The following is a 57,671-nucleotide window of genomic DNA, read 5'->3' as shown; positions in this document are numbered from 1 at the left end:
CCGTCAACGCCAGTGGTAATTGAAGCTGATGCTGACCCGGTCGGCGTCGATCAGGCTCGCCGGCACCTCGTGGCGCAGCCAGCTTTCGAACAGAATCACCTGTCCGGCGCGGGCCGGGTAGACGATATGCGTCCGCTGCTCGGGCCGGGCGCGGGCGCGACGTGGGGGCGCGGCCATCAGACGGGTGAGCCGGGGATCTTCGAACCTCAGACCAGCGCAGCCCTTGGGAGTCTGGACGTAGTACGTGCCGCTGATCACCGACTGCGGGTGCACGTGGAAACTGTGGGCGCAGCCACGCGCCATGATGTTGATCCAGCAATCGGTCATCTCCAGCGATCCGCCACGCAGATCCCAGTCGAGCGCGCGCGCAAAGCGTGCGACGTGCGCATCGATGCGGGCGCGCAGGGCATCGAACGTCGATGAAAACCGGTGCAGCCGGTCGAGCGAGCCATAGCTGGTGTAGCCAAACGGATAGTTCCTCGCCGACCAACGCCGCCCAGCCGCATCGTGCGCACGGATGCGATAGCATTCCTCGAGCAGTTCGGCATTGAGTGTGCGCCGGCCGCGCGCCTGCAACGGCTCGGCATAAATCAGCGTGGGAAACCAGGCACGGACGCTCGGCATGGACTCTGCAGCTCAAATGCACAGGGGGCAGCCACCTGCCCCCTGCTCAAGAACTCCGTGGCCCGGTAAGGCCACAGAACCCCACAATCCCGGTTACGACGACGCCGCGAGCTGGACGGGAATCGTGTTGGCCGTACGCACCACGCGGTTCTTTTCGTCGAGATAGACCAGGCGCGGCTTGTGTGTACGCGCCGCTGCTGCATCCATGACGCCGTAGGCGCAGATGATCACGCGGTCTCCGACACGGGCCTTGTGCGCGGCAGCGCCATTGACCGAGATGATGCCGGAGCCCGGCTCGGCCTTGATCGCGTAGGTAGTGAACCGCTCACCGTTGGTGACGTTATAGATGTCGATCTGTTCGAACTCGAGGATGCCGGCCAGTTCGAGCAGCTTGGAGTCGATGGCACAGGAACCGTCGTAGTCGAGCTCGGCGTGGGTCACGCAGGCGCGGTGCAGCTTGCATTTGAGCATGTGCAGTTGCATGGCGTATGCCTCTCTAGGATCCGGACCGCCGGCGGCCCACTAAGACATACACACGGCGATCCCAAGGTCTTGGATATGGCGGGCGGCCCACTAAGACATACGCCCGGTGCCGTGACGTCGATCACGGCGGTGCGGCAGTCTAGCCGCAATCTCGCAGTGCATCAAATTTCCGTCACATTCACTTGGATGTTGTCGATCAGCCGTGTGTTCCCGAGATAGGCCGCGACCAGAACCACGAACTGGGGATCATCGGGCGCCGGCCGTCCGAGGTCGGGGCGACGAATGGCGAGGTATTGCGGCTTGAAGCCTTGTGATTCAAGGATTTTGCACTGCTCACTTGAGATCGTTTCGAAATCCCGGCGGCCGCTGCGCAAGGCCATCGCCGCAGCCTGCAGGGCACGATAGAGCGCCGGTGCCTGCGCGCGTTCGGCCGGGCTGAGGTATTGGTTGCGCGACGACAGGGCCAGGCCGTCCACATCACGCTCGGTCGGCACGCCGACGATCTGCACGGGCATGTGCAGGTCGGCCACCATCTGCCGGATCACCGCCAGTTGCTGGTAGTCCTTCTCGCCGAACAAGGCGACATCGGGCTGGACCAGATTGAACAGGATGTTGACGACCGTGGCCACGCCCTCGAAGTGCCCGGGCCGGAACTCGCCCTCGAGCCCATCGGATGGACCTGGTACACGGATCGTCGTCAACCCCGCACGGCCACGCGGATACATCTCGGCAACCGATGGCGCGAACAGCAGATCGACGCCTGTGGCGATGAGAGCAGCCTGATCCTGCGCCAGCGTTCGCGGATAGCGGTCGAAATCCTCGCTCGGGCCGAACTGCAGCGGGTTGACGAAGATACTGGCGACGATGCGCTCGGCATACCCGCGTGCCACCTCCATCAAGCGCAAATGGCCGCGGTGCAGATTGCCCATCGTCGGCACGAACGCGATGCGATCACCAGCCGCCCGCCAGCGACGTAGCTGTGTACGCAGTTCCGAAACCGTGGCGACCGTCTTCATTGGCGTTGCGGATCAGGCTGTGCCGGCTGTCGCGCGGCGACGCTCGGCGGCGTGACATCGAAGCAGTGTTCCGGTGCTGGATAGGCGCCGGATTTAACCTCCTGCACATAGGCGCGGATCGCCGACTCGATGTCCGCTGCACCCGCCATGTAGTTTTTGACGAAACGCGGCGTGCGCCCGAGCGTGACCATCGGCGAGATGTGCAGGATGTCGTGCAGCACGAGGATCTGGCCATCGACCTCGCGGCCGGCACCGATGCCGATCACCGGGACCGGGGAGGCGGCGGCAATGCGCTGACCCAAGGCAGCCGGAATGCATTCGAGCAAGAGCAGGTCGGCGCCGGCATCGGCGAGCACACGGGCGTCGTGGAGCATCGTCTCGGCCGCCGCATCGTCACGGCCCTGCACTTTGAAAGTGCCCATCTTGTGGACGAACTGCGGTTGCAGGCCCAGATGCGCACAGACCGGCACACCGCGCACGGCGAGATACTCCACGATGGCAGCCTGCTCGCGCCCGCCCTCGAGTTTGACCATCTTGGCGCCTCCTTCCTGCATCACGCGCTGGGACGCATCGAGTGCACGCTCCAGCGTGGCATAGGAAAGAAACGGCAGGTCCGCCATCAGAAATGCCCGCTGCAGATGGGGCGCCACGCACTTGCTGTGATAGACGATGTCATCGACCGTCACCGCCGTGGTCGTACGGCTGCCGTGGATGACCATGCCCAGCGAATCCCCGATCAGCACGATATCGACGCCGGCGCGGTCCTCGATCAGCGCAAAGCTCGCGTCGTAGCAGGTCAGACAGGCGATCTTCTCGCCGGCTGCACGCATGCGGCGCAACTCGGCAATGTTGACGGGTCTCGTATCCATAAAACCAGGTCCCGGCCAAGAGGCGGGCGACTATAGCAAACGCCTGTGGGCGGCGAAGCCGTAGGCTTACCTCATTCACGGCGCCGGCGGCCATGGTGCAAGGCCCTGGCGACCGATCCGCGCCGCGGCGTCGGCGACACCGCCGATACCGGGAATCCAAAGTTCCGGGGCGATATCGGCGAGCGGCACGAGCACGAAGTTGCGCACACCGATGCCAGGATGCGGCAAAGTCAGATCCGCATCCGCACGGACCTCACCCTCGACGTGCAGCAGATCGAGATCGATCGTGCGCGGCCCCCATTTCTCGCTCCGTACCCGCCCCATGCGCCGCTCGATCGACAGCAGCGCGGCCATCAACGCGGCCGCATCGAGCGCCGTATCGAGCGCGCAGGCGGCGTTGCAGTAGTCGGGCTGACCCGCCGGACCCATCGGCGCACTGCGGTAGAAAGGCGATACCGCCACGAGCCGGCCGAGTTGGCTGATCGCCGCCAGCGCTGCGCGCAGTTGGGCAGGCGGATCGCCGAGATTCGCACCCAATCCGATATATGCCCGCCTCATTCGGCCGGTGGCTCGGCAGGCATGCCGGCTCCACGACCGCGGCCACGGCGCCGGCGACGGCGCTTGCGCGGCGCAGAGGCTGCAGACGCTTGCGCATCCTGGGTATTGACAGGCGGAGGGCCGGGCGGCAGAGAGCCGGCCTGCGCCTGGGTCCACCAATCGGCCAGCGCCTGCGGCACCTCGCCGGCGGCGGCACGCAACAGCAGGAAATCATAGGCGGCGCGAAAGCGCGGATGCGCGAGCAGCCGCTTTGCGCGCCCGATCCGCGCGTCCGCAAAGCGCGGCTGCAGATGCCAGATCTCGCGCATCGGCAGGGAAAAGCGCTTGGGAATGACGATGTGCTGCTGCGTCTGCGCCAGCACGGTCTCACCGGCCTGGACGATGGCAACGTTCGGATGCTGTCCTTCGACGCTGGTCAGCCGCCGGTATTCAGGCACGACCCCGGGCCAGAGCAAGGTGGCGTACAAAAAGGCGGGGCTGACACTCTGGTCGCTGGCGATACGCTCGGCGGTGTTCGCCAGTGCCGCGCGGATGAATCGAGCATAAGGCTCATGCGCGAGCGCGGCATCGGTGACCGGCAACAGGTGCGCAAGCAGACCATAGCGATGCAGGTCGTCGAGATTGAGCAGCGCCTCGCGGCACTGAAGCAGCTTGATCACTTCATCGAACAGCCGGGCCGGCGGAATCTCGCGCAATAGCACGGCAAGCTTGGGAATCGGTGCCGCAGTCTCTCTCTCGATCGCAAACCCGAGCTTGTTGGCAATCCGCACCGCGCGCAACATCCGCACCGGATCTTCGCGATAGCGCGTCTCCGGATCGCCAATCAGGCGGATCAGGCGACGCTGGAGATCTTCGAGCCCGCCGGTGAAATCCACGATCGAGTAGTCGCGGATGTCGTAATACAACGCGTTGACGGTGAAATCGCGGCGGAAAGCATCCGTCTCCAGCGTGCCGTACTGGTTGTCGGCGAGGATGCGCCCAGTCTCATCGCGCACGTGTTCGTCGGTGATCGCGCCGCGGAAAGTCGTGACCTCCACCACCTCCTGCCCCCAGCGCACGTGCGCGATCATGAACCGGCGGCCGACCAGCCGGCAGGAACGGAAAATCCGCCGGATCTCGTCCGGATGGGCATTGGTCGCGACATCGAAATCCTTGGGCACCTGCCCGGCGAGCAAATCGCGCACGCCCCCCCCTACGACGTAAGCTTCGTAGCCGGCATCCTTGAGACCGTAGAGCGTACGCAAGGTCCCCGGCGTGAACTGCGCGCGGGAAATCGGATGATCCGATCGGGGAATCCGCCGGGCTTGAATCGAACCTTGGATGGGACGCGACCTTTTACGGGAAACGAGAGCCTTGAGCCAATTCATGCGGCGCGCATATTGAAGGTCCGGTCGCCCCCTTTCAAGGGCAACAAATCTGCGCGGGGGTGCTTGTCCAAACGCGCATCCACCCCGATAATACGCCCCCCGCGCCGCCGCGCCGGCGGGGCAAATCCCGTGCTCCTATCGTCTAGAGGCCTAGGACGGAGCCCTCTCAAGGCTTAAACCCGGGTTCGAATCCCGGTAGGAGCGCCATTTCGATTCGCCAAGGCCCCTGCACCGCAGGGGTTTTTGCTTCTTCCGCGCGTGACTCGCCCATCTCCGGCCTGCACCGGACTCCCCGGCCCTCGTTTCAGGCCATCAGCAAGCCCATTTTGTTGAGGATAACGCCCTGGGCGTAATCGATGCCGATGCGCCGCATTTCCTCCAGCGTCGCTTCATCCTCGACGCCGCAGGCCACGGTGCGGACGTTGAGCAGGCCGGAGGCGGTCCGCAGCCATTCCAAATGGGCACGATCGTAGCGGTCGTGCATCGCCCGCTTGATCACGCTTTCATGGAACTTGATATAGCCGACACCCGCACGCCGGATCAGTTCGTCGTTGATGGTCCAGCGGCAGCGGTCGAGCGCGATCCCGGCACCGGTGGGTCGCACGATCTCGGCGAAGCGGCAGAACGCCTCTGCGTACATCGCGGCAACACGCTCATCGAATTCGAACGAAATGCGGCTGGGAGGGATCGAGGATGAGGCCAGGGTATGGAACACGCGATCGTTGAATTCGGCATCGAGCAGTGACTCGGCCGAAAAATTCAGGAATACGGTGTCATACCCATCCATTGCCTCGGCCTCACGCTCCATTTGCTCGAGTACCGCACGCAACACCCACAGATCAGCCATACCGGTCTGACGCAGTCGTTCCAATGAGGGCATGAAGGCCCCGGGCGTCAGCCACACGCCATCGTCGTCCTCGACGCGCAGATAGCATTCGAGGGATGGCTTGGACGCGCCGGGCGACAGCGGGACGATTTCCTGCGAGATGAAATGGGCACGTCCGTCGCCAAGCCGCGGCTTGATCCATTCCAGCCACTCGCGGTCGAGCCGGCGCCGCGACAGGTGCTGTTCGTTGGGCTCGTCGACGCGCACGGCATTGCCGCCAGCTGCCGCGATGGCCAGGACCAGATCCTCGGCCACGGCGAGCACCTGCGCGCGCCCCTCGCTGGCTGCATCGATAGGAACGACCGCAACACTCGCCGTCACCGACAATCGCGCTCCCTTCCACGGAATCTGCCGGCTGGCGATGGCCTGACGCAAATGCTCGGCAGTGGTACGCCCCTCCTGGAGGCTGCGGAAACCGAGCAGCACCGCGATGCGGTCCGTGGCCATCTCGTAGCACTCACCTTTCTCGCCGAGACGCTCGCGCACGAGCTGCGCCATGCGCCGGACCAGTTCCTCCGCCGCGAGATAACCATGCTGATCCGAGATCGTCGCAACCTGGTCGAGACGGATCCACAGCAGGCAATGCCGTTCCTCGCGCATACGTGCCAGGCGAATCAATTCTTCGATGCGGTCTCCGAACTGCTTGCGCACATCCTCGCGCACCGACTGTACAACCAGTGATTGCGCCATGGGCTCAGGGAGTTTCCCGGCGTCACTCTGCGCCGGCGCAATCCGCACCGTCGCACCGGCACAATGTCCGTCACGATCGATGACGGAGGCGATGCTGAATATCGCGCGACGCTCGACGTCGCGCTGATCGAGCAACACCACGGACTGGATGCGCGGCAGCGCCGATGGCGCCTCCAGTGCCTGAGCGACGAGGTGATCGAGCGGATGCTCGCGCGGTGTTTCCTTGGTTCCGTCGTAGATCCGCAACACCGCTGCGAAAGGTTGCCCAACGGCCGCCTCGCGCGAGCAGCCCGCAATCTCGCACGCCGACCTCGTCAGATCGACGATGCGTCCGTCCGCACCAACTAGCACCATGGGATCGGTGTAGGCGGCAACGAGTGCCTCGACGAGGGCATCGGCACGCACTTCGATGCCGCGCAACGCACGCAGCTCCCGCCGCAATTCAATGTTGTCCTGCAGGGCCACCTGCAACTGCTCACGCGCCCGTTGCAGGCTTTTTTCCGACAGGGCAAGCGCCTCGGCAGTGGATGTGTCGGAAAGCTTCGCGATGGCACGCTCACGAAATGCCTGTATGGGCTGAACCACCCCGAACCAGATCGCGATAAACCCAAATCCGCACAGCACGATCAGCAAAACGGCTGTCGTATCAAAAACGATTGAGCGAACCCGTTGTAGCTGCTCTTGAACCAACCCAACTTCTGCGATCTCAGGCACGGTATACAGCAAGGCCGTGAGCATGCTCACGAGCGCTGCGGCAACAACGAATAGCGCGTATCCCACGGCGATGTTGACACGGGCGCGACCATAACGGTGCGCCGCCGCACGCAGCCCCTCAACAATCCACTGCACGGTTCTTCTCCTCGATCTGTCGTACAAGGCCAGAGCATGATGTCGAACCTGCCGGCAAGTTCGCGTCAACCACTGACTGACGCTGGATCAATATCCAAACGCTTACCGGAAACAGCATCTCTGATTGGCCTTTTCCACGTATCTCAACCCCAGCCCCGCGATAGTCTTTTGTTCTCAAACCATGTCAGGATAGCCGTCGCATGGCGGGCCTGTCGCCTCATTTGCAGGGAGGCCTAGAACTCAGCTCAGATGCAGGAGCGTGCTGATGCCCCGCCCACGACAGCAGGCCAACTCCGCACGATTGATGAACATTGACGCAATACACCGTCAGGCTTTGCCCATAGCACCCGCCATTGATCAGAGCTACGGCGTACCTCGTCTTGTATGATCTCGAATGGCAGCGCGGGACATGACGGGATTGATCGGAATTTCCTAGTTGCTGCCGATGCATTGCGGTCGGTAAATAGGCATGGACGCCAGCGGGGGTGGCGCATGAGCAGGTCGGCCTATAGAGGAAAACCGCATCAATGACCGCATCAATGATAAGAATCGTCGCAAGATCGTTCCCGCGCGTCACGCTCTGCGGCGCATTGATGTGCCTGGGCGGTACGGCCCATGCCTTGGGTATTGGCGAACCGGAAGTGCGTTCACGGCTGGGCCAGCCGCTCTTCGTGCGGGCACCGCTACAGCTAGCCGAAGGTGAGCGCATCGAGGACATCGCGCTACGCTTGCCGCGTGACGCCTATGCGCCGATGGGTCTGCCGATACCGCCCGAGGCACTGCTATCGGCGACGGTGCAGGCGCGCATGGAAGACGGAATGCCGTGGCTGATCGTGAGCAGCCCGGTCCGCATCCATGAACCGATCATCGTGCTCGTGGTCGAGGCACGCATCGACGGTACACGCCTGCTGCGCGAGTTGACTCTGTTGATCGAACCTCCTGCAACGACCGATGGGCCCGCGGCCGCGTCACACCAAGAACCTGCTATCGCAGCATCGGTCCCGGCTGCACCGGCTGCGTCCGGCGAATCGCCCACCTCCACATCCGGCACCGGGCCAGTATCCACGGATGATGGCACGCAATACGGCCCCACGGTCGCAGGCGAGACATTGCGCAGTATCGCCGAACGGGTCGGCCCGCAGCCGCGCTTCGGCATCCGCCGCGTGATGGCGGCATTGCGGTTGGCCAATCCGGACCTGATCGATGACATCCATCAGCCATTGCCGCCGGGCCGGATGCTCAAAGTGCCGACGGCGCAAGAGATGCTGCGCCTGAGTGCGGCACAGATCGACGCTGCCGTCGGCCCACGCAGGAATTCCGCCGTGCAGTCGGAACCACCCCAGCGCGTGATGGAACCTGCAGCGCCGGCCGCCGCGATCTCGACTACGCACGCACCCGAGGCTCTTGCCGCCACTCACCCGGCGCCTCCGGCGGTCGAACGCATCGCCACGCCTTATGGCCGACTGCGCCTGAGCACAAACCTCTCGGAACTGTCGCTGGGACGTTTGAGCGCCGGCAGCGCCGGACCGGTTCCCGGCACCCCGCCGTCCATCGAGATTCCGTCGTCTCCCGCCCCGACGGCGCTGGAGCAAGCCCCTGCAACGGTGGCCATCCCGGCACCCGATGTTTCGGGGCAGGCCAGTACGCCGGAGTCTGCAACGCAACCGGCAGCTGCCCATGCTGCGAGCCGCGACGACGGCCAGCGTCATGGCAGCGGCATCTGGTGGCTGCTCGCCGTTGCTGCCGGGGTCGCACTGGCCTTATGGCGATGGTTGAGCGCTGCGGGAACAAAGCCTGCACCACGTGCTCCTGCCACGAGAGCGGCGATGACGGCCTCAGCCGGAGAATCCTCACTGCCCCAGCAGCCAGAACCGCCGTTGCGCGGCGGAGAGCTCGATAGCCGCGACACAACCCCCATTGCTGCCCTGCGCCAGCGTGCCGACCGTGTGCGCGGTGAAGTCGCAGATGCCGCTGTGCAACGCCGTATCACCCTCGTACACGCCTATCTCGATGCCGGAGATCTCGCGTCTGCCGAACAGCTGCTCGACGAGATCGAAGAAGGCCGGCAAACCCCTCGCGCAGCCTCCAACGGATGAGAAACCGTCCTGGACATCTGCAGTTTTTGCGCGGGGGAATCGCTGCGCTGGGCGTGCTGCTCGTATTGCCCTGCAGTGCTACCCATGGCCACAGTGCGGACCCACCGGAGTCGCCGGCAGCCGCGCCCCATACCCCGGTGCTGCATGCTGCGGCCACGCTCGACAGCCATGCGCGGCTGACCCGTCGGTGGACCACGCGCCTGATCTGGACGCTCTCAACGGATCGCCTCCCAATTGTTGCGAATGGAAAAACGACTCCGCCGCAGCCGACATCATCGCCATCCGAGGCGCAGCCCGATTCGCAGGTGGATGCCGCACTGCCGGTCGTACCGCGCCGGCGTGCCGCAGATCTGGTCACCCCACAGTGCCCGGAGCAAGGGTGCACCGCCGTCGCGGACATTCATCTCCCCGCCGCCGTGATCCAGACATCGCCTGACGAGAATACGACGAGCAGCGGAGACACCGCCGCCAGTGCAGCGGCCGACTCACGCAAACTCGGTGACTGGCTGGTGTTGCGCATCTTCGTCGAAAAAGGCCTGCTGCCGCTGCTACCGCTGCTCGGGCTCGCCGTCCTCGCATACGTCCTGCGGCAGCGCCGACAGATGCGCGCCGTCCGGGCGGTCCAGGCAGCGCACCACCGCCCCGCGCCGCCACCCATGATGGCGACGCACACCGCGCCTGAACCGACAGAAACACCGTCGGAGGTGATCGATTTCGCACTGACACCGGCTGAGGAAGCAGCGCGGCAGCATGCGACCGAATTGGCCGCGCTACGCGAACGCGCCGCGGCGCTGTCGACCCTGCTCGCCGACCCGGAGCAACGCCGCCGGCTGGCCCTGGTGATGTCTTATCTCGATCTCGGCCACCTTGTCGCCGCCCGCGCACTGATCGAAGAAATCGAGCGCATCGAACGCAGCGCCTGGCAGTCGCTGTTTTCTGCCCAGTGAGGCAGCAAAACTCACCGATCGGACGGTGCGCCACCGCCGCTGTGGAATAATGGCGTACCGTCGCCGTCCTGCCGATGTCCACGACCCTGCTGCTCGCCACCCTCGCCGCCTTGCTGTCCGGGCCGTTGCTGTATGCGCTCGCCCAGCGGCGACCTGCACTGCTGTCGTTTCTCGATGGTTTCGTGCTGGTATCGATCACGGGGCTGGTCTTGATCGACGTGTTGCCGGAGGCTCTGGCCACCGGCGGGCTGGCCAGCGTGGGGTTCCTCGCCGCCGGTCTGCTCGGTCCGACCCTGCTGGAACAGGGTCTTGCGCGCGCACGGCGTGAGACGCACCTGCTGACCCTGGGGCTTGCGATCGCCGGTCTGGTACTGCATAGCGTGGGCGATGGCACCGCGCTCTCGGGCAGCGAGCACGGATCCCACGGCACGGCACTGGGTCTTGCGGTGGCCATCCACAGCATCCCGGTCGGACTGGTCGTCTGGTGGCTGCTCTACCCCGTGTTCGGCGCACCGCTGCCGACACTGGCACTGCTGGCGATGTGCGCGGCAACGCTTGCGGGCTATGTCTTCGGTGTGTCGCTGGGGGCATGGCTCGGACTCCAGGGCTGGGCGTGGCTGCAGGCGCTGATCGCAGGATCGATCCTGCACGTCATATTCGGCCGGCCCCATCTCGACGAAACGGCCGGGCATCATGCTCCGATCCCGCCGCTCGAAGGCTTCGGCAATCTGGCTGCTCTCGCGACACTGGCCTGGATCGCACTCGCGCATGCGCCAGTCACCCCGCCAGCCTTCTTCCAGCGCCTGCTGCATCTGAGCCTGGAATCGGCACCGGCGCTGCTGCTCGCCTACGCCGCCGGCGGGATCATCGGCGGTGAGCTCCCCCAGCGCTGGCTGGGCTGGATCAGACGCGGCAGCTACGCCGTGCAGGCCCTGCGCGGCATGGCCGTCGGCCTGCCATTACCGGTCTGCAGCTGCGGCGTACTGCCGCTGTACCGCTCCTTGATCGGCCGCGGTGTGCCGCTCGCCGCGGCGCTGGCCTTTCTCATCGCAACCCCTGAGATCGGCCTAACCGCATTGTTCGTCTCGCTGCCGCTCCTGGGCCTCGAAATGACCCTGATCCGGATCGCCGCCGCCGGCGTGCTGGCTGTCGCGGTCGCCTGGCTGGTTGTCCGGTGTGCAGGGACTCCGCAAGCCCTCCCCCACGCGCCGGTCAACTGCCCACATTGCGGCACTCCGGCATCCCTGCCGTCGTCCCGCCCGGCACGTGTGCGTCGCGCACTGCGCTATGGTTTCGTCGATCTGGTGGACGACACCGTCGCCTGGATTCTGGCAGGCCTGGTCCTTGCCGCCGCGGTGCTGCCTTACGTGGGACCGCTGTTCCAGAGCGGTCTGCCGGATACACTCGAGGTCATTCTCTTTGCCCTGCTGGGCCTGCCCGTCTATGTCTGTGCCGCCGGCGCGACACCGCTGGTTGCAGTGCTCATTGCCGGCGGTGTCTCACCGGGCGCCGGACTGGCATTCCTGCTGACCGGACCGGCGACCAACGTCTCGACCTTCGGTGTCCTGCATACGCTACATGGGCCCAGGCTTGCGCTCGGTTTTGCCGCCTGCATGACCACCGGCGCCGTCCTGATCGGCCTGATCGTCAACGCGGTCGTCTCCGACGAACTCATCGCGCAAATCCCCGCCGCACACCGGCATTCGCCTGCCTTGCACGAATGGGTGAGCCTGTCGATCCTCGGATTGCTGTATGCAGCGGCCTTGCTGCGCAAGGGCGCGCGTGCGCTGGTCGCCGGTTTGTTCGCGGTCCGGCATGTAGCGGCGACGTGATGGCTACCGCACGCCGAGGCCCTGCACCAGCACGCTCCGCTACGCCGCCAGCTTGACGATTTTCATCGCCAGCTCCAGCGCCTGTTCGTAATTCAGGCGCGGATCGACGGTCGATCGGTACGCACGTTCGAGGTCGGCTGGCGAGAGATTGCGCGCGCCGCCGGTGCACTCGGTGACATCCTCTCCGGTCAGCTCCAGATGCACGCCGCCCAGGCGCGAACCGCACGCCCGATGGATGACAAAAGCCTGTTCGACCTCCGACAGGATCTTCTCGAAAGGCCGCGTTTTCAGACCGCTTGGCGTGCTGATCGTATTCCCGTGCATGGGGTCGCAAATCCACAGCACCCGGTGGCCTGCCCGGCGCACGGCCTCGATCAGCGCGGGCAGATGCGTGCCGATTCTGTCGGCCCCCATGCGGTGGATCAGCGTGAGCCGGCCCGGTTCGTGATCGGGATTGAGCACCCGGCACAATTCGCACAGCCATTCGGCCGTCATCGACGGACCGACCTTGACGCCGATCGGATTACGGATACCGCGACAGTACTCGACGTGCGCACCCCCCAGCTCGGCCGTGCGCATCCCGATCCATGGAAAATGCGTCGAAAGGTTGTACCAGCCTTCTTTGCGCGGTACCCGTCGTGTCTGCGCCTGCTCGTACCACAGGAGCAAGGCCTCGTGCGAGGTGAAGAATTCGACGCGCGAAAATTCTCCGATCGGCCGCCCCGCCAGCGTCTCCATGAACCGCACCGAATCGCCGAGCGCATCGACCATCTGCTGGTATTCGGCCGCCAGCGGCGAATGTTGGACCCAGTCCAGATCCCAGTACTCGGGATGATGCAGGTCCGCAAAGCCGCCATCGACGAGACCGCGCACAAAATTGATCGTCATCGCCGAACGGGCATGTCCCTCGAGCAAACGCTGCGGATCCGGCGTCCGCGCCGACGCCGAGAACTCGGGCGCATTGACCAGATCGCCGCGATAACTCGGCAGCGTGATGCCATCACGCGTCTCGGTCTCGGCCGAACGCGGCTTGGCGTATTGCCCGGCAAACCGGCCGATGCGCACGACACGCGAGCGCAACCCGTGCACCAGCACCAACGACATCTGTAGCAACACCTTGAGGCGGTTGGTGATGATCTCGGGCCGGCAATCGGCAAAAGACTCGGCGCAGTCACCGCCTTGCAGGACGAAACCATCGCCTTGCTGGGCACGGGCCAGGTGTGCGCGCAGGGCATCGACCTCCCAGGACGTCACCAGCGGCGGAAGCTGGCGCAATCGCTCGATGGCATCGGATAAAGCCTTGGCATCCGGGTACTGCGGCTGCTGTGCAGCCGGATGCTGCTGCCAGGATGTCGGGGACCAGTCGGAGAAATGCTGCGGACTCACGGGAGATACGATGGCGATCGGCGATAATGTTTTCTTTGCATCAGTATAGCCCCCACGACCGAACTGCCCTGCGAGCGATGACCGTCAGTCCGTATAGCGCGCATACACCGCTCATGCAGCAATACCTGGGCATCAAGGCCCAGTACCCGGACACGCTCGTGCTGTTCCGCATGGGTGATTTTTACGAACTGTTCTACGAGGACGCGCGCAAGGCAGCGCGCCTGCTCAACATCACGCTGACCAGCCGCGGCGAATCCGCAGGGTCTCCGATCGTCATGGCCGGCGTCCCCCATCACGCGCTGGAGCAGTATCTGGCGCGGCTGATCAAGGCCGGCGAGTCGGTGGTGATCGCCGAACAAGTCGGTGAGGTCGGTGCCGAGAAGGGGCCGGTGCGGCGGGAAGTCACCCGCATCATCACGCCCGGCACGGCCACCGACGACGCGCTGCTCGATGCCCGCGCACAGACGCTGCTCGCCGCGGTCTGCCGCATGCGCGATGCCTACGGCCTCGCCTGGCTGGAACTGTCGTCCGGACGCTTCTCGGTCCTGCAAACGGCGCAGACCACCGATTTGCTGGGCGAGCTGCAGCGGCTGCGTCCGAGCGAGCTGCTCGTACCCGAAGATCTATCCTTGCCGACGGCCGGATTCATGACACGGCCGCGGCCGGTGTGGCATTTCGACACCGCCTCCGCCTACCGGCTGCTCGTCGAGCAGTTCCAGACCCGGGATTTGCGCGGCTACGGCTGCGAGGATCTGCCTGCAGCGATCGCAGCCGCCGGGGCCCTGCTGCAATATCTCAAGGACACGCAGAAAAGCGCGCTGCCCCACATCACCGGACTGCGCGTGGAAGCGCTGAGCGATGCCCTGATCCTCGATGCCACGACACGCCGCAATCTCGAAATCGACCGTTCATTGTCAGGTGCGCACGACTGCACATTGCTGTCCGTGCTCGACCGCTGCATCACGACGATGGGTGCCCGTGCGCTCGGGCGCTGGCTGACGCGGCCCGTGCGCGATCATGCCGAACTCAACGCCCGCTACGATGCCATTGCTTGCCTGCTCGGCGAAGATCCACAAGGGGACTGCGGCGCAGCGCGTCTACGCAAAGCGCTGGACGACATCGCCGACCTCGAGCGCATTCTCGCACGCATCGCGCTGCGCACGGCGCGTCCGCGCGACCTCGTCGGATTGCGGGCGAGCCTCGAACGACTGCCTGCGGTCCACGCTGCCGTCAGTGGGCTCGAAGCGCCACGCCTGCGCAATCTCGCCCAGCGGATCGGAGACCACGGCGCACTCGCGGCGTATTTGCGCTCGGCCCTCACCGATGAGCCGCCGCTTCTGGTCAAGGATGGCGGCGTGTTTCGTACAGGTTTCGATCCTCTGCTCGATGAACTGCGCACCCTCTCGGAGAACGCCGACGGCTACCTCACCGACCTGGAAACACGCGAACGCGCACGCACCGGCATCGACACGCTCAAGGTCGGCTACAACCGTGTACACGGCTATTACATCGAGGTCGGCAAAACCCATGCCCACAAGATCCCGGCCGACTACACGCGCCGGCAGACCCTGACCCACTGCGAGCGCTACATCACCGAGGAACTGAAAACCTTCGAAGACCGCGTGCTATCGGCACGCGACCGCGCGCTGGCGCGCGAAAAGCAGTTGTACGACGCACTACTCGACCGTCTCAACGTCGAGCTGCGCTCCCTGCAGGATACGGCCCAGGCGCTCGCCGAACTCGATGTACTGGCCTGCTTCGCCGAGCGCAGTCAGACGCTCAATTTCTGCCGCCCTCAGCTCGTCGATACGCCCTGTCTGGAAATCCGCGCCGGCCGGCATCCGGTCGTCGAACAGACCATCAACGAGCCGTTCGTCCCCAATGACATCGCCCTGGACGACACCACGCGCTTGCTGATCATCACCGGCCCCAACATGGGCGGCAAATCGACATACATGCGCCAGACCGCGCTAATCGTGCTGCTTGCGCATGCAGGCTGTTATGTACCGGCAGAATCCGCGCGGATCGGACCGATCGACCGCATCTTCACCCGCATCGGCGCATCGGACGATCTCGCCTCCGGTCAATCGACCTTCATGGTCGAGATGACCGAGACCGCCAACATCCTGCACAACGCGACCGCACAAAGCCTGGTCTTGATGGACGAGATCGGCCGTGGCACTTCGACTTACGATGGCCTGTCGCTGGCGCGCGCAGTGGCCGAATATCTGGCGACCACGGTGCGGGCGTTCTGCCTGTTCGCAACGCATTACTTCGAGCTGACCGCACTCGCCCAGACCTTGCCGGGCATCGCCAACGTCCATCTCGATGCCGTCGAATACCGCGGCAGCGAAGGCGAGCGTCTGGTGTTCCTGCACCGGGTCAAACCGGGCCCGGCCAATCGCAGCTACGGCTTGCAAGTCGCCGCGCTCGCTGGCGTCCCTGCTGCCGTAATCCGCGCAGCACGCGCGCATCTGCACGAGCTGGAGCACAAGCCGATGCAGAATCCGGACACCGCATCTGCGCAATTGCCACTGTTTGCGCCGGCGCCTTCGCCGGTGCTGGCGCTGCTCGACGAGCTCGACCCGGATACCCTCTCGCCGCGTGAGGCGCTCGATGCGCTTTACCGGCTCAAGGCTGCCTGTAAGCCACCTTCCTGATCGCCACCCTCGCTACCGCGGCGGCTGCGCAGCCGGATCCGGCAAACCGGTCTTCTCGCCGCCGAGTTCTGCCGGCACGAAGCGTTCAAACACCGCCCGCTCCAGCAGGCGTGGCGGCAGCAAACCTTGTGCGAGAACAAAATCATGGAAACGCCGACGATCGAAGCGCGTCCCCAAAGCCAGCTCGGTGCGCTGACGCAAGGCCATCAAGGCCTGATAGCCGACGAAGTATGATGTCGCCTGACCTGGCGCGCGGAAGGTGTAACGGTCGACTTCCTGTTGCGCCATCCCCGGCGACAACACGACTTCGCGTTCCAAAAACGCGCGCGCCTGCTCGGGCGTGATCTGGCCAAGATTGACCATCGGATCGAGGAACGCGCGCGCCGCACGCATCATGCGGTGCTGCAGGCCGATGAGCTGACCCTCCAGCGGGAACAGCGGCTTCATTTCCGCCTCGGCATATAGTGCCCAGCCCTCGACGTTGACGCTGTTGAACGCAAACACGGCACGTGCGATCGACACGCCTTTCTCGATCATGGCCGCAAACTGCATTTCATGACCTGGCCGGGCCTCGTGCGCGGACAGCGTCCAGGCTGCCGCATCGAACGTGAAATCGTCGGTCTTAAGATCGGCGCGTCCAGCCTTGCCCGGCACGTGCAGCGGCAGCACGAACTCGCCGTACTCGCCGGTATTGCCGATCAGACGCGGCGGGCTCATGAACGGTGCCGGAATCATCGCCGACTCGGCCTCGCTGGCCAGACGGATCACAGCCTTGCGCTGCGGAAGGGTGACGACGTCATGCATCTGCACCAGCTTTTCGATAGCGGCAAGCCGGCTCTCATACAACGGCAGGATCTGCGCGCCCTGCACCTGCGCCTTCTTCAACACGCGGATCACGTCGCGGTAATCGGTCGCATCGAGTCCAATCTGCCGTGCCAACAGCGGCGCCAGCGCCTGCATCTCGTTACGGATCTCGGCAAAACTCAGCAGCGCGCGGCGGATCAGCTCGTCGGGTGCGACATCGACGCCATATTGCTTGAGACGATCGGCGTATAACTGCGGCGGCAGACGGTGGTCGGTGCGCGCCCTCGGCAGCACCGTCTTGCGAACCCATTTCTGGTAATCGGCGATCTGCTTGCGCAGGACTTTCAGCGCCGGTTCGTACCCGGAAAGACCGGCATCCGCAAACAGCTTGGCAATACCATCGACGTAGCGCGGTGCATCGGCGAGATCCTGTTCGACCTCGCCGCGGTACGGCCCGAGCAAGCGTTCGTCGCCCATCCGCTCCATCGTCCGCGCTTTGGCCAGCTCGGTGATCGGCTGTGCACCCTCGGCCATCCCGGCATAGGCTTGCAGCCGCTTGACTGCCGCCTGCTGCCGCGTTTTCGGCACACGCGGATCGAGCAGGGCTTTGATGCCGACGAACACCGTCTGCGGCACGTTGTAGTACGGCAGCATCAGCTCGTGCTCCAGGCGCTGCGAAGCCAGACTGTCGCGCGCGGCCTGCAACAGAATGTCCAGATCCTCCAGCACTGCAGTGTCGGTGGTCAGCGCGCGGCGCTGCTCCAGCGTTGCAATTGCCGCCTGCGTCGCCGCCTGGCTACGCTCGTAAACCTCGGGCCCCAGATCCAGTACCTTCTCGTCATACCCATCGACGCCGATTTGTCCTGCAGTTTCCGGCGCAAACTGGGCCATCACGTCGAGCAGCACCGCTGCGTTGCGGTCGCTTTCCTCGACCCATGCGGGAGCGCCTGCCACCCCGGTGGACCAGCTCAGAACGAGAACAGACAACAGAGCCAGGACAGGGCGCATGTAAACCTCCCGATCGACGCTGATAACTAAAAGACGCAGGTACATTTCAAAGGCCGGCGTGACGCAATACGAGCCGGACAGCCAAGCCGACCGCGAGGACGAACAACGCGGTCATGATCAAACCGACGACGATGAAATGACCCGCCTTTCCCCTGGTGAAATCACGCTGGCGGTTTTGCGAACTCTGCACACCGAAGAACGATGCCGCGACGCTGACGATCGTCTGCCACAGGGTCAGCGGCGCATCGAACTGCGGCGCTGTGTTTCGGGCATTGCGGGCTTCGGGCCGGCGATCAGTAGTCCGCGAGGATGCGGCGCGTCGTGGCGATGTCATTGGCGACCTTGGCGCGAATATCGTCCGCCGTGAGCTGTTCGAGCTTGCTGCCGACCAGCGGGATCGGACAGCTGATGGTCCGTTTTAGCAGGTTGGCCGAACCCTTGCCTTCATCCTTGAGCGTCATGTCGCAGGCAACCTTGACTGGAGTACCGCGGATCTCGACCTCCAGACGCCCGGTCATACGCTTGAGATCCCAGGCATCCTGCTGGACGACGACCATTTTGGCGGGAATGAATTTCTTCGCGAATTCGGGTAGTGCGACATCGTTTTTGGCGACGTAGCGCACCTTGATGCGGAATTTGGAATCCGTTTTTTCGTGCTCGAGCACCTCGATGTCAGTAAATCCCAGATCTTTATACTTGCGCTCGAAATAAACCCGGTCCGAGAACATCTTTATGACCGTCGCGGCCGGTTTGTCGAACGTGTGCTTGTCTTCGAATTTCATCGCCCCCTCCTTGCCCCGCTTCAACGAAAAAGCCGCCGGGGTAAGCGCCCGGCGGCTGCCAATCTGAGCTTACTTGGTGGTCATCTTCTGCACCGACGCCGCCGTGAAGTAATCCGGCTTGAAGCGTGCGGTCAGATCCAGCGGCTTGTCCTCATTGAAGACCGCCGTGATGAAGTAACGGCCCGACGTGAAGTGATAGATCACCTCCGGCACCGTCGTCGCCGACAAAATGTTGTATCCGAAGATGATGTGCCCTTCCTGGAACTAGTAGAGCTGATCGCGGTTGTCATAGTTGTCCACCGCCGCGATCGTCCAGGCATCTTCGTCGATATACATGCGCCGCTTCTTGAAGGTATGGCTCGTGCCCGGCTTGATGTCGGCTTCGACGATCCAGACACGGTGCAGCTCGTAGCGCGGCAAATCCTGGTTGAGATGGCGCGGCCGGACCATGTCCTTGTACTTGGTCTGCGGGCCGGCGATGCGGTTGGCGTTGTAGCCGATGTACATCTCCTTCTTGCCGACCAGCTTCCAGTTGTAGCGCTCCAGTGCGCCATTGAACATATCCACCTGATCGTAGAACTGATGGCCGTCCGTACCCTCGTAGGGGTTGTCACAGCACACCGTCGGCGCGCGGCGGATGCGCTTGAGGCCCGGCGAATACAGCCACGCGGCGCGGCCTTCGGCACCGGTGCCGGCCTTCTCATGGACGAGAATGAAGGTGCCGGCCAGACGCGGCGGCGCGACGGTCTTCGACAGGTACTTGAGGAACTCGCCCGAGCCCTTGTTCAGGGGCACCGGGTTCTGGATCGAGCCGTAGCCGAACTGCACGTCCTCGATCAGCTTGGTCAGCTGATACTCGCCGTTGGGCTGCACGATCATCTGGTTGTTGTAGCGGGTCACCGCCTCGCCACGCCACTTCAGCTTGTGGTTCCAGACCGGCTCGGCGCCGCTCTTGGGAATCGGGAACGGAAAGCCGAGCTTGCAGTTGTTCGGCGTGTCCGGATCGAGCAGCTCGCAGTTGGTCGCGTTGGCCTTGGTCGCGGCCAGGATCTCGTCGGGCCAGGTGACGACGCGGCGCGACGGATAGATGTTCATCTTGTAGCTGTCGTAGGTGCTGAGCAGGTGTTTGTGCCCTTCCGTCAGCTTGTCGGCGTACTGCGCCATGTTCGCCTTGGTGATCGTGAACAGCGGCTTGTCAGCGTCGATCTTCGGGTCGTTGGGGAACTCGCCCGACAGCGAGCCGCGCTGCTGGCCCGGGGTCCACTCGGGAATGGTGCCGTCCTTGTTGGCGGCACGTTCGGCGCCGACCGGGGTCAGATCCTTGCCGAGACGCTCGGCCTCCTGAGCGGTGGCTTTGGCGCCGGCCTGCCCCGCGATCAGGGTCAGCGCGAGCGCGCCGGTCAACACCGTTAGGCGCTTTTTCATGGGGGTTGCTCTCCTCTGGGTTCGAGACGGCGCGGCGGCCGTGAGTGCAAGCGAAAAAGCAGGGGCATGCTACCGAATCCAGATCGCACTTGCCAACGCCAAGGCTGCTTTCAATCGATACGCTGCAACAGCACGACGGCGTGCGCAGCGAGCCCCTCCCGTCTGCCGATCGCATCCATGCCTTCGTTCGTCGTTGCCTTGACATTGACGCAGTCGGAGGCCACGCCCAATTCGGCGGCCAGCACCTGCCGCATCGCCGGCACGTATCCGGCCACGCGCGGCGTCTGGGCGATCAGGCTCAAATCCGCGTTGACCACCGCATAAGCCTCTGCGCGCACGTATCGCATGACCTTGGCGAGCAGACGGCGACTATCGATGCCACGATACTGTGGATCCGTATCCGGGAACAATCTACCAATATCGCCGCCGCCAATGGCACCGAGCAACGCGTCGCACAGCGCATGGATCAGCACGTCGCCGTCCGAGTGCGCGACGATCCGGTATGGGCAGGGGATGCGCACGCCACCCAGCACGACCCCATCGCCGGCTTCCAGACGATGCGCATCGAAGCCATGCCCGATGCGAAACGGCGGCCGATGGCTCATGGTTGCCGCTCCTGCTGGGTGAGCCAGAATTCGGCCAGGCGCAGATCCTGCGGATACGTCACCTTGATGTTCGACTCCTGACCGCGCACGAGACGCGGCTTGTAGCCGGCGCGTTCCATCGCGCTCGATTCATCGGTGATTTCCAGTCCGCGCTGAGTGCACTCGACGAGCGCCGACATCAGTACATCGAGCCGGAACAGCTGTGGCGTCTGCGCGCGCCAGTAAAACGCGCGGTCCACGGTATCGGCGACACGGCTGTGTTTGCCTCGCTTGAGCGTATCGGTCACCGGCAGTGCAAGCAAACCGCCGTGGCGATCGTCGGCTTCCTCTTGCAGGCGTTCGATCTCGGCCTGGGTCACACAGGGCCTCGCAGCATCGTGCACGAGCACCCGCACATCCTTGAATGCACGGCTGCGCTCGGCGACGACGGCAAGCCCCGCCAGTACCGATTCGGCGCGCGCAGCACCGCCGGTGGCGGTGATGATCCGTGGATGGCGCGCAATCGGCAGACGCGCGTACTCGCCATCGTTGCGCGCGAGCACGACGACGATGGCGTCGATCCAGGGCAGATCCAGGAACGGCGCGACACTCCATTCGAGCAGCGCACGGCCGCGCAGCGGCAGGTATTGCTTGGGCCGGTTCAGCCCCATGCGGGTCCCGCCACCGGCTGCGGGAATCACGGCCCAGTAACGGGTGTTCTGTGTCACGGCTGGCGGTCAGGGATTGACCACGAGATAAAAGGTTTCGCCTGCCTTGACCATGCCCAGCGTCGTGCGCGCGCGCGCCTCGATCGCATCGACCCCGGAGCCGAGGTCACGCACCTCCGCATCGAGCGTGGCGTTGCGCGCGCGTAACTGTTCGTTCTCGCTGGCGAGACGGGCTGCCTCCTGCTTGAGACGATGGGTGTGGGCAATCCCGCCATCGGCGATCCACAACCGCCACTGCAGAGCCAGCAGCAGCAGGACGAGGACCGCGACGGCGGCACGCCTGATCATCGGCCTTTACAGCGCCACCGGAAATGCGCCCTTGCCCGGATAGCGGGCGCGGTCGCCCAGCGCGCGTTCGATACGCAGCAACTGGTTGTATTTGGCCATGCGGTCGGAGCGGCACAGCGAACCGGTCTTGATCTGCGTGGCCGTCGTGCCGACGGCGATGTCGGCGATCGTCGCATCCTCGGTTTCACCGGAGCGGTGCGAGACGACACTGGCGTAACCGGCATCAGTCGCCATCTGGATTGCATCCAGCGTCTCGGTCAGCGTGCCAATCTGGTTGGGCTTGATCAGGATCGCGTTGGCGATGCCCTTGGCGATGCCTTCGGCAAGGATTTTCGTGTTGGTGACGAACAAATCGTCACCGACCAATTGGACCTTGCCGCCGAGTTTCTCGGTCAACGTCTTCCAACCTTTCCAGTCATTCTCGGCGCACCCATCCTCGATCGAGAGGATCGGATACTTGGCGCACAGAGCAGCCAGAAAGTCGGCGAATTCCTCGGACGTGAACGAGCGGTTCTCGCCGTGCAGGTGATAATGCCCCTTGTCGAAGAACTCGCTGGATGCGACATCAAGTCCAAGATAAATGTCCCTGCCCGGCTTGTAGCCGGCTTTCTCGATGGCCTCGATCAGGCAGTCCAGCGCTGCAGCATTGGACGGCAGGTCCGGCGCAAACCCGCCCTCGTCTCCGACCGCCGTGTTGAGCTTGCGGTCCTTGAGCACTTTCTTGAGTGTGTGGAAGACTTCCGCACCATAGCGCAGCGCTTCCGAAAAACTCGGCGCCCCGACCGGCAGGATCATGAATTCCTGTATATCGACATTGTTGTCGGCATGGGCTCCGCCGTTGATGACGTTCATCATCGGCACCGGCAAGGTGCAGCTGGCGATTCCCCCCAAATGGCGGAACAGTGGCAACCCCTTTTCGGCAGCCGCAGCCTTGGCGGTGGCCAGCGACACCGCGAGGATGGCATTGGCACCGAGCTTGGACTTGTTATCACTACCGTCCAGCTCGATCATCGTGCGGTCGACGCGTGCCTGATCCTGCGCATCGAGCCCGACCACCGCCTTGGCGATCGCCGTCTCGACATTCCTCACCGCTTTTTGGACACCCTTGCCAAGGTAACGGGCCTTGCCCTTGGCCGATGCGCCGTCGCGCAGTTCGACGGCCTCACGGGTCCCGGTGGATGCGCCCGACGGCGCCGCCGCACGCCCCACGGCCCCGGATGCCAGCTCCACCTCCGCCTCCACCGTGGGATTGCCGCGCGAGTCGATGATTTCCAGTGCCGTGACGCGAACGATGGCTGACATCGTGAGTGCTACTCCCTAGTGTGTTGGCGGTATCAATCGTCATATTCTATCGGTGCCTGCATTCAGCGTCACGGCAGGAACATCGTCCCCCGGTGGCACACAAAGCCCGGGGCCGGTCGATGGCAACCAAGGTGCATATCCGTCCCATCCCTATGGGGAAATCCATGTCGGTTCACCATCGTTTGCACCGCTTCATATGTGCCCTTTCCCGGACCGCGCTACTGGCCTGCGCACTGCCGGGTCTCGCCTCGGCCCTGCCGGAACGCACGAATGTGCCCGTCGAAGAACTCTTGAGGCGTCTGCAAACCCAGACCGGAGGTGCACTCATCAGCGTACGCCGAGCGCAGGATGCTTATTTCGCTGCCTTGGCGCAGGGAGGCGCGCTGCTATACCGCGATGATGCCTCGGGACCACCGGTTGAACGCGCGTTGGGCTTTCTGTCGCTGTATGGAGCGCTGGTCGGCGCCACCGATCCAGCCGCGCAATTGCGGGCCGGACGCATCTCCCACGACCGTCGCGGCGGCACGCACGTGCATCTCGACCAGATCCATCGCGGCTTACCGGTGTTCGGCGCGCGCCTAGTCGTGCACATGAATGCGAATGGCATCACCGGCATCAGCGGTGTTTTCATCGACGATCTCGACACGCTGTCGACGACACCCGCCCTGTCGGTGCGCATGCTGCGCGAGCGCGCGCTTGCCGCCGTCCGCAAACAGCACCCACGCACCGGTGCGTTCGAGTTCGAGCGCACGCGCCTGATGATCTACCGCAGCGGCCTGCTCAAAGGCGTGCCGGGAACCAACCATTTGGCTTACGAGGCCTTGATCCGCGTGCCCGGCGCGCCGATTCGGGAACGTGTGATCATCGACGCCCATACAGGCGCCTTGCTCACCCGCATCAACGAGATCCACAGCATCCTCAACCGGGAGATCTATACCCCGACGATGGACGTCCCTCCGCTGCTCACCGAAGGCAGCGCGCTGGCACCGGCGGATCCTCCGCTGGTCGGGGACGTCGTCCCTTCGACGCGCACGGCCGATCTGCCGACCAACAACCTGTACATTTTCGCCGGGGGTACGTACGCGCTGTACAAGAACCTGTTCGGACGCGAAGGCTATGACGATGGTGCAGTACCTCCCGCCGAGCAGGTGCAGCGCAGCGTCTACCTGATCAACGAACAGTGCCCGAATGCCTACTGGGACGGCACCTCGACGAATTACTGCCCGGGCTTCGATGCCGACGATGTCGTCAGTCATGAATGGAGCCACGCCTACACCGAATACACTCACGGACTGGTTTACCAGTACCAATCCGGTGCGCTCAACGAAAGCTACTCGGACATCTTCGGTGAAGCCTACGATCTCGTGAACGGCCTCGAAGGACCGCTCGGCTTCACTTTGACCGAGGGTGAGTACTTCGAGAACGGTGGAAGCCGCTGGGTCGTCGGCGAAGACTTGAGCGAGACCGCCGCCAGTCTGTTGCTGCGCGACATGTGGGATCCGGACAACTTCACAGTCAACGTCCCGCTGCTTGGCATTCCAGTAACCGGATTCGCACCGTCACCCGGTAGCGTCATCACCTCGCCGAACTATTATTGCGGGACCGGCGACAACGGTGGTGTACATACCAATTCCGGCGTGCCGAATCATGCGTTCGCGATGTTGGTCGATGGCAAGACGTTCAACGGCGTCACCATTCCGGGGATCGGTCTGACCAAGTCATTGCACATTTACTTCCATGCTGCAACGCACTACCAGACACCGACGACGAATTTCGCCCAGCATGCGGATGCGCTCGAACAATCCTGTCGCGACCTGATCGGAGTTGCGCTCAACGATGTGCTCGGCAATCCGTCCGGCGAGGTGATCGGCGCGGCCGATTGCGAAGCCGTGCACCTTGCGACGGTTGCCGTCGAGTTCCGTGACAGCCCCAAAGAGAAATGCAATTACCTGCCGGTGCTGCAGCCGGAGAGCGAAACGCCGGCGCTCTGCCCACAAGGACAGGCGCCGGAGCCGAGCCTGCATGAAAACTGGGAAAACGGGATCCCGGCAACCTGGACACTGGGCAAGAACCTGACCGGCGACACCGAATCCGAAGGTTTTGCCTTCGTCGCCACGGCGGATCTTCCGGCACCGCATGGCGGCCACGCCGCGTTTGCCGTCGATGACACCGGCGGCACCTGCGCCCCGGGCGGCGATCTCTCCGGCTCTCACTGGATGGACTCACCCATCATCACCGTCGGCCCCAGCAGTGCCTTTCTGCACTTCAGCCACTTCATGCAATCCGAAGCGGGGTACGACGGCGGCAACCTCAAATTCAGCCTCAATGGCGGCGAATTCACCCCCGTTCCCAACGACGCCTTCGAGCACAATCCGCACAGTGGAGAGTTCGCACCCGGACCCATCCTTCCGCTGCCGGTACCCGATCCGACTGGCCTGACCGGCAATAACACCAATCCGCTGGCCGGCGAACCGGCATGGACCGGCGCTGATCAGGGCGAAGCCACCGGCAGCTGGGGTATCAGCGTCGTCAGCTTCGAGAAACTCGGCGCCGTGCCGGGCGACACGCTGCGTTTCCGCTGGGAATTCGGCCAGGATGGCTGTGGTGGCAATCTCGGCTGGTACGTCGATGACGTGACCGTCTACGCCTGCAAGGTCGGCGGCAGCGGGATACCGCCGATCCCATCCGCAGGCAGCGCCAGCGGTGGCCACTCGGCTGGCAAGCCCGATGCGGGGCGCTTCGGTGGTGCGCTCGGTCTGTGGTGCTGGTTACCACTCGCGATGATGGCAGCCCTGCGCCGCCGCACGCGGCGTTGAGCGTGACGCGTGCAAAAAGCGAGCGGTGGGAATCCGCTCGCCTTCGTTGTCCTGATCACGGCTTTGGCAGTGATCAGGCGAGCTGCGTTTCCAACAAGCCGTTTTTCTTGACGACGCGGTCGAGCTCGACGAGCGTCGTCAGCAGCGCTTCGACATGCTTGAGCGGGAGTGAATTCGGTCCGTCGCAGAGCGCCGCATCGGGATTGGGATGCGTCTCCATGAACACCCCGGCGACGCCGGCACCGACGGCGGCGCGCGCAAGCACCGGGATCATCTCGCGCATTCCGCCGGAAGCCGTACCCTGCCCGCCCGGCAACTGTACGGTGTGGGTCGCATCGAACACCACCGGCGCGAAGCGCCGCATGATGGCAAGACCGCGCATATCGGCAACGAGGTTGTTGTAGCCGAACGAAAAGCCGCGCTCGCACAACAGAAACTGGTGCGGCGCCACCGCCGTCATCTTCTCGATCACGTTGCCCATCTCCCAGGGCGACATGAACTGACCTTTCTTGACGTTCACGGGGCGTCCGGTGCGTGCGACGTTTTGCATGAAGTTCGTCTGCCGGCACAGGAAAGCCGGAGTCTGGATCACATCGACAATAGATGCGACCTCACCCAGCGGCGTGTCCTCGTGTACATCGGTGAGCACCGGCACACCGATCTGTTTCTTCACCTGCTCTAGGATCTTGAGCCCGCCTTCGAGCCCCGGCCCGCGGTAGCTCTTGTGTGAGCTGCGGTTGGCTTTGTCGAACGAACCCTTGAACACGTAGAGGATACCGAGCCTCTCGGCAATCGGTTTGATGTGCCCGGCCACTTCGAGGGCGAGAGCTTCCGATTCGAGCGTATCGGGACCTGCGATCAGAAAAATCGGATTGAGGCCGCCGATATCGCGGCCGAGCAGGGTCTTCATGCGACTTTCACCTGCGCGGGGGTGGCTTCGACCGCCGGCTGATGGGCCAGATGATGTTCGCGCGCGGCCCGCACGAAGCCTTCGAACAGCGGATGACCGTCGCGCGGCGTCGAGGTGAATTCCGGATGGAACTGGCAACCGATGAAGAATGGGTGATTCGGCAGTTCGATCATCTCGACCAGCTCGTTCTCCACCGACTCGGCGACGATGTCCATGCCGGCAGCAGCGAGCCGCTCCTTGTAATTGTTGTTGAACTCGAAGCGGTGCCGATGCCGCTCGCGGATGATTTCGGCGTTGTACAGCGCACGCGATTTGGAACCGGCCTTGAGCCGGCAGGCCTGGGACCCCAGGCGCATCGTACCGCCTTTATCCGATTCCAGGGTGCGTACATGCGTGCGGCCCGAGGCATCGCGCCATTCGGTGACCAGTGCGATCACCGGATGCGGCGTGTGCGGATTGAATTCGGTGCTGTGCGCATTTTCGAGCCCGCAGACATTGCGCGCGAATTCGATCACCGCCACCTGCATGCCCAAGCAGATGCCCAGATAGGGGATCTTGTTCTCGCGGGCATAGCGGGCCGCGAGAATCTTGCCCTCGATGCCGCGTTCACCAAACCCCCCGGGAACGAGAATCGCGTCCGCCCCCTGGAGCGCGCGCAGACCCTGCGTCTCCAGCGTCTCGGATTCGACATAGCGGATTTTGACCCGCGTGCCGGTATGCAGGCCGGCATGGTGGAGCGCCTCGTTGAGCGATTTGTAGGCGTCGGCCAGATCCACATACTTGCCGACCATGGCGATCTGGACCTCGATGTCGGCGGAGTTGCGGGCCTCGACCAGACGATCCCAGACGGACAGATCAGCCTGCCGGCAGTCGAGTCCGAAGTGCTGCACGACGAGATCGTCGAGGCCCTGCTGATGCAGCCAGCCGGGAATCTTGTAGATGTCGTCGACGTCGACGGCGGCGATGACCGCCTTGTACGGAACGTTCGTGAACAAGGCGATTTTGCGGCGTTCACCATCGGGGAGCGGACGCTCGGTCCGGCAGACGAGGATGTCCGGCTGGATGCCGATGCTACGCAGCTCCTTGACCGAGTGCTGGGTCGGCTTGGTCTTGAGCTCGCCGGAAGCCTTGACGAAGGGCACGAGCGTTAGATGCATGTACAGCGCATGCGAACGGCCGAGCTCGACTCCCATCTGGCGGATCGCCTCGAGGAACGGCAGAGATTCGATGTCACCGACGGTGCCGCCGATTTCGACGATGCAGATGTCGGCGCCGGCGGCGCCCTTGTGCACATTGGCCTGGATCTCGTCGGTGATATGCGGAATCACCTGCACGGTCTTGCCGAGGTAATCGCCGCGGCGCTCTTTTTCCAGGACGTTGCGGTAGACCTGGCCGGTGGTCAGATTCGAGTAGCGCGTGGTTTTGCCGCGCAGAAAGCGCTCATAGTGCCCGAGATCGAGATCGGTTTCGGCGCCGTCCTCGGTGACAAAGACCTCCCCATGCTGAAACGGGCTCATCGTCCCGGCATCGACGTTGATGTACGGGTCGAGCTTGATCATGCTGACCTTGAGCCCCCGCGATTCGAGGATCGCGCCGAGCGAGGCGGCGGCGATTCCCTTGCCGAGCGAGGACACCACCCCTCCGGTCACGAAAATGAATCGCGTCTGCTGCGCGTCGGGCATGGGAACAACCAGGGAATGGGCGGCGAGATGAGTTTGGCGGATTTTACGTGATGCCCGCTCCGCGCCTCAATTCGGCCCACCCGGCAGATCATGCTGCCAGTCGAACGCCAGCCCCAGTGCGGCTGCCCGCGCATCGAGCCAGGTTCCGGCCGCCAGCAGCTCGCCGTGCGCGGTCTCGATCAACGGCATGCGCTCGCGCACCCACGGCGGCAAACCGGCTTCCTGGGACAGGTTCTTGAGTGTGCGCCGATGTCTCGCCCCCACTGGCCGCAAACGCTCTCCACGCAACCCAAACCGCACGACACAACCCGCAGCCCGGCCGGACCGGCAGTGCAGCACACCGCAGCCGTCGGGCAGCGCCAGGCAGGATCGTCCCCGCGGCCAGCGCAGACGCAGAGCAGGATCGGGCGGCGGCGGCAGCGCCGGCATCAGATACAGACGGCCGCGATAGCGGCGCGCCTCCACACCGCCGCTGGCCAGCACCGGATGGGCATCGGCACGCGCGTCCAGCACTTCGCGCTGCAGGCGTGCATACCAGGATTCGTCGGGCGGCATCCGGCCGAGCATCCGCCAGGCCTGATAGAGCGCATTGTGACGGCGCTCGACGCTCAGGCGCTGCAAACCCGCGATGTCGAGCCCGCCATATCCGCCGAGAGCTTGCAGATCGGCCTGACCGAGTTCGGCGAGCAGGGTCTCGGCTGCGCGCGCATGCCGCGCCAGACGGGCGAGATGCGCCGATGCGGCCGGAAACCGATCCGCGAGAAGCGGCAGCACGGCAGTGCGCAAGAAAACACGTGCGAAGCGAAAATCATGATTATGCGGGTCATCGATCCACGGCAATGCCTGCCGCTGCGCATAATCGAGCAGGATTTGCCGCGGCGTATCGAGCAAAGGGCGCCACAGCAGGCCGGCGCCCAACGGCTCACATTCGCGCATCGCGCCCAGTCCGGCAATGCCGGTGCCACGCAATGCACGGAACAAGACGGTTTCGGCCTGATCGTCGCGGTGATGCGCGGTCGCAAAAACATCGCCTGGCCGCAGCAGGCGCGCAACCGCTGCATACCGTGCCTGCCGTGCCGCCGCCTCCAGCCCCTCGCCGTCTGCCGCGACATCGACACGCAGCACGCGCAACGGCACACCGAGCTGCCGGCAGACACGTCGGCAGTGGCGTACCCAGTCATCCGCCGCCGGCTGCAGGCCGTGATGCACATGCAGCGCATGCAAGCCATCGACCCACTGCGCCGCGAGTAGATGCAACAGCACGGTGGAATCGACGCCGCCGCTGTACCCGACCCAGATGCGGCCGCCGTTGCCAACCGGCGGACGTGCAAGCCTCAGTTGCACAGGCATGCGGCGCAGGATCGGCTCAGCAGGCGGTCAGACAAAACTGCGGTGAACCGACTGGGAACTGGTGCGCTGCGCGCCCCCGCCGAGCGCCCGGATGGGTCTTGCGCACTGCGCGCCATCCACCTTGCATTAACCATCCTCGCTGCATTTCCAACGGCCGGCCTAGTGCAAGGTGGTGTACGCCCCGTAACCCATCAGGCGCTGATAGCGGGCGGCCAGCAGCTTGGTCATCGGCACATGGCACAGGCGCTCAAGATTGCTTTTGAGTTTCTGCTTGAGCGTGTTCATCATCGCGCTCGGATCGCGGTGGGCACCGCCGAGCGGCTCAGGAACGATCTCGTCGATCAGGCGATGTTCGTAAAGGTCGTTGGCCGTGATCCGCATCGCCTCGGCAGCTTCCGGCGCGCGGCTGGCATCCTTGAACAGGATCGATGCGCAGCCCTCGGGTGAGATCACCGAGTAGATGCTGTACTGCAGCATCATCACGTGATCGGCGACGCCAATCGCCAGCGCACCACCCGAACCGCCCTCGCCGATCACCGTCGCCAGCACCGGCGTGTGCAGCCGCGACAGCTCGAACAGATTGCGCGCGATCGCCTCGGACTGATTGCGCTCCTCGGCGCCGATGCCTGGGTAGGCTCCGGGCGTATCGATGAACGTCACCACCGGAAGATTGAACTTCTCGGCCAGCTTCATCAGGCGCAAGGCCTTGCGGTAACCCTCTGGCTTGGGCATGCCGAAGTTGCGATACACGCGCTCCTTGGCATCGCGCCCCTTTTGCTGGCCGATGACGACGAGGGCGCGGCCATCCAGGCGGGCAACACCGCCGACGATGCTCGGATCGTCCGCGTAATGGCGATCGCCATGCAGTTCTTCCCACTCCGTGAACAGAGCCTTGATGTAATCGAGCGCATAGGGTCGCTGCGGATGCCGCGCGAGCTGCACAACCTGCCAGGGCGTGAGCTTGCTGAAAATCTGCTCGGTGAGCTCCTTGCTCTTGGCCTGCAGGCGCTCGATCTCCTCGGTCAGGTTGACACCCGAACCGGAGGTGGCAAAGCGCAGTTCCTCGATCTTCTGTTGAAGTTCGGCGATTGGTTGCTCGAAGTCGAGATAGTTGAGATTCATGTGCGTGCGGTCGTGCTTCGCAGGTCAATCCTGGCCATCACTCGTCGTCGAAAGCTCCGCCCGCAGCGGCGAAACGGCGTTCGCTCACCGGAGCCACATACTTGCGGTAGCTCACTTTAACGCAGTCCGAGCCCAGGAGCTGCTGCAACTGTTGCAGCAGCTCGTCGTCGAGCCGGACACGCCACTCGCTGGAAAAATCGAGCATGCACGCAGCCTTGGCGTTGCCATAGCGGACCGACACCGGCACCCCATCGGCGCTTCGGCGGGGCATCAGCAGGCGACGCAATGGGGATAGCTCGGCCAACGGCCGGCGCCAGTCCAAGGTCAGGCGCTGTGCGTACTCCCGCAGTACCTGATCGAAGCCGAGGAATTCGGGGGCATATAGCCGCGGTTCCGGTTCGCGGTCGTCACGCGCGGGCGCGATCCCGATCTCGGCGATGACAAAGACCAGACCGTCGGGCTTGACGAAGGACTGAACGCGCGCAAAGGCGTCGGCATCGACCCAGCACGCAATCTCGATACCGCCATCCTCGAGGGTGATCTTGTAGCTGGGGCGTGCGCTACGGCCCTCGCTGGTCGCATCGCCCTTGAAGAAACGCACGTCCTTGACCCAGGCGGCGAACATCGACTTGCTGCGCGTCGGCCAGACTGGCTTGCCGTCGGATCCGAGCGGCGGTGGCGACGACGAGAGCTGGGCACGCACCAGCTCCGGCAATCGGCCGCTGCAGATCTCGTCGATCATTTCGGCATAGGGATCGAGCGGATGCGCCGATTGATAGAACCCCAGAGTCTCACGCTCGCGCGCGAGCAGCTCGCGCGCGCTCCATTCCGGCGCGAGTTCGGGTTCTATGTGCAGCGACTCCGCGGGAGCATCGCCAGCCGAGCCGAACAGGTCTTCCTGGCCACTGCTCGCGCGCCGTGCAGCCGCTTCGGCGAACTGCAAAGCCTTGGGCAGCGAGCGGTGCAGCGAGGCCCGGTTCAAGCCCAGGCAGTCGAGGGCGCCGGAGAAAATCAGCGCTTCGAGCACACGCTTGTTGACCTTGCGCGTATCGATGCGCCGGCAGAAATCGAACAAGTCCTTGAAGGGGCCGTTGGCCTGTCGCTCGGCGATGATGCCCTCGAGCGCTCCCTCACCCACGCCCTTGATCGCACCCAGTCCATAGCGGATCTGCCGCGGTGCGGGCACCGTAAAGCGGATCTGGCTCTGGTTGATGTCCGGCGGCAGGACTGTCAGGCCCATGCGCAAACGGCATTCGTCGCGCATGGCCACGACGGTGTCGGTATGCGCCATTTCGCAGGACATCACGGCGGCCATGAACTCGGCTGGATAGTGGGTCTTGAGCCAGGCGGTCTGATAGGACACCAGCGCATAGGCCGCCGCATGCGACTTGTTGAAACCGTAGTTCGCGAACTTCTCCATGAGGTCGAAGATGCTGTCCGCGACCTCGGCAGAAATGCCCCGCGTCTGCGCACCCTTGCGGAAGATCTCGCGCTGCTGCGCCATTTCCTCGGGCTTTTTCTTGCCCATCGCACGCCGCAGCAGATCCGCGCCGCCGAGCGTGTAACCGGCCAGGCGCTGCGCCACCTGCATCACCTGTTCCTGATAGACGAAGATGCCATAGGTCGGTGACAGCACCGGCTCCATGTCCGGGTGCAGGTACTCGACCTTGGCCTCGCCACGCTTGCGGGCGCAGTACTCGGGGATCAGCTCCATCGGCCCCGGTCGGTACAGCGACACCAGGGCGATGATGTCCTCGAAGGTATCGGGCTTGAGATCGCGCGCGGCACGTTGCATGCCGGGCGATTCCATCTGGAAGACCGCGGTGGTCTCGCCGCTGGCATAGAGCGCATAAGTCTGCGGATCGTCGAGTGGCAATTTGAGCATGTCGAGCGCCACCCCGCGATTACGACGGATCGTATCGACCGCCTCCTGGATGATGGTCAGCGTCTTCAGACCGAGGAAGTCGAATTTGACGAGACCGATGGCCTCGAGATCCTTCATGTCGAACTGCGTGCGCAGGCCAACGCCGCCGGGTTCGCAGTACACCGGCGCGTAATCGGTCAGCGGCTTGGGCGCGATGACGACGCCGCCGGCATGCACACCGACGCCGCGGGTGATGCCTTCGAGCGCCAGCCCGAGATCGAGCACCGCACGCGTGTCGTCCTCGGTTTCATAGCGCCGTTTCAGCTCCGGCACCGTCTCCAGTGCGTCGACCAGCGTCGCACCGGGCGTGGCCGGAACCAGCTTGGCAATGGCGTCACCGAATCCATACCCGTGTCCGAGCACGCGCGCGACGTCCCGGATGACGCCGCGCGCCGCCATCGTCGCGTAGGTGATGATCTGCCCGACGTGGTCGCGCCCGTACTTCTGGGTGACGTACTCGATGACGCGGTCGCGGTTGTCCATGCAAAAGTCCACGTCGAAGTCGGGCATGGACACGCGTTCCGGATTGAGGAAGCGCTCGAACAGCAGGTTGTACGGCAGCGGATCCAGATCGGTGATGCGGATTGCATACGCAACCAGCGAACCGGCACCGGAACCACGGCCGGGGCCGACCGGACAGCCATGCGTCTTGGCCCACTGGATGAAGTCGGAGACGACGAGAAAATAGCCGGCAAAACCCATCTTCTCGATGATGCCGAGCTCGTAATCCAGGCGCTGGCGATACTCGTCCTCGCTGGCAGAAAGCCCTGCCGTGGCGCGCAGCTCGGCGAAGCGCTCCTGAAGCCCTTCATGGGCGCGTTTAAGCAGCCATGAATCGGTGTCGTACCCTTCGGGAACGGGAAAATTCGGCAGGTGATAAGGCGGAGCAAACTTCAGCGTCAGCGAGCACCGCCTGGCGATCTCGACCGTGTTCTCCAGGGCCGCGGGAATGTCCGCGAACAGCTCGGCCATCTGCTCTGCGGACTTGAGATACTGCTCCGGGGTGTACTCACGCGGACGCTTGTCATCGGCGAGGACACGCCCCTGCGCGATGCACACGCGCGCCTCATGCGCTTCAAAATCGTCGCGCTCGAGGAAGCACACGTCGTTGGTGGCGACGACCGGTACGCCACTGTGCCGTGACAGCGCGCACGCAGCGGCCACCCACTCCTCGTCGCCCGGACGCTGGCAGCGCGCGATCTCCAGATACAACCGGTCCGGAAACAGCGCTGACAGCCGCTGCAAGGCATCGAGCGCCGGCCCGACCTGATCGACCTGTGCGGCACGGAAAATCGCGCCATCACGGCCGCTGAGTGCGATCAAGCCGCCGGCGTGAGCCGCGAGCCAATCCCAGCGGATCAGCGGCTGACCGCGGATCTGCCCATCGGTATAACCCAGCGAGATCAGGCGCGCGAGGTTGCGATACCCCTCATCGTTTTGCACCAGCAGGGTCAGACGCTCTGGCGGCTCCTGCGGCATGCGCTCTTCCAGCCACAGATCGGCACCGATGATCGGCTTGATCCCGACGCTCTCCGCCGCCTTATAGAACTTCACCATCGCAAACAAATTGCTGCGGTCGGTGATCGCCACTGCCGGGAATCCCAGTTCCGCGGCGCGCGAAGTCAGCGTGGCACCGACACCGCCGCCCTTGCGCTTGGGCGGCTCGACCCGGACGATGCCGTCGGTCAACGAATATTCGGTGTGGACGCGAAGGTGGACGAACACGGCGACACTCTTTACGCGTTCCCAGCAACGTTGGCGCCGGCAGCCGGAGCGGACGTCGCGCGGTCATCCCCAAGCGGTGGGGCACAAACCTCCAGACGGCCCTGGACTTGCGCAGCGCACGGCGAAAAACTGCGGCGATGGAGCGCACAAGGCCCGAGGCGGCGCAGGGCGGCGAGATGTGCCGGTGTCCCGTACCCCTTGTGCCGGGCAAAGCCATAGCCCGGGTAGTACGCATCGAGCCGGATCAGCTCGCGGTCGCGCGCGACCTTGGCCAGAATGCTCGCCGCCATGATCGCCGGCTCTTGGGCATCACCGCCGACGATCGTGCGTACCGGACAGTCGAGTCGCGGCGCATGCGGTCCGTCAACCCAGGCCTCGCGAGGCATCGACCGCAGTCCGGCAACGGCGCGCTGCATCGCCAGCAGACTCGCCCGCAGAATATCGAACTGGTCGATCTCCTCGACTTCGGCGCGGGCGATCGACCAGTCCAGGGCCGAAGCGCAGATCCGCTCGAACAAAGCCTCGCGCCGCGCGGGCGAGAGCTTCTTCGAATCGTTGATCCCGTCGGGCACCCACGGTCCGAGCACGACGGCCGCGGCATACACCGGGCCGGCGAGACACCCACGCCCGGCTTCATCGATACCCGCAATCATGGTCGTCTCGCTGTCGATGCATGGCCCACGGATTGTAGTCGGCGACACGCAGCCAGCCTATCGGACACCGGCCGCGACCTCGAGGATGGCGTCGGCCGCACGGACGCCGGCGTTGCGACGCAACACCGCGCGCACCGCCGAAAACTGATCGAGCTGACGTTGCCGTGCGGTGGTATCGGCGAGCAACCGTCCGACCTCGTCCGCGAGGCGTCGCGGCTGGGCAGCCGCCTGCAGCAGCTCTGGCACGACGGCTTCGGTGGCCAGCAGATTCGGCAGGCTGACATAGCGCGTCTTGAGCAACCCGAGCCTGAGCAAGAGAAAAGCGGTCAGCGGCGAACCTTGATAGGCGACCACCATCGGCCGGCCCAGCAGCAGGCATTCCAGGGCCGCGGTGCCGGAGGCGAGTAGCACGGCGTCGGCGGCGCGCATCACCATGCGCGATTGGCCGTCGATCAGCCGCCAATCGGCATGCGGGGCGTGCATTGCGACCGCCGCCTCGATACCGGCGCGCAGCGACGGTTTGGCTACTGGAGTGAGAAACTTAAGCTTAGGCATCTGCGCCGCCAACAAGGCGACCGTGCGTGCAAAGGTTGGCGCCAGATAGCGAATCTCGCTGGCGCGGCTGCCTGGCATCACGGCGACCACGGCCGTCTGCGCATCGACACCCAGCGCGACACGCGCCTGCGCGGCGTCGATCGAGTCGTCGAGCTCATCGGCGAGCGGATGACCGATGAAGTCGGCACGCACACCGTGTGCCGCGTACAGCGGCGGCTCGAAAGGAAACAGACACAACATCCGGTCCACCGCGCGCGCGATCGTGTGCACGCGGCCGGCACGCCAGGCCCAGATCGTCGGACTGACGACGTGGACCGTGCGCAGGCCTTGCGCACGCAGACGCATCTCCAGCCCGAGATTGAAATCCGGCGCATCGATGCCGACGACGACGTGCGGCCGGTCGGCAGCCAGCCGGCCGACGAGCTGCCGGCGCAGGCGCACGAGCCGCGGCAGCTCGCGCAATACCTCGGCCAGCCCCATGACCGACAGCGCCTCGATCGACTCGATCGGCTCGCAACCAGCCGCAACCATACGCGCGCCGGCAACGCCGTAGCACTGCGCATCCGGCCGTCTTGCCTTGATCGCGGAGACGATGGCGCCTCCCAGGATGTCACCCGACATCTCGCCGGCGACGAGGGCTACACGCAGGCCACTCATCCTGCCCGCCTAGCGCGACAGCGCGCGCTTGGAGGTCTCGATGAACGCGAGCATGCGCGCGACATGCACCGACTGCCGGGCTTTTTCCTTGAGCTTTTCCTTGACCTCGGCCATCAGCGCGCCGGACAGATAGATCAGCTTGTAGGCGTCCTTGATCTCTTCGATGTCCTGCGCGGTGAAGCCGCGGCGCTCGAGGCCCTTGGTATTGATCCCGCGGGGCCGCGCCGGGTGTCCCTCGGCGATCACGAAGGGCAACAGATCGCGCAGCACGACGGCGCCGCCCCCCGTGAATGCATGCGCACCGATGCGGCAGAACTGGTGCACCAGCGTATAGCCGCCCAGGCCGACCCAGTCCTCGATCGTGACGTGCCCCGCCAGTGTCGTGCCATTGGCCAGGATCGTGTGCGAACCCACCACGCAATCATGCGCGATATGCACCTGCGCCATGATCCAGTTATCGTTGCCGATGCGTGTGACACCCTGCTCCTTGAGCGTGCCGCGCTGAATCGTCACGTACTCGCGGATGGTGTTGCCATCGCCGATCTCGACGCGCGTGGGATCCTCGCGCCGGGCCGTTTTGTCCTGTGATACCTCTCCGAGCGAGGCGAACTGGAAGATTTTGTTGTCGCGACCGATCGTCATCGGGCCACGCAACACCACGTGCGGACCCACCCAGGTATTGACACCGATGCGCACGCCGGCATCGACGATCGAATAAGGACCGATTTCGACACCCTCCTCCAGCTCGGCGCGCGGATCGACGATCGCCGTCGGATGGATATTGGCCATCAGTCACCTCCGACGTTACGTCGGGCGTCCTTGAGCACGCACATCATGTCCGCCGAGCAGGCGAGCTCGCCGTCCACTGTGGCCTGCGCCTTGAATTTCCATAGATCACGCTTGTGCTTATCCAGCTCGACGCGGAACTTGAGTTGGTCGCCGGGCACGACGGGCCGCTTGAACCGGCATTCGTCGATGCCAGCGAAGTAAAGAATGAAACCGGAATCCTTGCGTACGCCGGATTTGCGGATCGCCAGCACCCCACAGGCCTGCGCCATCGCCTCGAGAATGAGCACGCCCGGCATCGTCGGCAACCCCGGGAAATGGCCAGGGAAGTACGGTTCGTTGTACGTGACATTCTTGATGGCCGTGAGCACATTGCCGTCCTGTTCCACGCTGAGCACGCGGTCGATCAAAAGGAACGGATAGCGATGCGGCAGCAGCTCCAGAATCTCGTTGATGTCAAACATCGTCATCGGCTTTTTCTGCGCTTCCCTCAGCAGCAACCACCCCGGCTCTCCGCTCCAACGCTCGTACCCGCTCTTCCAGCCGGCCGAGACGGCGGATGCGCGCAACCGTCCGGCGCCATTCGCGCGCATCGTCGAGCGGCAGGCCAGAGCCGTAAACTCCTTTTTGCGTGATCGAGCCGGTGACCATCGCCCGACCGAGCAGCACGACGTCATCGGCGATCTCGATGTGCCCCGCGATGCCGACCGCCCCGCCGATCATACAGCGCCGTCCGATACGCGTGCTGCCGGCGATGCCGGTGCAGGCAGCGATCGCCGTGTGCGCACCGATGCGACAGTTGTGGGCGATCATGATCAGGTTGTCGAGCCGCACACCATCCTCGATCACCGTGTCCTCGATGGCGCCGCGATCGATACAGGTATTCGCGCCGATCTCGACGTCATCACCGATCACGACTGTCCCGAGCTGCGGCACCTCCTCCCAGCCGTGCGGACCGCGCGCATTGCCAAAACCGCGACCACCGACGACGGCGCCTGGCTGAATCGTGCAGCGGCTGCCGATGCGCACACGCGGACCGACATAAACCGCCGCAACCAGGCGACACGCCGCACCGAGCCGGGCATCGCGACCGATGACGCAGTTCGGGCCAATGAAACTGCCCTCCCCGACGACCGCGCCGCGTTCGATCACCGCACCGGGGCCGACCCAGCATCCACGACCAACGGTGGCATCAGGATCGATATTCGCGCCGGGGTGAACGCCAGGCGTGAAGTCGCGGTCGGGATCGAACAGCCGCGCGATCCGCGCATAAGCAAGATAAGGATCCTGGGCGATCAGGCCCGCAGTCTTGAGCAACGGCGCATCACGCTCGCTGACGATGACCGCGCCGGCGGCGCTCTGCGCCAGTTGGGTACGCAGCCTGGGATTGGCTAAAAAGCTGATGCAATCCGGCCGCCCGGGCAGCAGCGCGCACACACCACTGATGCTCACGCTGCCATCACCGACGAGCCGTAAGCCAAAACGCTCAGCGAGCGTGTGCAAAGCGATCGTCGTCATCCACTGCTGTCCATGATCAGGGCCGATGCCTCATGGAAAAGGCCGGGTGCGAGCATAGCCCATCCCGGCCTTTTACGATCCGCGCCGCACGGCGCGGTGCTGGCATTTACTTTGCGGCCTGCAGGCGCTTGAGCACTTCGTCGGTGATATCGATACCCGGCTCGGCGTAGACCGGATTTTCGATGACGATCGCCGCACCCTTCTCCTTGGCCACCTGCTCAATCACCGCTTTGATCTTGCCCATCATCTCGGTGAAAAGCTGACGCTCGCGGTTGGCGCGCTCTTCCTGGAACTGACGGCTCTTGTACTCGAAGTCGATCTTGCGCGTGTTCAGATCCTTCTCCTTGCGCGCACGATCGGCCGCCGACAGCAGCTCCGCCTCCTTCTGGAAGGCCTTGATGTCTTCGGCGAGCTTCTTGGCTTCGGCTTCGAGGTCGTTGGCGCGGCGCTCGAATTCCTGCTTCATCTTCTCCTGACCCGCCTTGAACTGCGGCGACTGCTGCACCAGTTCGTTGGAGCGGATTGCCGCGATCTTGACGCCTTGCGCCAGTACCGGAGTTGCAACGAGCACCGGTACGGCGATGGCAAGGGCAGCAAACAGGGTCTTGTACATCTTCATCGTCTCTCTCGCGTGATGTCAGTGATACGTGGCTTACGGCTGGATCAGAAACCAGAACCGAAGGTGATCTGGAAACGGTCGGTACGGTCGCCCTCCTTCGCATTGAGCGGGAAGGCGTAGCTGAGGTCGAGCAGCCCCAAGAACGGCGTGAACCAGGAAAACGCGATCCCCGCCGACTGACGCAGCTCACCGAATTCGAAATCCGCCGGCTCGGCGAATACGTTGCCGATATCGAAGAAACCGGACAAGCGCGTGGATTTGCCGTCGCTCTCGATCGGGAGCGGAATAACCAGCTCGGCCTGCGCCGTGGTGCGCAGCTTGCCGCCGAACTCATTGCCGAAAGGTGTGTCGCGCGGCCCCAGCGAGCCGTCACGGTAGCCACGCACGGTGCGCGGCCCGCCGGCAAAGAAATTCTCGTACGGCGGCACGTCGTCGTCATTGCCATAGCCGTCGACGTATCCGACCGAACCGTTGAGCTCGATCACGAAACGGTACGGCAGCGGGACATAGGTCTGCGCACGGTAGCTGGCGTTGAAATACTGCAGATCGCTACCGGGCAGGGCGAGATCGAGCGTGAGTGCATGCAGCGCGCCGCGGGTTGCAAAGAAGGTGCGGTTACGTGAGTCGTAACTGATACCGGTGCGGAACTGGTAGGTCGAAAACCGGGTGCCGTTGCGCACGACGAACTGGAGCACCTCGTCGGAGGTCGTGCCCGGGAATGTCTCCAGCGCCACTTCCTCGAAACCCAGACCCGCACGCAGCGAGACGAATTCGGACAGCGGAATGCCATACGTCAGGTTCGCGCCCAGGATGTTGGAGTTGAATCCCGACGAGAAGCGGATCACCGATTCCGACTCGCGGTAAAACAGCGAGATCGACTGGCTGATCCCGTCGGCAGTGAAATATGGATCGGTCCAGCCCAGGTTAATGCTGCGCGAAATCGTATTGTTCTCGACCGAGGCATCGATGCGATTGCCGGTGCCGAGGAAGTTCGTATGAGTGATCTGGCCGGTGACCAGGAATCCCTGGGCGCCCGAATAACCGACGCCGAACTGTACCGAACCGGGCGGACGTTCCTTGATCTTGAACTGGATGTCGACGAGATCGTCGGAGCCCGGAACCGGTTTGGTCTCGACTTCCGCCTCTTCGATGAACGGCAGGCGCGTCAGGCGCACGCGTGAGCGCTCGACCGCCGACTTGGAGAACGGCGCGGCCTCGAGCTGGCGCATTTCCCGGCGCAAGGTTTCGTCGTTGGTGCCGGTATTGCCGACGAAACTGATCCGGCGTACGTACGCGCGCTTGCCCGGCTCCACGTAATAATTGATGCTGACTTCCTTGTTGACCTCGTCCACTTCCGGAATCGGCGTGACTTCCGCAAAGGCATAGCCGATGTCCGATAGCGCGGCTTCGATGCGGTCGGCAGACTCGGTGGCTTCCTTGCGCGAAAAAATGTCACCGGCGCGTGTCGTCGTCAGTGCCTCGAGGAAACGCTCGTTGAGAATGGTTTCCCCGGAGAAGCGCCGGCTCTTGACCTTGTAGACGTCGCCTTCTTCGACGTTGACGGTGATGTAGATCGACTCTTTTTCGGGCGTCAGCGCGACCTGCACCGAACGGATGTTGAATTTGAGATAGCCGCGATCCTGGTAATAGGACTGCAACTTCTCAAGATCGCCTACCAGTTTCTGCTTGGAGTAGCGATCGGAGCGCTGGAACGGCATCCAGTTCGTCGCCCGCAGTTCGAGCTGCTCCAGCAGTGTCTGGTCGTCGAATACGGTGTTGCCGATGATGTTGATATCCTTGATCTTGGTCACGCGGCCTTCGGTGACCTCGATCTTCAGACTCACGCGGTTGTTGGGTTCTTCCGTGACCTTGGACTCGATCGCGACATCGTAGTAACCGTTCGCGTAGTACTGCCGCCGCAGCTCCTGCTCGACCTGATCGAGCAACTCGCGCCGGAACAGCTCGCCCTCGGCGAGTCCGAGATTTTTCAGAGACTGATTGAGCTCATCCCCGCCGATTTTGTCGTTGCCCTTGATCTCGAAGGAGGAGATCGCAGGACGCTCCTGCACGCGGACCACCAGGGTATTGCCGTCGCGCAGAAGCTGGACGTCCTGGAACAGACCGGAGGCGTAGAGGGCGCGGATCGCCTGCCGTGACGTTGCCGAATTGAGTTGATCGCCGACGGCCAGCGGCAGGTATGTGAGCACCGTGCCGATCTCGAGGCGCTGCAGCCCCTCGGCCCTGATGTCGGCGATGGTAAACGGATCGAACGCGTACGCCCGGGCCGTCAATGCGAAGGCGGCGACCGCACAAGCAATGGCGGTCCTCGGATACTTGAGTCTGCTCACCGGGTTGCGATTCTATGTTCGTTCAATTCAACAGCCGTGCGATGTCGTTGTAAAACGCAAGGCCCATCAGCAGCGCAAGCAAGGTCAGCCCCAGCCGCTGTCCGGCTTCCTGGGCACGCTCCGACACTGGCGAACCTTTCACTGCTTCCACCGCGTAATACAGCAGATGACCACCATCGAGCACCGGAACCGGGAGCAGGTTGAGAACCCCCAGGCTCACGCTCACGATCGCCATGAAGCTCAGGAACGAAACCAGGCCCACCTGTGCGGAGTACCCGGCCACCTGCGCAATCTGGATGGGCCCGCTGACGTTCTTGACGGATACATCGCCCGTCACCATCCGCGCCAGCATGCGCAGCGTCATCCATGACATCTGCCACGTCTGCGTCAGCGCTGCCGGAATTGCCTCGACTGGGCCGAGACGGCTCACGGCGCGCAAATCCTGCCACAAGTCCCCCGGGTTCGCCACGGCCGCACCGAAGCGCCCGATCGAGCGACCCTCGCGCTCGGCGCGGCCAATGATCACCGGCAAGGTCAAGAGCCGGCCCTCGCGGCGCACCTCGACCCGTACCACCTCTCCGGGATGCGCCTGCACCCAGCGCGCCCATTGCTGCCACGATTCGATCGGCGTGCCATCGTAGGCGACGAGTTCGTCGCCCGCGCGAAAACCGGCAGCATCCGCAGCCTCGCCCGGCACGACTTCGGCCAGCACCGGCGGCAGCGACGGCTCCCACGGGCTCAGGCCGATGTCATCGAACAGATGCTCCGGGTCGATACGCACCCGCGACAGATCGAACATCCCCTGCCGCACCGACCCGCCCGGCTCACGCCATTGCAGCACGACCTGCCCCCTGTCGAGCGCATGATCGATCAGCGTGGCCTGCAGCTCCGTCCAGGTGACGACCGGCTCGCCGTCGACAGCGAGCACCTCGGCGCCACCGACAATCCCGGCACGGGCGGCGACGCTATCCGCTGGCGGCGAAGCCAGCAACGGCTTCATGCCTTCGATACCGATGACGTGCACTGCCCAATACAGCACGATGGCCAGCGCGAAATTGAATGCAGGACCGGCAGCGACGATGGCCATGCGTCGCGCCACGCTGGCGTTGTTGAAGGCCAGAGGACGTTCGGATGGCGCAACGGCCTGTTCACGCTCGTCGAGCATTTTCACGTAACCGCCCAGCGGCAAGGCCGATACGACCCACTCGACGCCATCGGCCGAGATCCGCCGCCACAGCGGCGGCCCGAAGCCGATGGAAAAGCGCAGCACCTTCACGCCACAGCGTCGTGCGACCCAGTAGTGCCCGAATTCGTGGAACGCGACCAGCACGCTGATCGCGATGACGAATCCCGCCACCGACCAGATCACATCAAGCATGGATCCATTCTCCTGCCTTGGCGCGCGCCCATGCATCGATCGCGAGAATCGACTCCAGATCGCCGCTGCCGGCCGGCGTGGCAGCAGATGCTTCCAGCGTTTTTTCGATCACCCGCGCAATCCCCGTGTAGGACAACCGCCCATCCAGAAACGCTTGGACAGCGACCTCATTGGCTGCGTTCAATACATTCGGCGCATTGCCGCCGGCTTCGAGCGCGGCGCGCGCAAGACCCAGACAGGGGAAACGCTGCAAATCGGGGCTTTCGAAGCGCAGGCGGCCGACGGTGGCCAGATCCAGACCGCCGACACCCGACTGCCAGCGTTCGGGCCAGGCCAGTGCATGCGCGATCGGCACACGCATGTCGGATGCACCCAGCTGCGCCAGCATCGAACCGTCGAGGTATTCGACGATCGAGTGCACGGCGCTTTCCGGATGAATGACGACATCGATCTGCGCACCCGGCAAGGCATAGAGCACCGACGCCTCGATCAGTTCCAGACCCTTGTTCATCATCGTCGCCGAATCGACCGAGATCTTCGGCCCCATGACCCAGTTGGGATGGCGCACCGCCTGCGCCGGCGTGACCTTATCGAGCGCCTCCAGGGGTGTCTCCCGGAACGGCCCGCCGGATGCCGTCAGAATCAGCCGGCGCACCCCCGCCGGCGCATGGCCGCACCGACTCCCCGCAGGCAGGCACTGGAAAATCGCGTTGTGCTCGGAATCGATGGGAATCAGCGTCGCACCGCAGCGCGCAGCCTCGGCCAGTAGCAGGCTGCCGGCCATCACCAGCGGCTCTTTGTTCGCGATCAGGACACGCTTACCGGCGCGCACGGCCGAGAGCGTCGGCAACAGGCCAGCGGCGCCGACGATCGCACACATCACCTGCTCTGCCTCGGGCAGACTCGCCACCTCGGCGAGTGCATCCGGCCCGGCGAGCACGCGTGTCGGCAGGCCCGATTGCGCAAGCTGCGCCTGGAGTGCGCGCGCCGCCGCCGGGTCGGACAAAACCGCAAACAGCGGCCTGAACTCGGCACACAACTCGAGCATGCCCTGCACGTCACGGTGCGCGGTGAGCGCGCACACCTTGATGCGCTGCGCATTGCGCCGCACGACATCGAGGGTGTTGCGCCCAATGGTGCCGGTGGCACCGAGAACCACGAGACCCTGCATCACAACCCCAGCGATGCCAGACCCAGCGCCATCACCGGCGCGGCGGCGAGGATGCTATCGACACGGTCGAGAATACCGCCGTGACCGGGCAGCACGTGCCCGCTGTCCTTGATCCCGGACAGGCGTTTGAACATGGATTCGACCAGATCGCCGATGATGCTCGCCACCGCCGCCAGCAGCGACAATCCCAGCAGCCACCACACCTGCGTACCCACGACCTCGAAGACATAAATCCCGGCGGTCAGCGACCAGGCCGCACAGAGCAGCAGACCGCCAAGCGCACCTTCGATGGTTTTACCGGGCGAAATCGCCGGAGCCAGCTTGTGCCGTCCGAAACTACGGCCTGCCAGGAAAGCGCCGGTGTCTGCGCAGAACACCAGAAAGAGCACGTACAGCAAGCGCAGTGGGCCATTGGGCTGCGCATGCAACCATGCCAGGGCGAGAATGGTCGAGACGATCAGCAGCAAACCCAGCCCCGCCATGACCGCCACGGGCAGTGGCCGGCGGTGCAAATTGTCCGGAAAACCGCGGAACAACACCGGCGCACATACCCACCAAAGGCAAGCCAGCGCCAGCAGTCCCGGCAGCCAGGCATTGCGCAGGGGGCTGAACCAGCCTGCCACCAGAGCCAGCCCGACGACGGCGACAAACGCAAGCCGCAAAACGCGTGCAGCGAGGTTCATCAAGCCCGTCCACTCCCAGGCCATCAGCAACCCTGCCGCGGCGAATACGCCGTACACCGCACCGGTCGGGGCATACCAGACCAGTCCGAGCAACGGCGGAATCAGCACGAGCGCGGTGATGACGCGCTGGATCAGCACGGATGTTTCCCCACTCGCAGCCCGCAGCACCTGGCCCGTACCGCTGTCGCCGCCAGGTCTTGCACTCTCGCGAAACGGGAACAGCCGGTTGCCATCGGCTTCATGCCGCTTCCGGGACCCGGCCGAAACGCCGCTCGCGGCTGGCGTACCAGTGCAGCGCCGCAGCAAAAGCCGCATCGTCAAAATCCGGCCACAGCACTGGCGAGAAATAGAGCTCGGTGTACGCCAGTTGCCAGAGCAAGAAGTTGCTGATGCGGCTTTCGCCGCCGGTGCGGATCAGCAGATCTGGTGGCGGGATGTCCGCAGTGGAGAGACAGCGCTCCAGACGCTCGGCCGTGATCTCCACACCCTCGGCGGCGAGACGGCGCGCCGCCTGGACGATGTCCCATTGTCCGCCGTATCCCACCGCAACCAGCAGCGTCAACCGGGTGTTGGTGGCCGTCAGTGCCTCGGCGTTGTGCATCGCCGCGCGCAACTCCGGCGGAAAATCCGTGTGGTCGCCGATGAAGCGGATGCGAATCCCGTTGCGGTGCAACGACTGGGTCTCGCGCGACAGGGTCGAGATGAACAGCTGCATCAGCAGCTTGACTTCCAGCTCGGGGCGATGCCAGTTCTCCTGGGAGAAGGCGAACAGGGTCATCACCCTCACCCCGGCCTTGTCGGCGGCGCGCAGAATCTTGCGCACGGCACGCACACCGGCGCGATGCCCGAAGGTCCGCGGCTTGCCCCGCCGCTGCGCCCAACGGCCGTTGCCGTCCATGATGATGGCGACGTGGTAGGGCACGGCCGGCCGGGGTGAGTCGGGAGGGGTATCGGTCATGGTCTTGATCGGTGGCGGTCCACGCAAAGCGGTCGCCCCACAGGGCGGGGAATCTCGGTACTCGGGCGATTACATCGACAGCAGCTCTTTTTCCTTGGCAGCCGCGATCTCGTCGATCTTGGCGACGAACTGGTCGGTCAGTTTCTGGATCTCGGCCTCCCCGCGTTTGACATCGTCGGCGCTGATCTGCTTGTTTTTTTCCAGATCCTTGATCGCCTGATTGGCATCGCGGCGCACGTTGCGCACGGCCACACGCGCGACCTCGGCCTCTTGCCGCACAACCTTGGTCAGATCGCGGCGCCGTTCCTCGGTCAGCGGCGGCATGACGATCCGGATCACGGTGCCGGCCGTGTTTGGCGTCAATCCCAGATCCGAGGTCAGAATCGCCTTCTCGATGGCGCCGACCATGCCCTTGTCCCAGGGCGTGATCGAGATCGTGCGTGCGTCCTCGACCGTCACCGAGGCCGCCTGCGAGATCGGCACCTCGGAGCCGTAGTAATCGACCCGTACATGGTCGAGCAAAGCGGCGTTGGCTCGGCCGGTCCGCAGCTTCATCAGCTCGGCCTTGAGCGTATCGACGCTTTTCTGCATGCGCTTGGTCGCGTCTGCCTTGATACTGTTCACGTCGCTCATGTCAATCCTCTCGTTTGTGGCGGCTTGCGCGGATGGCATCGGCCGTGCCGTCGCCGGCGTATTCAGCCATGCACGCGCGTACCGATGGTCTTGTCGCCCATGACGATGGCCTTGAGTGCACCAGGACGGCCCATGTCGTACACGCACAACCGCACACCGTGGTCGCGACACAACACCATCGCAGTCTGGTCCATGACGCCGAGGCGCTTGGTGAGCGCCTCATCGTAAGTCAGCTCGTCGTATTTGCGGGCATCGGCGTATTTCTTGGGATCGGCGGTATAGATGCCATCGACCTTGGTCGCTTTGAGCATCAGATCGGCATTGATCTCGATCGCGCGCAGAGCTGCGGCCGAGTCAGTGGTGAAGAACGGATTTCCGGTGCCGGCAGCGAAAACCACCACCCGCCCTTTCTCCAGATGACGGACAGCCTTGCGCCGGATGTAATCCTCACAGACCTCGTTGATACGCAGCGCCGATTGCACACGCACCGGCACGCCGACGCGCTCGATGGCATCCTGCAGGGCCAGTCCGTTGATCACCGTCGCCAGCATGCCCATGTGATCGCCAGTGACGCGGTCCATGCCGGCGCGCGCCAGGCCCTCGCCGCGAAAGATGTTGCCCCCGCCGACGACCAGCGCGACCTGCACGCCGGATGCAACGACATCTTTGATCTCGCGCGCCAGAAAGCTCATGACCTCCGGCGAGATACCGAAATCCGAGGTGCCCATCAGCGCCTCGCCGGACAGTTTCAGCAGAATCCTCTGGTAGGCAGGTTTGGCGTCCATCGCGAACGAAAGCTTGGAATTCTCGACACAGCCGGACATTGCGCCGCATGGCGGCGGTAAAGGCCCGCTTAGAACAAGGCCCCGTCGAACGGGGCCTTGGAAACCTCGTGGTGCTGAATCTTACCGCTAATCAGGCCTTGATGCCTGCCTGCGCCATCACTTCAGCGGCAAAGTCACCTTTTTGCTTTTCGATGCCTTCACCGACCTCAAAGCGCACGTAGCGTGCGACCCTGGCGCTGCGGGTCTTGAGCAACTTTTCGACCGTTTCGTCCGGATTCTTGACGAAAGGCTGACCGAGCAAGGTGTTCTCGGCCACGAACTTGCTGACCTTGCCCTCGATCATCTTGGCGAGGATCTCGGCCGGCTTGGGCTTGTACGGCTTGCCGGCTGCTTCGGCGGCGGCCCTGGCCTCGGCCTGCTCCTGGGCGACCTGGGCTTCGACGATGCGCCGCTCGGCCTCCAGTACCTCGGCCGGGACGGAAGCGGCATCCAGATAGGCTGGTTTCATCGCCGCAATGTGCATCGCCAAGTCACGCCCCAGCCCCTCGTCACCCGCGTCCAGGGCCACGATCACACCAATCTTGTCGCCCGGATGCATGTAGGTAACCAGCGGCCCGCCAGCCTTGGTCACGATCGCGAAACGACGGATCGTCATGTTCTCGCCGATACGGGCGATCAGCGCACGGCGGGCCTCGTCGAGCGTCTCGGCGCCGTCTTTGATCCGTGCCAGCTCGTCAACGCTGGCCGGCCGATGCTTGAGAGCGGCCTCGGCGGCGCGCCGCGCCAACGCGCGGAAATCCTCACCCTTGGCGACGAAGTCGGTTTCGCAGTTCAGCTCGACGACGGCAACCGCGTCAGCGCCTGCGGCAAAGGCGAGCACACCCTCGGCCGCCGTCCGGCCCGCTTTCTTGTCCGCCTTGGCTGCGCCGTCCATGCGCAGTTTCTCGGCAGCTTTGTCGAGATCCCCACCGGTGGCCTCAAGCGCCTTCTTGCAATCGCCCATGCCCGCACCGGTACGGTCACGCAGCTCCTTGACCAGCGCTGCAGTGATTTGCGCCATCGCTCATTCCTCCATCTGCTCGGCCGCGCGACGGCTGCTGCGTACTGGTCGGCCATTGTCTGCCTTGCGTCCCGCCGCGCGCGGCTTGCGTGGTGCCGGACGCTCCTCGACGACCTCGACGAACTCCTCGACGCGCCCGGTCGTATTGCTGCCACGACCTTCGATGATGGCATCGGCGATGCACTGCGCATACACCCTGATCGCGCGCGTGGCATCGTCATTGCCGGGAATCACCCAATCGATCAGCGAGGGGTCGTTGTTGGTATCGACGACGGCGATCACCGGAATGCCCAGCTTCTTGGCCTCGGCGACGGCGTTCTTCTCGTATCCGGTATCGATGACGAACAGGCAATCCGGCAGACTGGGCATGTCCTTGATGCCGCCGAGAGACTTGCGCAGTTTTTCCAGTTCACGCTGGAAACGGAGCTGCTCTTTCTTGGTGAGACGGTTGATCGAACCATCCTCGACCTGCTTTTCCATCTCGACCAGACGTTTGACCGAAGCCTTCACGGTCTTGAAATTGGTCAGGGTACCGCCCAACCAGCGCTGGTTGACGTAAGGCATGCCGCAGCGCTTGGCTTCTTCTTCGATGACGTCTCGCGCGGCGCGCTTGGTGCCGACGAAGAGCACACGGCCACCGCTGGCGGCGAGCTTGCCGGCGAAGGAACAGGCGTCCTTGAGCATCGGCAGCGTCTGCTCGAGATTGATGATGTGGATGCGGTTGCGTTCGCCGAAGATGTATTGCTCCATCTTCGGGTTCCAGTAGCGGGTGCGGTGTCCGAAATGAACGCCGGCCTCCAGCAACTGGCGCATGGTGACGTTCGCCATGGAGAACTCCTTGGGTTGTGGCTGACCACGCCCGGTGCGTATCGAAGCAATACGGACCCAAGTGGGGCGTGGATGGATTTCCAAAGACCCGGGCGCTCCCCGGTTTGCCTTTGGAGGGCGCGCTTTATACCATAGCCCCCCTTTGAAAACAACGCGTTCTGCGCACAGCCCGCGCAACCACAGGATGCCAATCACGATCAAAACCGCCGAGGAACAGCAGAAAATGCGCGAGGCGGGCGCGGCGGCGGCCCGGGTGCTCATGATGATCGAGCCTTACGTCCGGCCCGGCGTCAGCACGGAGGAGCTCAACCGCATCTGCCACGATTACATCGTCCATACGCTCGGCGCCATCCCGGCACCGCTCAATTACGGTGCCGCGCCCGGACGGCCACCGTTTCCCAAATCCATCTGCACTTCGGTCAACCACGTCGTCTGCCATGGTATTCCCGGCCCCAAGGTCTTGAAGAAGGGCGACATCGTCAATATCGACGTGACCGTCATCAAAGACGGCTTCCACGGCGATACCAGCCGCATGTTCTATGTCGGCGAACCGAGCATCCTCGCCCGCCGGCTGTGCGAGACGACCCGCGAAGCGATGATCGAAGGCATCAAGATGGTGCGGCCGGGTGCGCGGCTGGGCGACATCGGTCATGCGATCCAGCGTTACGCGGAATTGCGCGGGTTCTCCGTCGTACGCGAGTACTGCGGACATGGGATCGGCCGGGTCTTCCATGAAGATCCGCAGGTGCTGCACTACGGCAAGCCTGGCACGGGTCTTGAATTGCAACCCGGCATGACATTCACGATCGAACCGATGATCAACGCCGGCAGACCCGAGGTGAAGCTGCTGCCGGATGGCTGGACCGTCGTGACCAAGGATCATTCCCTGTCCGCACAGTGGGAGCACACTGTCCTGGTCACCGAAACGGGTTATGAGATCCTGACGCTGCGCAACGGCGAAAAGGTGTAAGCCGTAAGAGCGGAGGAACTGTCATGATCCACATCACGTCACGGCACCCTGCATGCCCGATCTCTTAAGCCTGACCGACGATGGGTGCCGAAATCGATCTGGCTGAAGAAGAAGCCGCCACCATTTTCAGCGCGCCCCGCATCCGCTCGCGTCTGGCCCAGGGTGGATATGCGGTCGATGCATTCCGCGAGACGCTGCGCTGGGGTCGGGACCGCCTCTATGGCCTGTTCACCGATGGCATGCCGGCCGACTCACTGGTCCACGCGCGGGCGCATCTCGTGGACGAGGTCCTGCGTGCGGCCTGGCACAAGTTCCTGCCCGGAGTGAGCGAGGGGCTCGCGCTGGTGGCCGTCGGTGGCTATGGCCGCGGCGAGCTGCTACCGCATTCCGACATCGACATTCTGCTGCTGCACAGCGGGGATACGCTGGAGCAGCAGCGCAAGGCGCTGGAAGGCTTGACCGCGTTCTGCTGGGACATTGGCCTCGAGGTGGGACAGAGCGCGCGCACCGTCGAAGAATGCGTCGCCGAGGCGGCCAAAGACATCACCGTCATGACCAACTTGCTCGAGGCGCGACTGCTGACCGGCGATATCGCCCTTTTCCAGCGGATGCAGCAAGCGCTGACGCCCGACAAGATCTGGCCGGTCAAGGCTTTCTTCGAAGCCAAGAAAGCCGAGCAGACCGCCCGCCACCGCAAGTACGACGACACTGGCTACAAGCTCGAACCCAACGTCAAGGAAAGCCCTGGTGGTCTGCGGGACATCCACACCATCGCCTGGGTGATGAAGCGCCATTTCGGCGCGCAAACGCTCGCCGAACTGCGTGAGCGGGGCTTTCTCACCAAACAGGAGTGCGACGAGCTGTTCGCCGGCCAGGATTTCCTGTGGCGTGTGCGCTTTGCACTGCACATGATCAACGGCCGGCGCGAGGACCGCCTGCTGTTCGACAGTCAGGTCAAGGTGGCGCAGCTGTTCGGCTATGTCGACACCGATGCCAACAAGGCGGTCGAACAGTTCATGCAACTGTATTACCGGACAATCAAGACCCTCTCCTGCCTCAACGACATGCTCCTGCAGTTGTTCGAGGAGGCGATTCTGCGTCCGGATTCCGGTGAACCCGAGCCGCTCAATCCTCGTTTCCAGATCCGCAACGGCTATATCGAAGCGCGCGATGACGAGGTCTTCCGCAGACAGCCCTGGGCGCTGCTCGAGATCTTCCTGCTGCTGCAGCAGCATCCACGCATCGAAGGCATCCGCGCGCAGACGCTGCGCATGATCCTGCGTGACGGCAAATACATGACCGACGAAGTGCGCGCCTCCGTGAAAGCGCGCGCCCTGTTCATGGAGATGTTCCGCGAAGGTCGCGGCCTGACCCGCAATCTCCGGCGCATGAACCGCTACGGCGTGCTTGGTCGCTATCTGCCGGCGTTCGGACGCATCGTCGGCCTGATGCAGTACGACCTCTTCCATACCCTGACCGTCGATGAGCACATCCTCTACGTCGTGCGCAATGCCCGCCGTTTTGCGATGCAGCGCTTCCGCCACGAGCTGCCGTTCTGCAGCGAGGTGATGCAGCGGCTACCCAAGCCGGAACTGCTTTACCTGGCGGCTTTCTGGCACGACATGGCCAAGGGCCGCAAAGGTGATCACTCGCAAATCGGGGCAGAAGAAGCCGAGCAGTTCTGTCTCCAGCATGGTCTGTCGCACACCGACGCTGCCCTGGTCGGCTGGCTCGTGCAAAACCATCTGCTGATGTCGCTGACCGCACAAAAGCAGGACATCAGCGATGCGCGCGTCGTCGCCGAATTCGCGCGCAAGGTCGGCACACGCACGCGACTCGATTACCTGTTCCTGCTCACCTGTGCCGACATCCGCGGCACCAATCCGGCACTGTGGAATTCCTGGCGCGAAGCCCTGCTCAAGGATCTCTACCGCCAAAGCGTCCGCGTACTTGAAGACGGCATCGACCAGCAAACCCTCGAGCAGGAACGAGCCGCCGAAACCCGCCAGCGTGCACTCGAGCTGCTCGAAGCCCGCGGGGTCGCGCGCGACACCGCAGAGCGCGTCTGGCAGCGCTTCGAGCGAGACTATTTCCTGCGCCACACGCCGGAGGAACTGGCGTGGCAACTGCCGGCGATCGCCACTGCGACCGACGATACCCTGCCGCTGGTCATGGTCGAGTCGGTCGATGAGCGCGGCACGACGGTCTTTGTGTACACACGCGACCGCGACCATCTGTTCGGCCTGACCACGGGGGTACTCGCGCGCCTGGGGCTCAACATCCTCGATGCACGCCTGCACACGACGGACGACGGTTTCGTGCTCGACTCTTATACCGTCATGGAGAGCGACAACGCCCCGATTGTCTCGCCCATGCGCTACGCCGAGATCCGTGATGCTCTGCGCAAGGTGCTCAGCGATCCGGAGGTCTCCACGATCGACGTCAACCGTCGCATGCCGCAGCGCCTCAAGCATTTCGACACACCGACGCAGGTGTATTTCAGCCAGGACCAGGCCCGCGGCCGCACCGTCCTAGAGCTCGTCACCGCAGACCAGCCGGGACTGTTGTCGCTGATCGGCCGGGTGTTCCAGAAACGCGGCATCCTGCTCGACGCCGCCAAGATCGCCACGATCGGCGAACGTGCCGAGGACGTGTTCTACATCACCGACCGCATGCACCGGCCGATCACCGATGAACGCGTGCTCGACGAGTTGCGCGAGGTGCTGGTGCGCACGCTCGACCGGCGCGAAACCGCTTAAAATCACGCGCCTCATCCACGATGCGGCCACGGCCATCGGCGCCGGCGCGCGGCCTTGCGCAAACCCATCCACAGATGCCTCAAGACCCATGACCACCGAAGCACTGCAGCGCCAGATCGAATCCGCCTGGGAGATGCGCGAGACGCTCGACAAGAGCGACGAGCGCGTGCGTAGCGCCGTCGCTGCTGCCATCGATCTTCTCGACAGCGGCCAGGCCCGTGTCGCCGAGCCGACCGCGGGCGGCTGGCAGGTCAACGAGTGGTTGAAAAAAGCAGTCCTGCTTTACTTTCGCCTACACGACAACCAGCCGGTGGCAATGGGCCAGCTCGCCGGCTACGACAAGGTGCCGCTGAAGTTCGACGGTTGGACCGAGGCGCAGTTCCGCGCCCAGGGCGCACGCATCGTCCCACCGGCGGCGGTGCGCAGGGGCGCGTATATCGCGCCGAACGCAATCCTGATGCCTTCTTACGTGAACATCGGCGCCTACGTCGGCCCGGGCACGATGGTCGACACCTGGGCAACGGTCGGCTCCTGTGCTCAGATCGGCGCGAATTGCCATCTCTCCGGTGGTGTCGGTATCGGCGGGGTGCTCGAACCACTGCAAGCCAACCCCACCATCATCGAGGATGATTGCTTCATCGGCGCCCGTTCGGAAATCGTCGAGGGTGTGATCGTCGAAAAAGGATCGGTGATCTCGATGGGTGTCTTCATCGGTCAATCGACCCCGATCTACGACCGCGACAATGACCGCATCCTCTACGGCCGCGTGCCAGCGGGCAGTGTCGTCGTCGCCGGCTCGCTGACCAAGAGCGAGCGCTACGGCCTGAACTGCGCGGTAATCGTCAAGCGTGTCGATGCACAGACCCGCAAGAAAGTCGGCATCAATGCGCTGCTGCGCGATCTGTGAACCGTGACCCCCATCGCCAACCCTGTCCTCGAACTCACCCGGGCGCTGATCAAGCGGCGCTCGCTGACGCCCGACGATGCCGGCTGTTGCGAACTGATCGCAGAACGTCTGCGTGGCTTGGGCTTCACGCTCGAATACATCGACGCCGGTGGGGTCACCAATCTGTGGGCGACGCGGGGCTGCGGCGCACCGATGCTGATCCTCGCCGGCCACACCGACGTGGTGCCCACCGGTCCGCTCGAAGATTGGGACAGCGACCCTTTCGAACCCACGATCCGCAACGGCCTGCTCTATGGCCGCGGGGCGGCCGACATGAAATCCGGCCTTGCAGCGATGGTCTGCGCCGCCGAGCGTTTCCTTGCACGGCGTGAGCCCAGGGGCACGCTCGCCTTTCTGATCACCAGCGACGAGGAGGGGGCTGCCCGCCATGGCACCCGTCACGCCGTCGAGGTGCTCAGATCGCGCGGCATCAGACCCCACTATGCGATCGTCGGAGAGGCAACCGCAGCCGCGCGGCTGGGAGACCGCATCGTCATCGGCCGGCGCGGCTCGCTCGGTTGCAATCTCAGAGTCCTCGGCAGGCAAGGTCACGTCGCCTACCCGGACAAGGCGGACAATCCCATTCACCGGCTCGCGCCTGCACTGGCCGAACTGGTCGCCACACGCTGGGACGAGGGTAACGCACACTTCCCGCCGACTTCGTTTCAGATTTCCAACCTGCACAGCGGCACTGGCGCCAACAACGTCATTCCCGGTCACGCCGATCTGATTTTCAATTTCCGCTTCTGCACCGAGTCGACTGCGGAGGATCTGAAAACCCGCGTCACCGAGATTCTGAACCGGCATGGCCTGCGCTATGAAGCCGACTGGTGGCTGTCCGGTGAACCCTTCCTCACCCGCGACGGCGAGCTGATCCAGGCAGCCCAGGCAAGCATCGCCGACATTACGGGGCAGACCCCCACATTGTTCACTGGCGGCGGCACCTCCGATGCCCGCTTTCTCGCCGCCTGGGGCGCCCAAACAGTCGAGATCGGCCCGGTCAATGACTCCATCCACAAGGTCAATGAACACGTCGCCATCGCCGACTTGATGCCCCTGTCGATGATCTACGAGCGCATCCTGGACCGATTGCTGTGATCAACGCGCCCGACTTTCGCCCCACCCCGCTGATCCGTCACGCGCACATCCAATCGGTGCTGGCCACCAAGAGCCCGCGCCGCCGACGCTGGCTTGCAGCCGGCAACCGTATGGAGGCGCGCGCCACGTACCACATCCTCGATGCCGGCGATGGCGTGCGCCTGACGGGGTTTTTGTCCACGCAGGATCGGCGCGAAGCTCGCGGACTGGTCGTACTGATCCACGGCTGGGAGGGCTGCCATGACTCGGCCTACCTCTACTCGATGGCCTGCGCGCTGTTCGCCGGCGGCTACGACGTGTTCCGCCTCAATCTGCGTGATCACGGCGGCACGCACCATCTCAACCGCGAAGTCTTCCATTCGGCGCGAATCAAAGAAGTGCTCGGCGCAATCGCTGCCGTACAAAGGCTCGACCCTGGATTGCCGCTGTCGGTGGTTGGTTTTTCGCTGGGCGGGAATTTCGCGCTACGCGTCGGAATCCACGGCCCTGCCGCCGGAATCAGGCCGCGGCTGTCGATCGGCATCTGCCCATCGATCAATCCGCGCGCAACGATCACGGCAATCGACCACGGCCCGCTGCTCTTCCGCTGGTATTTCATGGACAAATGGCGCAAGACGGTAAAGGCCAAGGCCGCAGCCTGGCCGGAATACCAGGCCAGTGCACGGGCCTATCTCAGAATGAAGCGCTTGCTCGACATCACCGCGCGCTTTGCCGAGGAACAGACCGAATACGGCGCGATGGATGCCTATCTGGCTGCCTATACGCTGACACCCGACCACATCCTCGATGCAGCCTCGCCGCTGGCCATCATCACCGCGGCGGACGATCCCGTGGTTCCGGTTGCGGATTTCCGCGGTCTTGCGCCCACCGGCGCGCTGCGTGCACTCGACATCACCGCATACGGCGGTCATTGCGGCTTTATCGAAAATCTGCGCCTGCAGAGCTGGGCCGAGCGGCGGGTGCTCGATCTGCTCGCGCGCGCTTCGGCTTAGAGCCAATCGAACGCCGAAAAACCCACAGCGGTGCGAACGGCCGCTTCATGCGGCGCGGATTCCCCCGCCCCCGGCAGACCGCCAGTCACGGCGCAGCGGTCACCCGACCAACCGGCCCATCGTGACAACGCAACCCGCTTCGCGGACATGATTCGCGGACATGAAAAACCGCCCGGGGCCGGAAAGCCGCGGGCGGTTTTTAGATGCGGCACTGACTCAGGCGGCCTTTTCCAGCGCGGGATCCCACTTGCCCGCGGCCGCGAGCCCATTCATCCGCGCACGGTGCAGATGCGCCTTCCTGCCGGCCTCGACGTTGTGCCCCCCCCAGGCCTTGAGCGCCGCTGCCTGCAGCGCGCGACCGTAGGAGAAGGTCAATCGCCACGGCAGCGGCCCCATCTTGTTCATCAGGTCGAGATGCGCTGTCGCGTCCTCGTCCGACTGCCCGCCGGAGAGAAAAGCGATACCCGGGACCGCTGCCGGCACATATCGCTTGAGCGTACGCAACGTGGCCTCGGCGACCGTCCGGCGATCGGCCTGCACCGGACACTTCTTGCCGGAAACAACCATGTTCGGCTTGAGCACCATGCCCTCGAGCAGAATCCTCTGGCGGCGCAGTTCGTCGAACACCGCCTCGAGCGTGCGTCCGGTCACTGCCTCGCAGACCTCGATCGTGTTGTCGGCATCCATCAAGACTTCAGGCTCGACGATCGGCACGATGTCGGCTTCCTGGCACAGCGCGGCGTAGCGCGCCAGCGCATGGGCATTGGTGTGGATACAGTAGTCAGTCGGGATCCCGTCACCGATCGTGATCACCGCACGCCATTTGGCGAAACGCGCACCCGCCTCCTTGTACTTGACTAGGCGCTCGCGCAAACCATCCAGACCCTCGGTGATCAACTCATTGGGCGAGCCCGCCAGCGGCTTGGTTCCCTTATCGACCTTGATGCCGGGAATCACGCCCTTATCCGCCAGCAGCTTCGGGAACGGCGTACCGTCGAGCGCGGACTGGAACAAGGTCTCCTCGAACAGAATCACACCGCTGGTGTACTGCTCGAAACCCGGGGTGGTGAACAGCATGTCACGGTAGGCCCGTCGATTGGGCTCCGTGTTCTCCACTCCGATGCTCCTGAAACGCTTCTCGATCGTTCCAGTGCTCTCATCCGCTGCCAGAATCCCACGCCCTTCTGCCACCATTGCCTGGGCGGTCTGGATCAATACCTGCTCGTTCATCGCTTTGTCGCTCCGCGCTACTGCTCTACAAGGGTTGGATCTCTCCGCACAAGGGCCGGATTTTAGCGGAACACCCCCTTACGGTCAGCCCAAGATCTGGGCCATTTGAGTAAAATCCGGGCCCGCCGCCTCAAGATCAGCCGGCGCAAAGCAGCAGAAGAACCGGCATTGCGGCCCGACGTCCCCCCTCATTTGAGTAGCACCGCGATCTGGAGTCCAATCCCCATCGACAAGGAGATTGGACGTGAAGAAGCGGTTTACCGAAGAACAGATCATCGGCTTTCTGCGTGAGGCCGAGGCTGGCGTGGCGGTCAAGGACCTGTGCCGCCGG

At 64.0% G+C, this 57,671-nt stretch carries 49 protein-coding genes and 1 tRNA gene; 12 read left to right on the top strand and 38 right to left on the bottom strand.

Annotated elements, in window-relative coordinates; all coding sequences use genetic code 11:
- Window positions 1–3: 3 nt before the first annotated feature.
- The 6 genes from BMZ48_RS01875 to pcnB all read right to left on the bottom strand — a co-directional run bounded on the left by BMZ48_RS01875 (window position 4) and on the right by pcnB (window position 4,917).
- Window positions 4–624, bottom strand: coding sequence for a TIGR02466 family protein (locus BMZ48_RS01875; protein ID WP_091530919.1), 621 nt, complete (start codon window positions 622–624; stop codon window positions 4–6).
- A gap of 93 nt (window positions 625–717) precedes the next feature.
- Window positions 718–1,107, bottom strand: a complete 390-nt coding sequence (gene panD, locus BMZ48_RS01870; protein WP_091530915.1) for an aspartate 1-decarboxylase — start codon at window positions 1,105–1,107, stop codon at window positions 718–720.
- A 161-nt stretch (window positions 1,108–1,268) separates the two neighbouring features.
- Window positions 1,269–2,123 (bottom strand): pantoate--beta-alanine ligase, encoded by an 855-nt coding sequence (gene panC / locus BMZ48_RS01865; protein ID WP_091530912.1) that lies wholly within the window; start codon window positions 2,121–2,123, stop codon window positions 1,269–1,271.
- Complete coding sequence (gene panB / locus BMZ48_RS01860; RefSeq protein WP_091530908.1) at window positions 2,120–2,992, bottom strand: 3-methyl-2-oxobutanoate hydroxymethyltransferase; 873 nt, start codon at window positions 2,990–2,992, stop codon at window positions 2,120–2,122. The genes panC and panB overlap by 4 nt, the downstream gene beginning before the upstream one ends.
- A gap of 75 nt (window positions 2,993–3,067) precedes the next feature.
- The gene (gene folK, locus BMZ48_RS01855) at window positions 3,068–3,550 is read right to left on the bottom strand and encodes a 2-amino-4-hydroxy-6-hydroxymethyldihydropteridine diphosphokinase (RefSeq protein ID WP_091530904.1); all 483 of its coding nucleotides are present in this window, start codon (window positions 3,548–3,550) and stop codon (window positions 3,068–3,070) included.
- The gene (pcnB, locus tag BMZ48_RS01850; RefSeq protein WP_091530902.1) at window positions 3,547–4,917 is read right to left on the bottom strand and encodes a polynucleotide adenylyltransferase PcnB; all 1,371 of its coding nucleotides are present in this window, start codon (window positions 4,915–4,917) and stop codon (window positions 3,547–3,549) included. The genes folK and pcnB overlap by 4 nt, the downstream gene beginning before the upstream one ends.
- A gap of 131 nt (window positions 4,918–5,048) precedes the next feature.
- Here pcnB and BMZ48_RS01845 point away from each other — a divergent pair.
- Window positions 5,049–5,124: transfer RNA gene (locus tag BMZ48_RS01845), tRNA-Glu, on the top strand.
- A 97-nt stretch (window positions 5,125–5,221) separates the two neighbouring features.
- Here the strand turns inward: BMZ48_RS01845 and BMZ48_RS01840 are convergent.
- On the bottom strand, window positions 5,222–7,342 hold the full coding sequence (locus BMZ48_RS01840; RefSeq protein WP_091530899.1) for an EAL domain-containing protein: 2,121 nt from the start codon (window positions 7,340–7,342) through the stop codon (window positions 5,222–5,224).
- A 539-nt stretch (window positions 7,343–7,881) separates the two neighbouring features.
- Here BMZ48_RS01840 and BMZ48_RS01835 point away from each other — a divergent pair.
- From BMZ48_RS01835 to BMZ48_RS01825, 3 genes are all read left to right on the top strand, one after another.
- Complete coding sequence (locus BMZ48_RS01835; protein ID WP_143383598.1) at window positions 7,882–9,438, top strand: type IV pilus assembly protein FimV; 1,557 nt, start codon at window positions 7,882–7,884, stop codon at window positions 9,436–9,438.
- Entirely contained in the window at window positions 9,435–10,385 is a 951-nt protein-coding gene (locus BMZ48_RS01830; protein WP_143383597.1) for a hypothetical protein, read from the top strand. Before BMZ48_RS01835 ends, BMZ48_RS01830 begins: the two co-directional genes overlap by 4 nt.
- Window positions 10,386–10,459: 74 nt before the next feature.
- The gene (locus tag BMZ48_RS01825; protein ID WP_091530887.1) at window positions 10,460–12,217 is read left to right on the top strand and encodes a permease; all 1,758 of its coding nucleotides are present in this window, start codon (window positions 10,460–10,462) and stop codon (window positions 12,215–12,217) included.
- 39 nt (window positions 12,218–12,256) lie between these two features.
- Here BMZ48_RS01825 and BMZ48_RS01820 read toward each other — a convergent pair whose 3' ends face one another.
- Complete coding sequence (locus BMZ48_RS01820; protein ID WP_234981472.1) at window positions 12,257–13,603, bottom strand: class II 3-deoxy-7-phosphoheptulonate synthase; 1,347 nt, start codon at window positions 13,601–13,603, stop codon at window positions 12,257–12,259.
- 113 nt (window positions 13,604–13,716) lie between these two features.
- On the opposite strand from BMZ48_RS01820, the gene mutS reads away from it, so the two are divergent.
- Entirely contained in the window at window positions 13,717–16,263 is a 2,547-nt protein-coding gene (gene mutS / locus BMZ48_RS01815; RefSeq protein WP_234981471.1) for a DNA mismatch repair protein MutS, read from the top strand.
- Window positions 16,264–16,275: 12 nt separating this feature from the next.
- Here mutS and BMZ48_RS01810 read toward each other — a convergent pair whose 3' ends face one another.
- The 9 genes from BMZ48_RS01810 to eno all read right to left on the bottom strand — a co-directional run bounded on the left by BMZ48_RS01810 (window position 16,276) and on the right by eno (window position 23,184).
- Window positions 16,276–18,075, bottom strand: a complete 1,800-nt coding sequence (locus tag BMZ48_RS01810) for a DUF885 domain-containing protein (protein WP_091531854.1) — start codon at window positions 18,073–18,075, stop codon at window positions 16,276–16,278.
- 46 nt (window positions 18,076–18,121) lie between these two features.
- Window positions 18,122–18,409 carry a DUF2970 domain-containing protein gene (locus BMZ48_RS01805; protein ID WP_091530876.1) on the bottom strand — a complete coding sequence of 96 codons (288 nt, stop codon included), beginning with the start codon at window positions 18,407–18,409 and terminating at the stop codon, window positions 18,122–18,124.
- Window positions 18,369–18,857 (bottom strand): DUF2505 domain-containing protein, encoded by a 489-nt coding sequence (locus tag BMZ48_RS01800; protein ID WP_091530874.1) that lies wholly within the window; start codon window positions 18,855–18,857, stop codon window positions 18,369–18,371. The genes BMZ48_RS01805 and BMZ48_RS01800 overlap by 41 nt, the downstream gene beginning before the upstream one ends.
- Before the next feature lie 69 nt (window positions 18,858–18,926).
- The gene (locus BMZ48_RS13135) at window positions 18,927–19,085 is read right to left on the bottom strand and encodes a hypothetical protein (protein ID WP_234981470.1); all 159 of its coding nucleotides are present in this window, start codon (window positions 19,083–19,085) and stop codon (window positions 18,927–18,929) included.
- Window positions 19,086–19,121: 36 nt separating this feature from the next.
- Window positions 19,122–20,282: a DUF1329 domain-containing protein gene (locus BMZ48_RS01795; protein WP_234981469.1), complete on the bottom strand. Its 1,161-nt coding sequence runs from the start codon at window positions 20,280–20,282 to the stop codon at window positions 19,122–19,124.
- Between the two features lie 110 nt (window positions 20,283–20,392).
- On the bottom strand, window positions 20,393–20,887 hold the full coding sequence (gene ispF / locus BMZ48_RS01790) for a 2-C-methyl-D-erythritol 2,4-cyclodiphosphate synthase (RefSeq protein ID WP_091530871.1): 495 nt from the start codon (window positions 20,885–20,887) through the stop codon (window positions 20,393–20,395).
- Window positions 20,884–21,594: a 2-C-methyl-D-erythritol 4-phosphate cytidylyltransferase gene (ispD, locus tag BMZ48_RS01785; RefSeq protein ID WP_091530867.1), complete on the bottom strand. Its 711-nt coding sequence runs from the start codon at window positions 21,592–21,594 to the stop codon at window positions 20,884–20,886. The genes ispF and ispD overlap by 4 nt, the downstream gene beginning before the upstream one ends.
- A gap of 9 nt (window positions 21,595–21,603) precedes the next feature.
- Entirely contained in the window at window positions 21,604–21,882 is a 279-nt protein-coding gene (locus BMZ48_RS01780) for a septum formation initiator family protein (protein WP_091530864.1), read from the bottom strand.
- 6 nt (window positions 21,883–21,888) lie between these two features.
- A complete protein-coding gene (gene eno / locus BMZ48_RS01775; RefSeq protein WP_091530861.1) occupies window positions 21,889–23,184 on the bottom strand; it encodes a phosphopyruvate hydratase in 1,296 nt (431 codons plus the stop codon).
- A 164-nt stretch (window positions 23,185–23,348) separates the two neighbouring features.
- Between eno and BMZ48_RS01770 the strand changes: the two genes are divergently transcribed.
- Entirely contained in the window at window positions 23,349–26,000 is a 2,652-nt protein-coding gene (locus tag BMZ48_RS01770) for a M4 family metallopeptidase (RefSeq protein WP_159431045.1), read from the top strand.
- A 73-nt stretch (window positions 26,001–26,073) separates the two neighbouring features.
- Here BMZ48_RS01770 and kdsA read toward each other — a convergent pair whose 3' ends face one another.
- The 20 genes from kdsA to rpsB all read right to left on the bottom strand — a co-directional run bounded on the left by kdsA (window position 26,074) and on the right by rpsB (window position 49,345).
- Complete coding sequence (gene kdsA / locus BMZ48_RS01765) at window positions 26,074–26,910, bottom strand: 3-deoxy-8-phosphooctulonate synthase (RefSeq protein WP_091530856.1); 837 nt, start codon at window positions 26,908–26,910, stop codon at window positions 26,074–26,076.
- Window positions 26,907–28,592, bottom strand: a complete 1,686-nt coding sequence (gene pyrG / locus BMZ48_RS01760; RefSeq protein ID WP_091530852.1) for a CTP synthase — start codon at window positions 28,590–28,592, stop codon at window positions 26,907–26,909. The genes kdsA and pyrG overlap by 4 nt, the downstream gene beginning before the upstream one ends.
- Before the next feature lie 66 nt (window positions 28,593–28,658).
- Window positions 28,659–29,942 carry a tRNA lysidine(34) synthetase TilS gene (gene tilS / locus BMZ48_RS01755; protein WP_091530848.1) on the bottom strand — a complete coding sequence of 428 codons (1,284 nt, stop codon included), beginning with the start codon at window positions 29,940–29,942 and terminating at the stop codon, window positions 28,659–28,661.
- A gap of 159 nt (window positions 29,943–30,101) precedes the next feature.
- The gene (locus tag BMZ48_RS01750; protein ID WP_091530842.1) at window positions 30,102–31,064 is read right to left on the bottom strand and encodes an acetyl-CoA carboxylase carboxyltransferase subunit alpha; all 963 of its coding nucleotides are present in this window, start codon (window positions 31,062–31,064) and stop codon (window positions 30,102–30,104) included.
- 37 nt (window positions 31,065–31,101) lie between these two features.
- The gene (gene dnaE / locus BMZ48_RS01745; protein WP_091530839.1) at window positions 31,102–34,713 is read right to left on the bottom strand and encodes a DNA polymerase III subunit alpha; all 3,612 of its coding nucleotides are present in this window, start codon (window positions 34,711–34,713) and stop codon (window positions 31,102–31,104) included.
- An 11-nt stretch (window positions 34,714–34,724) separates the two neighbouring features.
- Window positions 34,725–35,366 (bottom strand): ribonuclease HII, encoded by a 642-nt coding sequence (gene rnhB / locus BMZ48_RS01740; protein ID WP_091530835.1) that lies wholly within the window; start codon window positions 35,364–35,366, stop codon window positions 34,725–34,727.
- A gap of 57 nt (window positions 35,367–35,423) precedes the next feature.
- On the bottom strand, window positions 35,424–36,578 hold the full coding sequence (gene lpxB, locus BMZ48_RS01735; protein WP_091530831.1) for a lipid-A-disaccharide synthase: 1,155 nt from the start codon (window positions 36,576–36,578) through the stop codon (window positions 35,424–35,426).
- 9 nt (window positions 36,579–36,587) lie between these two features.
- Complete coding sequence (gene lpxA / locus BMZ48_RS01730) at window positions 36,588–37,367, bottom strand: acyl-ACP--UDP-N-acetylglucosamine O-acyltransferase (RefSeq protein ID WP_091530827.1); 780 nt, start codon at window positions 37,365–37,367, stop codon at window positions 36,588–36,590.
- Entirely contained in the window at window positions 37,367–37,828 is a 462-nt protein-coding gene (fabZ, locus tag BMZ48_RS01725) for a 3-hydroxyacyl-ACP dehydratase FabZ (RefSeq protein WP_091531850.1), read from the bottom strand. The genes lpxA and fabZ overlap by 1 nt, the downstream gene beginning before the upstream one ends.
- Window positions 37,821–38,882: a UDP-3-O-(3-hydroxymyristoyl)glucosamine N-acyltransferase gene (gene lpxD, locus BMZ48_RS01720; protein WP_091530822.1), complete on the bottom strand. Its 1,062-nt coding sequence runs from the start codon at window positions 38,880–38,882 to the stop codon at window positions 37,821–37,823. The genes fabZ and lpxD overlap by 8 nt, the downstream gene beginning before the upstream one ends.
- A 106-nt stretch (window positions 38,883–38,988) precedes the next feature.
- Window positions 38,989–39,501: an OmpH/Skp family outer membrane protein gene (locus tag BMZ48_RS01715; RefSeq protein ID WP_091530819.1), complete on the bottom strand. Its 513-nt coding sequence runs from the start codon at window positions 39,499–39,501 to the stop codon at window positions 38,989–38,991.
- Window positions 39,502–39,545: 44 nt separating this feature from the next.
- On the bottom strand, window positions 39,546–41,849 hold the full coding sequence (gene bamA / locus BMZ48_RS01710; RefSeq protein ID WP_234981468.1) for an outer membrane protein assembly factor BamA: 2,304 nt from the start codon (window positions 41,847–41,849) through the stop codon (window positions 39,546–39,548).
- Between the two features lie 22 nt (window positions 41,850–41,871).
- Window positions 41,872–43,227, bottom strand: coding sequence for an RIP metalloprotease RseP (gene rseP / locus BMZ48_RS01705; RefSeq protein ID WP_091530815.1), 1,356 nt, complete (start codon window positions 43,225–43,227; stop codon window positions 41,872–41,874).
- Window positions 43,220–44,398: a 1-deoxy-D-xylulose-5-phosphate reductoisomerase gene (dxr, locus tag BMZ48_RS01700; RefSeq protein WP_091530812.1), complete on the bottom strand. Its 1,179-nt coding sequence runs from the start codon at window positions 44,396–44,398 to the stop codon at window positions 43,220–43,222. The genes rseP and dxr overlap by 8 nt, the downstream gene beginning before the upstream one ends.
- Window positions 44,398–45,219 carry a phosphatidate cytidylyltransferase gene (locus BMZ48_RS01695; RefSeq protein WP_159431044.1) on the bottom strand — a complete coding sequence of 274 codons (822 nt, stop codon included), beginning with the start codon at window positions 45,217–45,219 and terminating at the stop codon, window positions 44,398–44,400. The genes dxr and BMZ48_RS01695 overlap by 1 nt, the downstream gene beginning before the upstream one ends.
- Before the next feature lie 100 nt (window positions 45,220–45,319).
- A complete protein-coding gene (uppS, locus tag BMZ48_RS01690) occupies window positions 45,320–46,039 on the bottom strand; it encodes a polyprenyl diphosphate synthase (RefSeq protein ID WP_091531842.1) in 720 nt (239 codons plus the stop codon).
- A gap of 69 nt (window positions 46,040–46,108) precedes the next feature.
- Window positions 46,109–46,672 (bottom strand): ribosome recycling factor, encoded by a 564-nt coding sequence (gene frr, locus BMZ48_RS01685; protein ID WP_091530804.1) that lies wholly within the window; start codon window positions 46,670–46,672, stop codon window positions 46,109–46,111.
- A 62-nt stretch (window positions 46,673–46,734) separates the two neighbouring features.
- Window positions 46,735–47,457 (bottom strand): UMP kinase, encoded by a 723-nt coding sequence (gene pyrH, locus BMZ48_RS01680; protein ID WP_091531836.1) that lies wholly within the window; start codon window positions 47,455–47,457, stop codon window positions 46,735–46,737.
- A gap of 130 nt (window positions 47,458–47,587) precedes the next feature.
- Window positions 47,588–48,517, bottom strand: a complete 930-nt coding sequence (tsf, locus tag BMZ48_RS01675) for a translation elongation factor Ts (protein ID WP_091530799.1) — start codon at window positions 48,515–48,517, stop codon at window positions 47,588–47,590.
- A gap of 3 nt (window positions 48,518–48,520) precedes the next feature.
- Window positions 48,521–49,345, bottom strand: coding sequence for a 30S ribosomal protein S2 (rpsB, locus tag BMZ48_RS01670; protein ID WP_091530797.1), 825 nt, complete (start codon window positions 49,343–49,345; stop codon window positions 48,521–48,523).
- Between the two features lie 142 nt (window positions 49,346–49,487).
- On the opposite strand from rpsB, the gene map reads away from it, so the two are divergent.
- From map to BMZ48_RS01645, 5 genes are all read left to right on the top strand, one after another.
- Window positions 49,488–50,315, top strand: coding sequence for a type I methionyl aminopeptidase (gene map, locus BMZ48_RS01665; protein WP_301331453.1), 828 nt, complete (start codon window positions 49,488–49,490; stop codon window positions 50,313–50,315).
- Window positions 50,316–50,395: 80 nt separating this feature from the next.
- Complete coding sequence (gene glnD, locus BMZ48_RS01660; protein ID WP_091530792.1) at window positions 50,396–53,074, top strand: [protein-PII] uridylyltransferase; 2,679 nt, start codon at window positions 50,396–50,398, stop codon at window positions 53,072–53,074.
- Between the two features lie 88 nt (window positions 53,075–53,162).
- The gene (dapD, locus tag BMZ48_RS01655) at window positions 53,163–53,981 is read left to right on the top strand and encodes a 2,3,4,5-tetrahydropyridine-2,6-dicarboxylate N-succinyltransferase (protein WP_091530789.1); all 819 of its coding nucleotides are present in this window, start codon (window positions 53,163–53,165) and stop codon (window positions 53,979–53,981) included.
- A gap of 12 nt (window positions 53,982–53,993) precedes the next feature.
- Complete coding sequence (gene dapE, locus BMZ48_RS01650) at window positions 53,994–55,118, top strand: succinyl-diaminopimelate desuccinylase (RefSeq protein ID WP_091531833.1); 1,125 nt, start codon at window positions 53,994–53,996, stop codon at window positions 55,116–55,118.
- Window positions 55,115–56,110 (top strand): YheT family hydrolase, encoded by a 996-nt coding sequence (locus BMZ48_RS01645; RefSeq protein ID WP_091530786.1) that lies wholly within the window; start codon window positions 55,115–55,117, stop codon window positions 56,108–56,110. The genes dapE and BMZ48_RS01645 overlap by 4 nt, the downstream gene beginning before the upstream one ends.
- 216 nt (window positions 56,111–56,326) lie before the next feature.
- Here BMZ48_RS01645 and BMZ48_RS01640 read toward each other — a convergent pair whose 3' ends face one another.
- The gene (locus BMZ48_RS01640; RefSeq protein WP_091530782.1) at window positions 56,327–57,340 is read right to left on the bottom strand and encodes a class I fructose-bisphosphate aldolase; all 1,014 of its coding nucleotides are present in this window, start codon (window positions 57,338–57,340) and stop codon (window positions 56,327–56,329) included.
- A gap of 244 nt (window positions 57,341–57,584) precedes the next feature.
- Between BMZ48_RS01640 and BMZ48_RS12835 the strand changes: the two genes are divergently transcribed.
- Window positions 57,585–57,671 (top strand): transposase (locus BMZ48_RS12835; protein WP_143383609.1); only part of this gene is annotated, 87 nt, incomplete at its 3' end.

Source organism: Fontimonas thermophila (assembly GCF_900113085.1).
Taxonomy (GTDB): domain Bacteria; phylum Pseudomonadota; class Gammaproteobacteria; order Nevskiales; family Nevskiaceae; genus Solimonas; species Solimonas thermophila.
The sequence above is the reverse complement of the archived record's forward strand: the minus strand, read 5'-3'. Positions and strand labels throughout refer to the sequence as shown.

What these genes read in the sequence shown, in the direction of transcription:
- BMZ48_RS01640 (WP_091530782.1), bottom strand. Translation starts at nt 57,340, where the DNA reads ATGAACGAGCAGGTATTGATCCAGACCGCCCAGGCAATGGTGGCAGAA.
- eno (WP_091530861.1), bottom strand. Translation starts at nt 23,184, where the DNA reads ATGTCAGCCATCGTTCGCGTCACGGCACTGGAAATCATCGACTCGCGC.
- rnhB (WP_091530835.1), bottom strand. Translation starts at nt 35,366, where the DNA reads ATGATTGCGGGTATCGATGAAGCCGGGCGTGGGTGTCTCGCCGGCCCG.
- BMZ48_RS01825 (WP_091530887.1), top strand. Translation starts at nt 10,460, where the DNA reads ATGTCCACGACCCTGCTGCTCGCCACCCTCGCCGCCTTGCTGTCCGGG.
- lpxA (WP_091530827.1), bottom strand. Translation starts at nt 37,367, where the DNA reads ATGGCCAATATCCATCCGACGGCGATCGTCGATCCGCGCGCCGAGCTG.
- BMZ48_RS01835 (WP_143383598.1), top strand. Translation starts at nt 7,882, where the DNA reads ATGATAAGAATCGTCGCAAGATCGTTCCCGCGCGTCACGCTCTGCGGC.
- BMZ48_RS01715 (WP_091530819.1), bottom strand. Translation starts at nt 39,501, where the DNA reads ATGAAGATGTACAAGACCCTGTTTGCTGCCCTTGCCATCGCCGTACCG.
- kdsA (WP_091530856.1), bottom strand. Translation starts at nt 26,910, where the DNA reads ATGAAGACCCTGCTCGGCCGCGATATCGGCGGCCTCAATCCGATTTTT.
- mutS (WP_234981471.1), top strand. Translation starts at nt 13,717, where the DNA reads ATGCAGCAATACCTGGGCATCAAGGCCCAGTACCCGGACACGCTCGTG.
- dxr (WP_091530812.1), bottom strand. Translation starts at nt 44,398, where the DNA reads ATGCAGGGTCTCGTGGTTCTCGGTGCCACCGGCACCATTGGGCGCAAC.
- rpsB (WP_091530797.1), bottom strand. Translation starts at nt 49,345, where the DNA reads ATGGCGAACGTCACCATGCGCCAGTTGCTGGAGGCCGGCGTTCATTTC.
- rseP (WP_091530815.1), bottom strand. Translation starts at nt 43,227, where the DNA reads ATGCTTGATGTGATCTGGTCGGTGGCGGGATTCGTCATCGCGATCAGC.
- BMZ48_RS01795 (WP_234981469.1), bottom strand. Translation starts at nt 20,282, where the DNA reads ATGAAAAAGCGCCTAACGGTGTTGACCGGCGCGCTCGCGCTGACCCTG.
- lpxD (WP_091530822.1), bottom strand. Translation starts at nt 38,882, where the DNA reads ATGACGACGATCGCTTTGCACACGCTCGCTGAGCGTTTTGGCTTACGG.
- BMZ48_RS01875 (WP_091530919.1), bottom strand. Translation starts at nt 624, where the DNA reads ATGCCGAGCGTCCGTGCCTGGTTTCCCACGCTGATTTATGCCGAGCCG.
- fabZ (WP_091531850.1), bottom strand. Translation starts at nt 37,828, where the DNA reads ATGTTTGACATCAACGAGATTCTGGAGCTGCTGCCGCATCGCTATCCG.
- folK (WP_091530904.1), bottom strand. Translation starts at nt 3,550, where the DNA reads ATGAGGCGGGCATATATCGGATTGGGTGCGAATCTCGGCGATCCGCCT.
- BMZ48_RS01770 (WP_159431045.1), top strand. Translation starts at nt 23,349, where the DNA reads ATGTCGGTTCACCATCGTTTGCACCGCTTCATATGTGCCCTTTCCCGG.
- pyrG (WP_091530852.1), bottom strand. Translation starts at nt 28,592, where the DNA reads ATGCCCGACGCGCAGCAGACGCGATTCATTTTCGTGACCGGAGGGGTG.
- uppS (WP_091531842.1), bottom strand. Translation starts at nt 46,039, where the DNA reads ATGACCGATACCCCTCCCGACTCACCCCGGCCGGCCGTGCCCTACCAC.
- BMZ48_RS01800 (WP_091530874.1), bottom strand. Translation starts at nt 18,857, where the DNA reads ATGAAATTCGAAGACAAGCACACGTTCGACAAACCGGCCGCGACGGTC.
- BMZ48_RS01810 (WP_091531854.1), bottom strand. Translation starts at nt 18,075, where the DNA reads ATGCGCCCTGTCCTGGCTCTGTTGTCTGTTCTCGTTCTGAGCTGGTCC.
- BMZ48_RS01805 (WP_091530876.1), bottom strand. Translation starts at nt 18,409, where the DNA reads ATGACATCGCCACGACGCGCCGCATCCTCGCGGACTACTGATCGCCGG.
- pyrH (WP_091531836.1), bottom strand. Translation starts at nt 47,457, where the DNA reads ATGGACGCCAAACCTGCCTACCAGAGGATTCTGCTGAAACTGTCCGGC.
- BMZ48_RS01830 (WP_143383597.1), top strand. Translation starts at nt 9,435, where the DNA reads ATGAGAAACCGTCCTGGACATCTGCAGTTTTTGCGCGGGGGAATCGCT.
- BMZ48_RS01780 (WP_091530864.1), bottom strand. Translation starts at nt 21,882, where the DNA reads ATGATCAGGCGTGCCGCCGTCGCGGTCCTCGTCCTGCTGCTGCTGGCT.
- ispF (WP_091530871.1), bottom strand. Translation starts at nt 20,887, where the DNA reads ATGAGCCATCGGCCGCCGTTTCGCATCGGGCATGGCTTCGATGCGCAT.
- pcnB (WP_091530902.1), bottom strand. Translation starts at nt 4,917, where the DNA reads ATGAATTGGCTCAAGGCTCTCGTTTCCCGTAAAAGGTCGCGTCCCATC.
- panB (WP_091530908.1), bottom strand. Translation starts at nt 2,992, where the DNA reads ATGGATACGAGACCCGTCAACATTGCCGAGTTGCGCCGCATGCGTGCA.
- BMZ48_RS01750 (WP_091530842.1), bottom strand. Translation starts at nt 31,064, where the DNA reads ATGAATCTCAACTATCTCGACTTCGAGCAACCAATCGCCGAACTTCAA.
- dapD (WP_091530789.1), top strand. Translation starts at nt 53,163, where the DNA reads ATGACCACCGAAGCACTGCAGCGCCAGATCGAATCCGCCTGGGAGATG.
- lpxB (WP_091530831.1), bottom strand. Translation starts at nt 36,578, where the DNA reads ATGAGTGGCCTGCGTGTAGCCCTCGTCGCCGGCGAGATGTCGGGTGAC.
- frr (WP_091530804.1), bottom strand. Translation starts at nt 46,672, where the DNA reads ATGAGCGACGTGAACAGTATCAAGGCAGACGCGACCAAGCGCATGCAG.
- tsf (WP_091530799.1), bottom strand. Translation starts at nt 48,517, where the DNA reads ATGGCGCAAATCACTGCAGCGCTGGTCAAGGAGCTGCGTGACCGTACC.
- panC (WP_091530912.1), bottom strand. Translation starts at nt 2,123, where the DNA reads ATGAAGACGGTCGCCACGGTTTCGGAACTGCGTACACAGCTACGTCGC.
- tilS (WP_091530848.1), bottom strand. Translation starts at nt 29,942, where the DNA reads ATGCCTGTGCAACTGAGGCTTGCACGTCCGCCGGTTGGCAACGGCGGC.
- glnD (WP_091530792.1), top strand. Translation starts at nt 50,396, where the DNA reads ATGGGTGCCGAAATCGATCTGGCTGAAGAAGAAGCCGCCACCATTTTC.
- panD (WP_091530915.1), bottom strand. Translation starts at nt 1,107, where the DNA reads ATGCAACTGCACATGCTCAAATGCAAGCTGCACCGCGCCTGCGTGACC.